General features: G+C 69.9%; 55 protein-coding genes, 5 pseudogenes and 1 riboswitch (1 of these 61 cut by a window edge). Of the genes and pseudogenes, 38 read left to right on the plus strand and 22 right to left on the minus strand.

What is annotated here, in order from left to right:
• The 6 genes in view from ACWD5D_RS17025 to ACWD5D_RS17050 are tightly spaced (at most 31 nt apart) and all read right to left on the minus strand, a layout consistent with a single transcriptional unit that may run on beyond the window.
• On the minus strand, positions 1 to 413 hold the 5' portion of the coding sequence (locus ACWD5D_RS17025; RefSeq protein ID WP_451373482.1) for a GvpL/GvpF family gas vesicle protein. It extends 412 nt beyond the left edge of the window; 413 of the gene's 825 nt are visible here — the first part of the coding sequence; its start codon is at positions 411 to 413; its stop codon lies off the left edge, out of view.
• On the minus strand, positions 406 to 840 hold the full coding sequence (locus tag ACWD5D_RS17030; RefSeq protein ID WP_451373483.1) for a gas vesicle protein: 435 nt from the start codon (positions 838 to 840) through the stop codon (positions 406 to 408). The genes ACWD5D_RS17025 and ACWD5D_RS17030 overlap by 8 nt, the downstream gene beginning before the upstream one ends.
• 21 nt (positions 841 to 861) lie before the next feature.
• Positions 862 to 1,116, minus strand: coding sequence for a gas vesicle protein GvpG (locus ACWD5D_RS17035; RefSeq protein ID WP_451373484.1), 255 nt, complete (start codon positions 1,114 to 1,116; stop codon positions 862 to 864).
• Positions 1,117 to 1,128: 12 nt separating this feature from the next.
• Entirely contained in the window at positions 1,129 to 1,842 is a 714-nt protein-coding gene (locus ACWD5D_RS17040) for a GvpL/GvpF family gas vesicle protein (RefSeq protein ID WP_451373485.1), read from the minus strand.
• A gap of 2 nt (positions 1,843 to 1,844) precedes the next feature.
• A complete protein-coding gene (gene gvpJ, locus ACWD5D_RS17045) occupies positions 1,845 to 2,342 on the minus strand; it encodes a gas vesicle protein GvpJ (protein ID WP_451373486.1) in 498 nt (165 codons plus the stop codon).
• A gap of 31 nt (positions 2,343 to 2,373) precedes the next feature.
• A complete protein-coding gene (locus ACWD5D_RS17050; RefSeq protein WP_451373487.1) occupies positions 2,374 to 2,736 on the minus strand; it encodes a gas vesicle protein GvpO in 363 nt (120 codons plus the stop codon).
• Between the two features lie 147 nt (positions 2,737 to 2,883).
• On the opposite strand from ACWD5D_RS17050, the gene ACWD5D_RS17055 reads away from it, so the two are divergent.
• From ACWD5D_RS17055 to ACWD5D_RS17065, 3 genes are all read left to right on the plus strand, one after another.
• On the plus strand, positions 2,884 to 3,681 hold the full coding sequence (locus ACWD5D_RS17055; RefSeq protein ID WP_451373488.1) for a histone protein: 798 nt from the start codon (positions 2,884 to 2,886) through the stop codon (positions 3,679 to 3,681).
• A 3-nt stretch (positions 3,682 to 3,684) separates the two neighbouring features.
• Positions 3,685 to 4,647, plus strand: a complete 963-nt coding sequence (locus ACWD5D_RS17060) for an SRPBCC family protein (protein ID WP_451373489.1) — start codon at positions 3,685 to 3,687, stop codon at positions 4,645 to 4,647.
• 465 nt (positions 4,648 to 5,112) lie between these two features.
• Positions 5,113 to 5,553, plus strand: coding sequence for a hypothetical protein (locus ACWD5D_RS17065; protein WP_451373490.1), 441 nt, complete (start codon positions 5,113 to 5,115; stop codon positions 5,551 to 5,553).
• A 119-nt stretch (positions 5,554 to 5,672) separates the two neighbouring features.
• Here ACWD5D_RS17065 and ACWD5D_RS17070 read toward each other — a convergent pair whose 3' ends face one another.
• The 3 genes and pseudogenes from ACWD5D_RS17070 to ACWD5D_RS17080 form a co-directional block, all read right to left on the minus strand.
• The gene (locus ACWD5D_RS17070) at positions 5,673 to 5,831 is read right to left on the minus strand and encodes a hypothetical protein (RefSeq protein ID WP_451373491.1); all 159 of its coding nucleotides are present in this window, start codon (positions 5,829 to 5,831) and stop codon (positions 5,673 to 5,675) included.
• A gap of 66 nt (positions 5,832 to 5,897) precedes the next feature.
• On the minus strand, positions 5,898 to 7,418 hold the full coding sequence (locus ACWD5D_RS17075; RefSeq protein WP_451373492.1) for a catalase: 1,521 nt from the start codon (positions 7,416 to 7,418) through the stop codon (positions 5,898 to 5,900).
• A 168-nt stretch (positions 7,419 to 7,586) separates the two neighbouring features.
• Positions 7,587 to 8,653, minus strand: a pseudogene (locus tag ACWD5D_RS17080) (cation diffusion facilitator family transporter).
• Positions 8,654 to 9,023: 370 nt separating this feature from the next.
• Here ACWD5D_RS17080 and ACWD5D_RS17085 point away from each other — a divergent pair.
• The 18 genes and pseudogenes from ACWD5D_RS17085 to ACWD5D_RS17170 form a co-directional block, all read left to right on the plus strand.
• Positions 9,024 to 9,521, plus strand: coding sequence for a hypothetical protein (locus tag ACWD5D_RS17085; RefSeq protein ID WP_451373493.1), 498 nt, complete (start codon positions 9,024 to 9,026; stop codon positions 9,519 to 9,521).
• On the plus strand, positions 9,518 to 9,808 hold the full coding sequence (locus ACWD5D_RS17090) for a monovalent cation/H+ antiporter complex subunit F (RefSeq protein WP_451373494.1): 291 nt from the start codon (positions 9,518 to 9,520) through the stop codon (positions 9,806 to 9,808). The genes ACWD5D_RS17085 and ACWD5D_RS17090 overlap by 4 nt, the downstream gene beginning before the upstream one ends.
• A gap of 1 nt (position 9,809) precedes the next feature.
• The gene (locus ACWD5D_RS17095; RefSeq protein ID WP_451373495.1) at positions 9,810 to 10,118 is read left to right on the plus strand and encodes a cation:proton antiporter; all 309 of its coding nucleotides are present in this window, start codon (positions 9,810 to 9,812) and stop codon (positions 10,116 to 10,118) included.
• Positions 10,115 to 10,414 (plus strand): Na(+)/H(+) antiporter subunit B, encoded by a 300-nt coding sequence (locus tag ACWD5D_RS17100; RefSeq protein WP_451373496.1) that lies wholly within the window; start codon positions 10,115 to 10,117, stop codon positions 10,412 to 10,414. The genes ACWD5D_RS17095 and ACWD5D_RS17100 overlap by 4 nt, the downstream gene beginning before the upstream one ends.
• A complete protein-coding gene (locus tag ACWD5D_RS17105; protein WP_451373497.1) occupies positions 10,411 to 11,166 on the plus strand; it encodes an MnhB domain-containing protein in 756 nt (251 codons plus the stop codon). The genes ACWD5D_RS17100 and ACWD5D_RS17105 overlap by 4 nt, the downstream gene beginning before the upstream one ends.
• A gap of 5 nt (positions 11,167 to 11,171) precedes the next feature.
• On the plus strand, positions 11,172 to 11,516 hold the full coding sequence (locus ACWD5D_RS17110) for a sodium:proton antiporter (protein ID WP_451373563.1): 345 nt from the start codon (positions 11,172 to 11,174) through the stop codon (positions 11,514 to 11,516).
• A gap of 11 nt (positions 11,517 to 11,527) precedes the next feature.
• On the plus strand, positions 11,528 to 13,393 hold the full coding sequence (locus ACWD5D_RS17115) for a complex I subunit 5 family protein (RefSeq protein ID WP_451373498.1): 1,866 nt from the start codon (positions 11,528 to 11,530) through the stop codon (positions 13,391 to 13,393).
• Positions 13,394 to 13,503: 110 nt separating this feature from the next.
• Entirely contained in the window at positions 13,504 to 13,806 is a 303-nt protein-coding gene (locus ACWD5D_RS17120) for a hypothetical protein (protein WP_451373499.1), read from the plus strand.
• Entirely contained in the window at positions 13,712 to 14,281 is a 570-nt protein-coding gene (locus ACWD5D_RS17125; protein ID WP_451373500.1) for a DUF5133 domain-containing protein, read from the plus strand. The genes ACWD5D_RS17120 and ACWD5D_RS17125 overlap by 95 nt, the downstream gene beginning before the upstream one ends.
• 46 nt (positions 14,282 to 14,327) lie before the next feature.
• Entirely contained in the window at positions 14,328 to 14,543 is a 216-nt protein-coding gene (locus tag ACWD5D_RS17130) for a hypothetical protein (protein ID WP_451373501.1), read from the plus strand.
• A 469-nt stretch (positions 14,544 to 15,012) separates the two neighbouring features.
• A complete protein-coding gene (locus tag ACWD5D_RS17135) occupies positions 15,013 to 15,570 on the plus strand; it encodes a hypothetical protein (protein WP_451373502.1) in 558 nt (185 codons plus the stop codon).
• 38 nt (positions 15,571 to 15,608) lie between these two features.
• Positions 15,609 to 16,088 carry a hypothetical protein gene (locus ACWD5D_RS17140; protein WP_451373503.1) on the plus strand — a complete coding sequence of 160 codons (480 nt, stop codon included), beginning with the start codon at positions 15,609 to 15,611 and terminating at the stop codon, positions 16,086 to 16,088.
• Positions 16,089 to 16,190: 102 nt separating this feature from the next.
• The gene (locus ACWD5D_RS17145; RefSeq protein ID WP_451373504.1) at positions 16,191 to 16,346 is read left to right on the plus strand and encodes a DUF6131 family protein; all 156 of its coding nucleotides are present in this window, start codon (positions 16,191 to 16,193) and stop codon (positions 16,344 to 16,346) included.
• A gap of 186 nt (positions 16,347 to 16,532) precedes the next feature.
• A pseudogene (locus ACWD5D_RS17150) lies at positions 16,533 to 16,811 on the plus strand (cysteine hydrolase family protein); the annotation flags it as partial.
• A complete protein-coding gene (locus ACWD5D_RS17155; protein ID WP_451373505.1) occupies positions 16,808 to 19,861 on the plus strand; it encodes an FAD-binding and (Fe-S)-binding domain-containing protein in 3,054 nt (1,017 codons plus the stop codon). The pseudogene ACWD5D_RS17150 and the gene ACWD5D_RS17155, both read left to right, overlap by 4 nt.
• Positions 19,862 to 19,892: 31 nt before the next feature.
• Positions 19,893 to 21,695: a thiamine pyrophosphate-requiring protein gene (locus ACWD5D_RS17160; protein WP_451373506.1), complete on the plus strand. Its 1,803-nt coding sequence runs from the start codon at positions 19,893 to 19,895 to the stop codon at positions 21,693 to 21,695.
• Between the two features lie 23 nt (positions 21,696 to 21,718).
• The gene (locus tag ACWD5D_RS17165; protein WP_451373564.1) at positions 21,719 to 22,801 is read left to right on the plus strand and encodes an enolase C-terminal domain-like protein; all 1,083 of its coding nucleotides are present in this window, start codon (positions 21,719 to 21,721) and stop codon (positions 22,799 to 22,801) included.
• Between the two features lie 27 nt (positions 22,802 to 22,828).
• A pseudogene (locus ACWD5D_RS17170) lies at positions 22,829 to 23,039 on the plus strand (plasmid stabilization protein); the annotation flags it as partial.
• Positions 23,040 to 23,055: 16 nt separating this feature from the next.
• On the opposite strand, the gene ACWD5D_RS17175 reads toward ACWD5D_RS17170, so the two are convergent.
• Positions 23,056 to 23,832, minus strand: coding sequence for an ANTAR domain-containing protein (locus tag ACWD5D_RS17175; protein ID WP_451373507.1), 777 nt, complete (start codon positions 23,830 to 23,832; stop codon positions 23,056 to 23,058).
• A gap of 119 nt (positions 23,833 to 23,951) precedes the next feature.
• Between ACWD5D_RS17175 and ACWD5D_RS17180 the strand changes: the two genes are divergently transcribed.
• Positions 23,952 to 24,284 carry a helix-turn-helix transcriptional regulator gene (locus ACWD5D_RS17180; RefSeq protein WP_451373508.1) on the plus strand — a complete coding sequence of 111 codons (333 nt, stop codon included), beginning with the start codon at positions 23,952 to 23,954 and terminating at the stop codon, positions 24,282 to 24,284.
• 32 nt (positions 24,285 to 24,316) lie between these two features.
• Here ACWD5D_RS17180 and ACWD5D_RS17185 read toward each other — a convergent pair.
• A pseudogene (locus ACWD5D_RS17185) lies at positions 24,317 to 24,757 on the minus strand (IS701 family transposase); the annotation flags it as partial.
• A gap of 381 nt (positions 24,758 to 25,138) precedes the next feature.
• Here ACWD5D_RS17185 and ACWD5D_RS17190 point away from each other — a divergent pair.
• The 3 genes from ACWD5D_RS17190 (at position 25,139) to ACWD5D_RS17200 (ending at position 27,206) form a co-directional block, all read left to right on the plus strand.
• Positions 25,139 to 25,696, plus strand: coding sequence for a hemerythrin domain-containing protein (locus tag ACWD5D_RS17190; protein ID WP_451373509.1), 558 nt, complete (start codon positions 25,139 to 25,141; stop codon positions 25,694 to 25,696).
• Positions 25,697 to 25,914: 218 nt separating this feature from the next.
• Positions 25,915 to 26,427, plus strand: a complete 513-nt coding sequence (locus ACWD5D_RS17195) for a hypothetical protein (RefSeq protein ID WP_451373510.1) — start codon at positions 25,915 to 25,917, stop codon at positions 26,425 to 26,427.
• 425 nt (positions 26,428 to 26,852) lie between these two features.
• Positions 26,853 to 27,206: a Ku protein gene (locus ACWD5D_RS17200; RefSeq protein ID WP_451373511.1), complete on the plus strand. Its 354-nt coding sequence runs from the start codon at positions 26,853 to 26,855 to the stop codon at positions 27,204 to 27,206.
• A 315-nt stretch (positions 27,207 to 27,521) separates the two neighbouring features.
• On the opposite strand, the gene ACWD5D_RS17205 is transcribed toward ACWD5D_RS17200, so the two are convergent.
• The 4 genes from ACWD5D_RS17205 to ACWD5D_RS17220 all read right to left on the minus strand — a co-directional run bounded on the left by ACWD5D_RS17205 (position 27,522) and on the right by ACWD5D_RS17220 (position 34,122).
• Complete coding sequence (locus ACWD5D_RS17205) at positions 27,522 to 28,304, minus strand: Fpg/Nei family DNA glycosylase (RefSeq protein ID WP_451373512.1); 783 nt, start codon at positions 28,302 to 28,304, stop codon at positions 27,522 to 27,524.
• 15 nt (positions 28,305 to 28,319) lie between these two features.
• A complete protein-coding gene (locus tag ACWD5D_RS17210; protein WP_451373513.1) occupies positions 28,320 to 28,691 on the minus strand; it encodes a low affinity iron permease family protein in 372 nt (123 codons plus the stop codon).
• Complete coding sequence (locus ACWD5D_RS17215) at positions 28,688 to 29,422, minus strand: UdgX family uracil-DNA binding protein (protein ID WP_451373514.1); 735 nt, start codon at positions 29,420 to 29,422, stop codon at positions 28,688 to 28,690. Before ACWD5D_RS17215 ends, ACWD5D_RS17210 begins: the two co-directional genes overlap by 4 nt.
• A 443-nt stretch (positions 29,423 to 29,865) precedes the next feature.
• On the minus strand, positions 29,866 to 34,122 hold the full coding sequence (locus ACWD5D_RS17220; RefSeq protein ID WP_451373515.1) for an HAD-IC family P-type ATPase: 4,257 nt from the start codon (positions 34,120 to 34,122) through the stop codon (positions 29,866 to 29,868).
• A 282-nt stretch (positions 34,123 to 34,404) separates the two neighbouring features.
• Between ACWD5D_RS17220 and ACWD5D_RS17225 the strand changes: the two genes are divergently transcribed.
• Positions 34,405 to 34,722: a hypothetical protein gene (locus ACWD5D_RS17225; protein ID WP_451373516.1), complete on the plus strand. Its 318-nt coding sequence runs from the start codon at positions 34,405 to 34,407 to the stop codon at positions 34,720 to 34,722.
• Positions 34,723 to 34,784: 62 nt separating this feature from the next.
• On the opposite strand, the gene ACWD5D_RS17230 is transcribed toward ACWD5D_RS17225, so the two are convergent.
• Positions 34,785 to 34,922 (minus strand): hypothetical protein, encoded by a 138-nt coding sequence (locus ACWD5D_RS17230; RefSeq protein ID WP_451373517.1) that lies wholly within the window; start codon positions 34,920 to 34,922, stop codon positions 34,785 to 34,787.
• 266 nt (positions 34,923 to 35,188) lie between these two features.
• On the opposite strand from ACWD5D_RS17230, the gene ACWD5D_RS17235 reads away from it, so the two are divergent.
• Entirely contained in the window at positions 35,189 to 35,467 is a 279-nt protein-coding gene (locus ACWD5D_RS17235) for a hypothetical protein (protein WP_451373518.1), read from the plus strand.
• A gap of 440 nt (positions 35,468 to 35,907) precedes the next feature.
• Here ACWD5D_RS17235 and ACWD5D_RS17240 read toward each other — a convergent pair whose 3' ends face one another.
• The 4 genes from ACWD5D_RS17240 to ACWD5D_RS17255 form a co-directional block, all read right to left on the minus strand.
• Positions 35,908 to 37,284, minus strand: a complete 1,377-nt coding sequence (locus ACWD5D_RS17240) for a HAMP domain-containing sensor histidine kinase (RefSeq protein ID WP_451373519.1) — start codon at positions 37,282 to 37,284, stop codon at positions 35,908 to 35,910.
• A gap of 3 nt (positions 37,285 to 37,287) precedes the next feature.
• On the minus strand, positions 37,288 to 37,965 hold the full coding sequence (locus ACWD5D_RS17245; RefSeq protein WP_451373520.1) for a response regulator transcription factor: 678 nt from the start codon (positions 37,963 to 37,965) through the stop codon (positions 37,288 to 37,290).
• A gap of 367 nt (positions 37,966 to 38,332) precedes the next feature.
• A complete protein-coding gene (locus tag ACWD5D_RS17250; protein ID WP_451373521.1) occupies positions 38,333 to 42,331 on the minus strand; it encodes a Pls/PosA family non-ribosomal peptide synthetase in 3,999 nt (1,332 codons plus the stop codon).
• Between the two features lie 484 nt (positions 42,332 to 42,815).
• A complete protein-coding gene (locus ACWD5D_RS17255) occupies positions 42,816 to 43,703 on the minus strand; it encodes a helix-turn-helix transcriptional regulator (RefSeq protein WP_451373522.1) in 888 nt (295 codons plus the stop codon).
• A 234-nt stretch (positions 43,704 to 43,937) separates the two neighbouring features.
• Between ACWD5D_RS17255 and ACWD5D_RS17260 the strand changes: the two genes are divergently transcribed.
• The 6 genes from ACWD5D_RS17260 (at position 43,938) to ACWD5D_RS17285 (ending at position 47,929) form a co-directional block, all read left to right on the plus strand.
• Positions 43,938 to 44,954 carry a zinc-dependent alcohol dehydrogenase family protein gene (locus ACWD5D_RS17260; RefSeq protein WP_451373523.1) on the plus strand — a complete coding sequence of 339 codons (1,017 nt, stop codon included), beginning with the start codon at positions 43,938 to 43,940 and terminating at the stop codon, positions 44,952 to 44,954.
• A 61-nt stretch (positions 44,955 to 45,015) separates the two neighbouring features.
• Complete coding sequence (locus tag ACWD5D_RS17265) at positions 45,016 to 45,243, plus strand: cyclophilin-like fold protein (protein WP_451373524.1); 228 nt, start codon at positions 45,016 to 45,018, stop codon at positions 45,241 to 45,243.
• Positions 45,244 to 45,316: 73 nt separating this feature from the next.
• Positions 45,317 to 46,084 (plus strand): glucose 1-dehydrogenase, encoded by a 768-nt coding sequence (locus ACWD5D_RS17270; protein ID WP_451373525.1) that lies wholly within the window; start codon positions 45,317 to 45,319, stop codon positions 46,082 to 46,084.
• A gap of 63 nt (positions 46,085 to 46,147) precedes the next feature.
• Entirely contained in the window at positions 46,148 to 46,468 is a 321-nt protein-coding gene (locus ACWD5D_RS17275; RefSeq protein ID WP_451373526.1) for a carboxymuconolactone decarboxylase family protein, read from the plus strand.
• Positions 46,469 to 46,515: 47 nt separating this feature from the next.
• On the plus strand, positions 46,516 to 46,929 hold the full coding sequence (locus ACWD5D_RS17280; RefSeq protein ID WP_451373527.1) for a (R)-mandelonitrile lyase: 414 nt from the start codon (positions 46,516 to 46,518) through the stop codon (positions 46,927 to 46,929).
• Positions 46,930 to 47,320: 391 nt separating this feature from the next.
• A complete protein-coding gene (locus ACWD5D_RS17285) occupies positions 47,321 to 47,929 on the plus strand; it encodes a superoxide dismutase (RefSeq protein ID WP_451373528.1) in 609 nt (202 codons plus the stop codon).
• A gap of 29 nt (positions 47,930 to 47,958) precedes the next feature.
• On the opposite strand, the gene ACWD5D_RS17290 is transcribed toward ACWD5D_RS17285, so the two are convergent.
• Positions 47,959 to 48,318 carry an ArsR/SmtB family transcription factor gene (locus ACWD5D_RS17290; protein ID WP_451373529.1) on the minus strand — a complete coding sequence of 120 codons (360 nt, stop codon included), beginning with the start codon at positions 48,316 to 48,318 and terminating at the stop codon, positions 47,959 to 47,961.
• An 80-nt stretch (positions 48,319 to 48,398) separates the two neighbouring features.
• A riboswitch (cobalamin riboswitch) is annotated at positions 48,399 to 48,607 on the plus strand.
• A 28-nt stretch (positions 48,608 to 48,635) separates the two neighbouring features.
• On the opposite strand from ACWD5D_RS17290, the gene ACWD5D_RS17295 reads away from it, so the two are divergent.
• Positions 48,636 to 49,745: a HoxN/HupN/NixA family nickel/cobalt transporter gene (locus tag ACWD5D_RS17295; protein ID WP_451373530.1), complete on the plus strand. Its 1,110-nt coding sequence runs from the start codon at positions 48,636 to 48,638 to the stop codon at positions 49,743 to 49,745.
• Positions 49,746 to 49,769: 24 nt separating this feature from the next.
• Here ACWD5D_RS17295 and ACWD5D_RS17300 read toward each other — a convergent pair whose 3' ends face one another.
• Positions 49,770 to 49,985 (minus strand): hypothetical protein, encoded by a 216-nt coding sequence (locus tag ACWD5D_RS17300; protein WP_451373531.1) that lies wholly within the window; start codon positions 49,983 to 49,985, stop codon positions 49,770 to 49,772.
• Between the two features lie 331 nt (positions 49,986 to 50,316).
• Here ACWD5D_RS17300 and ACWD5D_RS17305 point away from each other — a divergent pair, with 331 nt between their 5' ends.
• From ACWD5D_RS17305 to ACWD5D_RS17320, 4 genes and pseudogenes are all read left to right on the plus strand, one after another.
• Positions 50,317 to 50,916 carry a hypothetical protein gene (locus ACWD5D_RS17305; RefSeq protein WP_451373532.1) on the plus strand — a complete coding sequence of 200 codons (600 nt, stop codon included), beginning with the start codon at positions 50,317 to 50,319 and terminating at the stop codon, positions 50,914 to 50,916.
• A 40-nt stretch (positions 50,917 to 50,956) separates the two neighbouring features.
• Complete coding sequence (locus ACWD5D_RS17310; protein ID WP_451373533.1) at positions 50,957 to 51,703, plus strand: YcnI family protein; 747 nt, start codon at positions 50,957 to 50,959, stop codon at positions 51,701 to 51,703.
• Between the two features lie 148 nt (positions 51,704 to 51,851).
• Positions 51,852 to 52,357, plus strand: a pseudogene (locus ACWD5D_RS17315) (ATP-binding cassette domain-containing protein); the annotation flags it as partial.
• A 1,368-nt stretch (positions 52,358 to 53,725) separates the two neighbouring features.
• Positions 53,726 to 54,913 (plus strand): MalY/PatB family protein, encoded by a 1,188-nt coding sequence (locus ACWD5D_RS17320; RefSeq protein ID WP_451373534.1) that lies wholly within the window; start codon positions 53,726 to 53,728, stop codon positions 54,911 to 54,913.
• Positions 54,914 to 55,169: the final 256 nt, after the last annotated feature.

Genomic DNA, 55,169 nt, shown 5'->3' on the forward strand with positions numbered 1-55,169 from the left:
GGCTCGACGTAGATCTTCACGCCCCATTCGAGGTGTCCCGCCAGTCGCCGCAGGGCATGCGAGAACGCGTCCGCCTCCTCGCGCAGCATCGCCTCCACCCGCCCGTCGTCCAGGTACACCGTGGCGAGGCGTAGCGGCAGCACGGTGGTGCGCGCGGCCAGGGCCTCGATCACGGTGTGATGGGCGCGGGCAACGGTCTCGAGCCAGTCCAGGTCCTCCAGATGGCGTCGCAGGGCACTTTCCTGAAAGTCCTGGGCGGGCACCGAACTGACGGCAACCGCCAGTGCGTCCCCGGAGCCTTCCGGCACCAGGCGAACGGGCGCCCCGGCCACGCCTTCCACACCGTCCAGGGCCGTGCCGAGGCCCTCGGCAGCGCGCAGCACGGCGTAGGCATAGGCGACCCTTTCAGTCATCGGCCGCCCCGTTCCCGTGTCGAGTGGCGGGGGGCCGCGGCGGGCGGCGCCGTCCGCCGGCCGACCCCTCGTCGGGCGGCAGTGCCCGCTCGCCTCTCAGGGCCTCGATCTCCGCGTGCAGCCGTCTGTTCTCCTCGGCCAGCGCACGCTCACCGGCGTGGGAGGAAAGCGACGGATCATGTTCCCACCAGTCGATTCCCATTTCCCTGGCTTTGTCGACGGAGGCGACGATCAGCCGGAGTTTGACGGTGAGCAACTCGATGTCGAGGAGATTGATCCGGATGTCCCCCGCGATGACGATGCCCTTGTCCAGGACGCGCTCGAGGATGTCGGCCAGGTTCGCCGAGGAGCCCTGTTGTCCGTAGCCGTACGGGGCCGTTGCCCGGGAGGGGTACGCGCTCAGCCGGTCGACCGGGGATTCCGACACCGCAAGCACCTCGATTCCAGATCAGGAAGTGGGGTCGCCCCGCCGGTAGGCCGCGATCTCCTCCAGACGGTCGAGGAGCCGGTCCTCGCGCTCGTCGAAGCTCTCCTGGTCGATGCGGCCCTCCAGCAGCGCGCTCTCCAGCGCGGCCAGTTCGCGCTCGACGGGCTCGGGGTCGTAGTACTCCCGTTCGGCGGCCTCGACCACCCGGTCGACTACCCAGCCCACGCCCCGGACAGGCGCCAGCGGAAAGGTGAGGAGTTGAGTCAGCAAGCCCATGAGCCGCGCCTCTCACACGAAACTGTACGGGGGCAGAGGTCCGCGCAGCCGGAACTCGCATTCCTCGCCCAGTTGGTTGGCCAGGCTGATCCCCGTGGCCAGGAACATCTCCTCCTTGTCCGCCGGGACCAGGAAGGAGACGCTGAGGAAGTCACGGCCGCCGGGGGGCGAGGGGCTCTCGTCGCACACGTACGGGCGCAGAGCCTCGACGATGCCCTGGGCGAGAGCCTGCTGTCGCACCTCGGCTTCCTGCGCGACCAGTTCGCCGAGCGCGAGTGACATCTGCGGAGTGCCGGAACCGCCTCGGATGGCGGTGTTGAGTTCGCGGGCCTCGTCGGACTCCAGCAGGATCCGGCGCAGCAGCGCCCCCTCTTCCCAGGAGACCTTCAGGTTGTACTCGGTGGCGCCTTCCAGGTCCCGCAACCGTTCCTGGTATTCGTCCGCCCTCTCCTCAAGGGCCGCGCGCACGCTTTCGTCACTCTCGGCCGTCATGCCGAACCGCAGCGGCAGCGCGGTGCCGTCGGCCATCAGCCGATCTTGGACTTCCTGGTGAGCCAGCACGTCACGCCGCCTGGGACGCAGCCCCTCGGGCGCGTCACTGATGACCGCACACAGCGCTCCCGCGCTCACCGTGCGCAGCGGGCCGGGCGGCTCGCCGACACCGTGGACGTCGTCCAGCCTCATCGGGTGATCCTTCGAGGTGATGGAGTACACGTAGACGGCCATGGTCACTCCCTCTGCCGCCGGGAAGCCGTTCTGGCCTGTCGACCACGCCGCTGCCGGGGCTCCTCCTCGTATTCGGGTTCCTCCTGATCGCCTTCGCCGTCCTCGTACTCGTCGTACGCCTCCTCGTCCGCGTCGTCCTCTTCACCATCGCCACCGGTCAGGGTGTCCTTGACGGCCTCGACGGCGCCGGTCAGGGCGCCCCTGGACTTGCCTTCGGCCCCGCCTTCGGTGATCTCGCCGACGAGGTCGGTGAGCTGGGCGGGCTTTTTGCTGCCTGTTTCGAGGTCGAGGCGGTTGCATGCCTCGGCGAAGCGGAGATAGGTGTCCACGCTGGCCACGACGACGCGGGCGTCGATCTTGAGTATTTCGATGCCGACGAGCGACACACGGACGAAGGCGTCGATGACAAGGCCGCGGTCGAGAACCAGATCCAGGACGTCGTACAGACTGCTCGTACTCCCGCGCGAGATGCTGCTTCCGCCTTGTGGCACCACAGTCATGACGCCTCCCTTCACCACACCCTTGTGCGTATCAGCCGCGCCGGTCGATCTGGCCGCGCGTGTAACGGCGGGTCCGTTCGTACGCCAGCAGTTCACCTCTCGCACTCAGCGTCACGTGATAGGTGCCGAGCACGCTGGTGGTCTCGGGGACTCGCTCCAGTTCGAGTACCTCGACATCCGCTTCCCACCCCTCCTCGGTCGGTCTGATTGCCGAGACCGACTCGGGGGTGCGTCCGAGGAGTTCCTCCAGTTGCCCCGCGGCGGAGCGCATGGCCCAGGCCGCCGAGTGTTCGGCGGGTTTCCGGGTACTGCCACTTCGGGCGCGGCGTGCGGTGTCGTCACTGCGGGAGGGGCGCCTGCCACTCCCCGTGCCGTTCTTGTCTGACGCGGGCATGTTCCCAACTCCGTCGCTGGAGCGGCGCCCCCCTGTCACTCAAATGTACTATTTCACCATATACATCTTGAAAATGTCCCGCGACGGGCCGATGGCGGCGCGCGCCGCCGTGCGGCCCGTGCCGTGGCTCGCCGGAGGGAATGATCGATGAACGATTCGACGAAGATCGCTCTCGCTGCCGCAGTCGCCGGTGGCTACGTCCTCGGCCGGACGAAGAAGGGAAGACTCGCCTTCGGACTGGCCACCTACCTCGCGGGCCGCCGTTTCGGCCTTGAACCCCAGCAACTGCTCACCGAGGGGCTACGCAAGCTCCAGGAGATTCCACAGGTCGCGGACCTCAACGAGCAGGTGCGGGGCGAATTCAAGGACGCCGGCCGGAAGGCCCTCGTCGCGGCGGCCGACCGCAAACTCGCTGACCTCGCGGGCATCCTGCACGAGCGGACCGCACGTGTCGGAAGCGAGAAGGAAGAGGAAGGCGACGAAGAGGAGTACGAGCCCGAGGAGGAAGAAGAGTACGAGGGCGAGGAAGCGCAGGGCGAAGAGGAAGAGGAACCGGAGGAGGAAGAACCGGAGGAGGAAGGGTCGGAGGAGGAAGAGCCGGAGGAGGAAGAGGAAGAAGAGGAGCCCAGGGCCAAAAGGCTCGCGTCCAGGCGCCGGCGGCCCGGTCACCGGGCGGAAGACGCCGCAGAAGAGCCGCCCCGCCGCCGTACGGCCAAGCGCCCGTCCGCGCGGCCCACGCCTCGCAAGGCGTCGGCACGCAAGACCACTGCCAAGAAGGCGCAGCCGGCGAAGAAGGCAGCCGCAAAGAGGCCGGCTCCTGCCAGGAAGACCGCGGCGAAGAAGACCGCCGCACCAGCCAGGAAGACCGCGGCGAAGAAAGCCGCCCCCAGGAAGACTGCCCCGAAGAAGACGACGGCCAAAAGGGCGTCCGCGCGGCGGAGGTAAGCCATGGTCAGGACGGCACAGCGAACCGGGCGGGACGAACACCCAGGCCTCGACCGGTTGCGCGAGGAACTCGTCGACTACCTCGGTGCACAGGTGGAGCATTTCGCGGACGTGGCGGGCGGCAAAGTAGAAGACCTCACCGACGGGTTGCTGGACGTGGCCGAGAACGGCGGCGTTCTACCGAAGGTCGGCGCCCGCGTCCTCCAGGGGGATTCTCCTCTCAAGGCCCTGATCGGCGAGCAGGCGAAGAGCATCAAGGACAGCGCGGCCGAGAAGTTCTCGAGCCTGTTCGGCGGAGGCAAGGGCCGCAAGTCCGGCACCCCCAAGACCACGACCATCATCGAGCACCTGGATGTTGGTGTTCCCATCCGCGTCGCCTACGACCACTGGACCCAGTTCGAGAAGTTCAGCTCCTTCACCAAAGGCGTGCGCAGCGTGTCGCAGGGCGACGAGACCAGTAGCGACTGGAAGGTGAAGGTGGGTCCGTCCACACGTTCTTGGAAGGCCACCGTCCAGGAACAGATCCCGGACGAGCGGATCGTGTGGACTTCGGACGGCGCCAAAGGCAGCACCAAGGGATGCGTCAGTTTCCATGAACTGACACCCACGCTCACGCACATCGTGCTCGTCGTCGAGTACTACCCTTCGGGCTTCTTCGAGAAGACCGGCAATCTCTGGCGTGCCCAGGGACGCCGGCTGCGGCTCGACGCCAAGCACTTCCAGCGCTACGTCTCCCTCTCCGACGAGGCTGCCGACGGCTGGCGCGGGGAAATCCGCGAGGGCGAGGTGGTGCGCACTCACGAGGAGGCGCTGGAGGAGGAAGAGGCGGAGTACGAGGACGAGGAGCCCGAGGAGGAATTCAACGAAGAAGAGGAAGAGACGTCGGAGGACGAGTATCCCGAAGCGGAAGACGAGTACGAAGATGAGGAGGACGAGGAGAACGAGGAGGAGAACGAGGAGGCGTGAAACCCACGGGAAAGTGCGCGCTGGCGGCACTCGGGGTGCTGATCCTGCGCGGATGGCCGATGGACGGTGTGCGAGGTTTCCAGACGCGCCCGGGGGTTTCACGCAAGTGCGCCTCTGCAGTGCAGACGGCCAGTTACCCGACAACGGCGAACGCGAGGCGGAGGTGCGGCAGAGCTTCAAGGCGGCCTTCGCGCCGCCGGAGGGAGTCGCACCGGCCGTCGTACCGGTGACACCGCCGAGAATCGGAGGTAGCAGCCATTATCCGGCGGTCCGGGCCTGCGTCGCATGGTCCGCGGGCCGTCGTGGTGACCGGAGCCAGCGGGGGCGTGGGCCGCGCCACCGCCCGGGCGTTCGCCGCACAGGGCGACCACGCGGCACTCGTGGCACCGCGGCAGCAGGGTATCGGTCACCATGGTCCAGCTGCCGGCCCTCAACACCCCGTAGTTCGACTCGTCGTTGGCCCGAATGCCACGCCGGCCGCAGCCCGTTCCACCGATCTACCAGCCAGAACTGGCCGCCCGCGCGATCGTGCACGCCGTCGGTCACCCGCGCTGGCGTGAGTGCCGGATCGGCGCGAGCACTGTGGGCACACTGCTCGCCAACGCCGTGGCGCCCGGCCTCTTCGACCGTTGCCTGGCCCGGACCGGTTACGACTCCCAGATGACCGACGAGCCGAAGCCGCCAGGTGCCCGCAGCAACCTCTGGCAACCGTTGGACGGCATCGACGGAAGGGACTTCGGCGCACACGGCCGCTTCGCCGAACAGGCGGCATCGCGTGCTCCGCAGGCATGGACCTCACGCCATCACGACGCACTCGCCGTCGCCGGAGCCACGGTGGCCGTGCCGCCATGGCGGCACGGCACCGCCTGCTGCGGCGCTAGACGACGTCCTGCCGGTTACTGGTGACGTCCGACCGAAGGCGGGGGAGAACGGGAAAGCCGCCGTATACCTACGGCCTTTCCGCCATGCCGTACCGCGTGGCCGGGAACGCGGGTGCCCGAGAAGCGGCAACCGGCAGCCGGCGGTCAAGAGGCGTCTTTGGCCGGGGACTCGGGCTCGTCTTCATCCTTGGCCTTGTTCCGGACGTCTCGCGGTGTGGGCGCGGTGATGTTCCGCTGCTCCGCGGACCGCTCCCGCGTCTCGTCGTCGACCGGGGGCGGGTTGTTGTCACCGGGGGTCTTCATGAGGTTCTCCTCTCTTGGTTCGTGTCGCAGCCTGTGCCGTCCAACGCGGGCACAGCTGAAGGGTCCTTATGCCTTGTGCTGCATGGCGCGGCGCGCCGGATTGCCCTGCTCCGCCGCCTTGGGGTCCTTCTCGTCGGACTGCGCTCGCACGCCGTCGGCTATGCGCTTGCCGATGGTTTCGTCGATGTTCGACCAGTACGCGAAGGCGCGTTCGAGGACGGGCTCACTCACACCGTTGATGAGGTGCCCCACGACGTTGTCGACCAGGCGGTCGCGGGCCGCGTCGTCCATGACTTCGCGTACCAGGGCGCCTGGCTGCCCCCAGTCGTCGTCCTCCGGGTGGGACACATATGCGGCACGGGTGATCTCGCCGTCCGCTTCCCAGCTGGGCGGGGTTCCGTAATGGGCTGTGTCGGCGGCCGGACCGTCCTTGGAGTTCGGGGCGTAGACGGGGTCGGTCGTCTTGCGGTAGGCCATCGCGCCGTCTTTGGAGTAGGTGTGGACGTCGACGACGGGCGCGTTGACGGGAAGCTGCTGGTAGTTGACACCGATGCGGTGGCGATGCGCGTCCGCGTACGAGAACAGCCGGGCCAGGAGCATTCGGTCCGGACTCGGCCCGATGCCGGGGACGAGGTTGTTCGGCTGGAAGGCCGCCTGTTCGATCTCGGCGTGGTGGTCGGTCGGGTTGCGGTCGAGCGTCATGCGGCCGACCGGGATGAGCGGGTAGTCGCGGTGCGGCCACACCTTGGTGAGGTCGAAGGGGTTGAACCGGTAGTTCGCGGCGTCCTCGTACGGCATGACCTGCACATGGAGGGTCCAGCTGGGGCAGTCCCCGTCACGGATGTGCTCGAAGAGGTCACGCGTGTGGTAGTCCGTGTCGACGGCGGCCATCTGATCGGCCTCGTGCTGGGTGAAGAACTCGATGCCCTGGTCCGTCTTGAAGTGGTACTTCACCCAGAACCGCTCACCGTCGGCGTTGATCCACATGTACGTGTGTGACGAGTACCCGTTCATATGACGCCACGTCCGCGGAATTCCGCGGTCCCCCATCAGCCAGGTGACCTGGTGGGCGGATTCCGGGGAGAGCGTCCAGAAGTCCCATTGCATGTCGTGGTCGCGCAGGTTGTTGTCCGCGCGGCGCTTCTGGGACCGGATGAAGTGCTGGAACTTCATCGGATCCTTCATGAAGAAGACCGGCGTATTGTTGCCGACCATGTCGTAGTTGCCTTCACTGGTGTAGAACTTCACCGCGAAACCACGCGGGTCACGCCAGGTGTCGGGGCTGCCCCGTTCTCCCGCCACGGTCGAGAACCGGATGACCAGGTCGGTGCGCGTGCCCGGCTGAAACACGGCCGCCTTGGTGTAGCCGCTCACGTCGTGGGTCACTTCGAAGCAGCCAAAAGCACCGCTCCCTTTCGCATGCGGCTGGCGCTCGGGAATTCGCTCCCGGTTGAACTGCGCCATCTGTTCGATCAGGTAGGCGTCCTGCAGGAGAATCGGTCCCCCAGGTCCAACGGTCAGTGAGTGTTCGTCGCTCTCCACCGGAGCACCTGAGTCGGTCGTGGTGGCGGTGTGGATCTCCGTCATGCCACTCCTCCTCTTGTCGGACTTCGCAGTCGGCTCCTTCCGGACCCACAAGGCGCGTGACCCCGAGCAGCCGAATCAAACGTCCTCTGGGCAACGGATCCGCTGGAGGCAATGCCGCCCTCGCACAACCTGACGGCGTCAGGGCACGAGGCGGCCCTCCAGATCCGATCACGCCGTCTCAGGCCGCGTTGCCGACCGGTCCCCTTGCCGGTTCCGTGGTTCACCGCGACGGACAGCCACACCATCCGGTTCCGTCAGCTCGAATCTGCTGAGCCCAGGGTCGGCCGGCGACGGCGGGTCCTCGCTGGGGCCCGGCGCTTCGGTGATGTCCAGGAACACGTGCTCGACCTGCGGCCACTTGTCGGCGATACGCCGCTTGAGACGGACGCACGCCAGCTCGACCTCCTCGCTGTCGATCCCCGGCGTCAGGTCGACGCGGGCGGCGACCAGCACCGAGTCCAGTCCCAGTCGCATCGTCAGCAGCGCGGCAACCTTGTCGATCTCGTCCTGGGAGGAGAGGAAGTCACCGATCCGGTCACTCAGGTCGGCGTCGACCGCCTCACCGATCAGCCGGTCGCGCGCCTCCCGTGCCAGCCGATAGGCCACGCACACCAGCAGGAGTCCGATCGCCATGGAAGCGACCGCTCCCAGGCCACCTGCCCGGTCGCCAGGTGCAGCACGAGGCCCGCCGCCGCGAGGAGCACGCCGGTCACCGCTGTCGCGTCCTCTGCGATCACCGTGCGCAGGGCCGGATCGGTCGCGCCTTCGCGGTGTCGGCGCGCCTGGTAGCAGGCGCGGACCAGGGACGCGCCCTCGGCCAGCAGCGCCACCCCGAGCACCGCAAGCCCGGTCAGGTAGCCCCGCAGCGACTCCTGCTGGTCCGTTCGCAGGGCCTGCACGCCCTGGTACACCGAGAAACACCCGCCCATGACGAAGATCCCCACCGCGGCCAGAAGCGCCCAGAAGTAGCGCTCCTTGCCGTACCCGAACGGATGGCGTTCGTCGGTGGGGCGCTTGCTGCGGCGGACCGCGATGAGCAGGAACACCTCGTTCAGGCTGTCCGCGACCGAGTGCGCCGCCTCCGAGAGCAGGGCGGGTGACCCGGCGTAGAGCCCGGCGAACGTCTTGGCGGCGGCGATCAGGAGGTTGGCTCCGAGGGCGACGAGGACGGTGACCCGAGTGCGTACGTCCCGGGCGTTCCTGCTCCGATCGCGCTGTCCGTCAGTGCCCGTCATCAGCGCAGTCCTCCGACCTGTCGAGTCGGCGTCCATCCGCGTCGGTCACCGGTTACCCCGATGGGTTCCGTTCATACGGCCGGCGGAGCACCTCCGGGCCGCCGCCGGACGAACTCTCCGAGGAGGACGAGGACGCGTAGCGAGGACTCAGAGGCAGCCAGGAACCCAGAGGGGACAGGAACCGGCCCTGAACGCCTCACCGGGAGGACGTATCGGCCGCTCTCGTCGGACGGGCCGCTGTGAAGAGGCGTGCTCCATCGTGGTGACGCTCGGGTGGGCGTGACCTTCTTCCTCGGCGTGCACGGGGCATGGCAGGCGCTGTGCACGGTACACGTGGGTGGTCGGTGACGATTCGCGCTGAGGAGGGGTGATGCGGCAGTCGTGGCGTGCGGCCTCGGGTGAAGTGGTGGTGTGGTGGGTGGTGCTGGTCGTCGCCGATTTGATGTTCATCAGTTCGGTCTCGGTGCTCGAACTCGCCGTGGCCGCCGGAGGCGCGCTGATCGCCGCGGTCGCCGCACGGGCCGTGCACACGGCCTCGGGAGCCGGGCTCGGCGGCACCGCCCGGTGGGGCGCGGCACTGCTCGCGTGGCCGGGCGCGGTGCTCGCCGACATGGCGGGGCTGTACGCGGTGACCGTACATGTCCTGCGCGGCCGCCCGGTCGACGGGCGCCTGCAGAGGCTCACACTGAAGTCCGGTACGGGTGCTGCGTGGGCCTGCGGGCTCCTGTCCTCCACGCCCGGCGCGTACGTCGTCGACGTCCCAGGAACGAAGTCGAGGGGCGAGGCGGGACAAACGGTCGTCGCCCACTTCCTCACCGCCGACCGCACACGGCTGGAACGCCTGCTCACCGAGGGAGGCCGGCAGTGAACGCGTGGCTGATGGCCGCCGCGGTCCTGTCGACCGTGGGCATGCCGCTGTGCGTGTGGGCGGTGGCCCGGGGTTCGGCGCACGAGCGGCTTGCGGGACTCAACCTGGCGACCGCCTTCGTCGTGGTGCTCTTCCTGCTCACAGCGCAGGGCGTCGCCCGCAGTTCCTACGCCGACCTCGCCCTCGTCCTCGCCGTGCTCGGGCCCGCCGGAACCCTGGTCTTCGCCCGCTTCCTCGGCGGAGGGTCCACCGACGCCGTCGACACCACGTGGCGCGGGGAGGAATGACGTGACCGTTCGTCATGGGTGTGCGGTCGCGCTGCTCGCCTTGGGCACCGGTCTGCTGCTGCTGTGCGCCGTCTGGCTGGTGGCGCTTCCGCGGCCGTACCAGCGCCTGCACGCCCTCTCTCCCGCCACCTCTGTCGGAGGGCCGCTCGTCGCGCTCGCCCTGGCCGTCGAGACGGGCGCCGGCCGTGCCGCCGTCAAGCTGCTGCTGATCGGCGCGATCGTGGCCGCCGGCGGGGCGGTCACCACCATGGCCATCGGCAGGACGACCGCGGAGCGGGACCGGCTGGTGCGAAGGGACTCCCCGCAGTGAGGGCCGCCGGCGTCGAGGAATATCTGATCGCCGTGGCGTTGGTGCTGGTCACGGTGACCGCGACCCTGGCGGCGCTCACCCACGACCCGGTGCGCCAGGCCGTGGTGCTGGCCCTGCTCGGCCTGTGTCTCGCGCTGCTCTTCACGTTCCTCCAGGCACCGGACGTGGCGCTGTCCCAGCTGGCGGTGGGCACGGTGGTCACCCCGCTGCTGATTCTGCTGGCGGTACGCAAGGTGCGCCGCGTCTCGGGAGAGCGCGGGGGCGGGAACGGGCGTGCGCAGGGACGGCGCCGATGAGCCGCACCATGCGTGTCTGGGTCTTCTGGTCGGCGGCCGTGGTCTTCGCGGTGGCGTTCACGGCCGCCTGCACGGGGCTGCCGCGCTTCGGGACCGAGGTGCATCCCTATGCCACGCGCACGGTGGCGGCATCGCTGCGTCAGCGCACCGCCAACGTGGTCACGTCCGTCAACTTCGACCAGCGGGCCCTGGACACCCTCGGCGAGGAGTCGATCCTGTTCGCGTCGGTGCTGGGAGCCATCGTGCTGCTGCGCCACGCACGCGATGAGCGGGTCGGGCGGCCGAGAGCGGGACGGGTCCTTCCCACCACGCGTCTGATGGGCGTGGTGCTGCTGCCGCTCACTGTGCTCACCGGCGTCTACATCGTCGCGCACGGCCAGTTGTCGCCGGGCGGCGGCTTCCAGGGCGGTGTCATTCTCGCCACCGGGCTGCATCTGGCGTACGTCGCCGCGGACTACCGCGTCCTGAAGAGGATCCGGCCGCTCGCCGTGCTGGACACCGCCGATGCGCTGGGCGCGGGCGCCTTCGTGCTCCTCGGGTTCGCCGGGCTGATCGCCGGGGGCGCCTACCTCCAGAACGTGCTGCCGCTCGGCACCTTCGGACAGCTCTCCTCCGGCGGCCTGGTGCCCCTCCTCAACGCGGCGGTCGGTGTGGAGGTCGGCTCCGGCATCGTCGTCCTGCTGGCCTCCTTCCTCGACCAGGCGGTCGAGGTCAGATCACCGGGCGACTCGGACCCAGGAGGCGGCACATGAGGCACATGACGGTCCTGCCTTTTCTCGCGGCAGGCTGGATCTTCCTCGCCGGGGTGTACGGGATGGTCACCAGCCGCAACGCCATCCATGCCATCGGCTGTCTCGCCGTCGCGCAGTCGTCGACGTACGTGCTGCTGCTCACCGTCGGATACCGGCGCGCAGCGACCGCGCCGTACTTCACCGACACTCCGCCGCGCACCCGCGTCGTCGACCCGGTCGTGCAGGCCCTCGCCCTCACCGACGTCGTGGTGGGCGCGACCGTCACGGCACTGCTGCTGGCGCTGGCCATGCAGGTGCGCAAACGGCACGGCACGCTCGACCCGGACGCCCTGACGGGGCTCAAGGGCTAGCGGGCGGGGTGGTGCCTACCGCGGATCTGCTGCCGCTCGCCGTCGCCGTCCCGCTGCTGGGCGCCGTCGTGCTCGTCGTCGGCGGACGATGGCTGCCTCGACTCGCCATCGACTCGCTGGCCACCGCATGGGCCACGCTGGAGGTCGTAGGACTCGCCGTGCTGTGGGCGCGCACCGGCGACGGCCACAGCGTCTCCTGGATCGGCGGCTGGCGGCCGGTCCATGGCGAGAGCGTCGGCATCGTGCTGTCCGGGGACCGCGTCGGTATCGGTTTGGCGCTACTGACGAGTGCGCTCGTCCTCGCGGTCGTCGTCTACTCCTGGCGCTACTTCGACGAGCCTCCCGCGCGGCACGTCGGGGTGTTCCCCGCCCTCATCCTGCTGTTCGAGGCGGGCATGTGCGGCTTCGCGTTGACCGGCGACCTGTTCGACGCCTTCGTCTTCTTCGAGCTCATGGGGGCTGTCGCCTACGCGCTCACCGGCTACCGCATCGAGGACCCACGTCCGGTGCAGGGCGCGCTGATCTTCGGTGTCGTCAACTCTCTCGGCGCGTACTGCTCGTTGCTCGGCATCGGGCTGCTCTACGCCCGTACCGGTGAACTCGGCTTCGCGCAGATCGGGCTGAAGCTGGCCGGGCACCGTGGCGACGCCCTCCTGGTGGTCGCCTTCGTGCTCGTGACCACCGGACTGCTGATCAAGGCGGCCGTGGTGCCCTTCCACTTCTGGCTGCCCGACGCCCACTCCGTCGCACCGACCCCCGTGTGCATGCTGCTGTCGGGCGTCATGGTCGAGCTCGGCGTCTACGGCGCCGTCCGCGTGTACTGGACGGTGTTCTCCGGCCCGCACGGCATCGCACAGCCGCACCTGCGGGCCGTGTTCGTCACCGCAGGCGTGGTAACCGCACTGGTCGGCGCGGTGATGTGCTGGCAGCAGCGACACCTCAAGCGCATGCTGGCCTTCTCGACCGTCGGCCACGTCGGACTCTTCCTCATCGGCATGGCGCTGCTCACCCCTGCCGGAACCGCCGGGGTGGCTCTCTACGTCGCCGCCCACGCCGGGGTGAAGGCCGCTCTGTTCGCCACCACGGGCGTCCTGCTCGACCGGCACGGCTCCGTCGACGAACACGGACTGCACGGGCGTGGCCGTGACCTGCCGCTCGCCGGTGCGATGTTCGCCGTCGGCGGACTCGCGCTCGCCGGTTTGCCTCCGTTCGGCACCGCCCTGGGCAAGGCCGTCATCGAACACGCCGGGGAGGGCCGGTTTCCCTGGCTGCCCGTAGTGTTCGTCCTCGTCTCGGCCCTCACCGGCGGGGCCGTACTCCGCGCGTTCGCCCGGATCTTCACCGGCGCCGGGCCCCGGCCGCGGGAGCGGTACGCCGGCCCGGAGACCACCGGCAGCGGAGAGGAACCCGAGATCCGCGATCCGCAGCGCCGTATCCCGGTCCCCATGCTGGCCGTGCCGGCCGTCCTCCTGTGCGCCTCGCTCGCCGTCGGACTGCTGCCCGGGGTGGGCGGGGCACTCGCCCTCGCCGCCCGGCAGTTCACCGACCGCACCGCCTATACCGCCGCGGTCTACGGTCACACCGCCACGCCCTCTTCCCCCGTGCCGGACACGGCCTGGTCCGCCGAGGGCGTACTGCTCGCGCTCGCCTCGACCGCTCTGGCCGCCCTGTTCGCGGCAGCTGCCGTCTGGGGGACGAAGTGGCGGGGCACGGCACGAGTCCGACCGGTGGGCAGTGCGGCGGGGCGCGGCGTGGTCGTGGCAGTGGGGCGTGGTGCGGTCGTAGTGCTGCGCCGACTGCACTCGGGTCACCTCGGCGACTACGTCGCCTGGCTGGCCGTCGGCGTGGCGGTGTTCCTCGTCGTCATGGCCGTGTAGGGGGACAGGCGGGCCCGCCCTGGGCGAGGACGGCCGTCCGTCGTGTGTCGGACCCTGTGTAAAACGCCGTATCGCAGGTACCCGAACAGACAGAAAGACTTCATGGGGAGATGAATCAGATGCTGTTCCTCGGACTGCTCCTCCTCGCGGGCTCGGCGGCCTTCACGGCCCTGGTGATCGCTGACAACCTGTCCGGGGGGCCGGAGTACGGCGTGTCGGTCCTCGGACACCACATCGCCACGCTCGGCCCGCTCGCTCTCTTCTGCTCCGGCCTCGCACTGGCCCTGATCTTCTGCCTGGGCCTGGCCATGATGACGGGTGGAGCGGCACACCACCACAGGAGCCCGCGTCCACGCAGGACACACGGCCGCACCACGGTCGGCCCGACGATGGGACCCGGCACCCGGGCCTGACACGCTGACGCCCCGACGCCACCTCGCTGACGCCCGCCACCGCTTCCTGCCGCAGCGCGCGGGCGTCACCGAGCCCGACAGATCCGGCCCCGCGCGGGAGGACAGAGACGCAGATGCTGATGCCCGACCCCAGAACCGTCTTCGTGGCGCTGCGCGCCTACCGGCTTGCACCGGCCTCCTGCGGGATCCGGCGAACCCGCTCCGGCGCCGTCACCTCGACGACACGGCGTACACGCTCTGCGTGCTCATGGGACGACGCGACCGAAGGACGCACGACGGGCACACCTTTGGCGCACACACCCGGTTCGACGGGATCGCGAAAGCCCATGCCGTACGAGCCTGGGCCTCGCGCCACCACGACGCGCTCACTCTGACCGCGTTCGCGGCGACCGCAGGCGCGGTGACCGACGGGGCCACGAATCGCGTCGCGAGCCTGCAAGCCGGGAGCCCGTGCGAGTCCGTCCACAGTGGGTGACGGGCGGGGCCGGCATGAGCTGCGCAGCAAGGGGCACTCGGCAGATATGGAAGGCGCGCCCGTGATGGTGCAGCCACCGGGCCCTGACGGTGGCAGGCGAATCACGATCCGTGGGAAGTACGTCGGCACTGCGTATCACCTGCTCGATGTCGTCGAGCTTCTCCGGCGGTCGGGCCTGCCCGAGGTGAATACGACGGTCGACGACCCGGACCTGATCGAGTGGCGCGGCGGTGGGCCGACGGCTTGGACGCGGGCCGAGTGACCTGGCGCGCGGGAACATCGTTCTGGCTGCGAAGGGTCACACGTGGCGCCGACTCGCCTCTCGCGAGCATCTCCTGACGTACGCCGACGGAGGGCCAACGTCCGCCCACGACGTGCTCATTGAGGTTCTCCCCGGAGCCCGCACCAAGTCTGGACCGGTCGCCGGTGTGTGCCACTTGCCGGCTCATGCCGTGAGGCTGGTGCGGCAGGGCATCCGATACGAATCACCACCTTCCCCGATTGTCCGGGCCGGGCCCTCACCGGCGAAGCCTTCGATGCACTACGCCTGCTTGGAGCGGAGGGTGCCGGCGTGGCGGAGGGGGTTGCGGCAGGCGAGGACGGCGGGGTGTCGGCAGGCGCGCCCCGACGGCCCCGGGCGCCTCCCGCCGAAATTCTCTCCACACCTTGGAATGTTCGAAGCGAAAAGGGTACTCGCAAGATATCGATCAGTCGGAAAGGAGGGCGGTCCGATGTCTACCGGTACGCTCCTGGCGATCGTCATTCCCATCGCGGTGGTCGTCGTCCTGATCGCCGCGGCCCTGATTCTCTTCCAGCGGCGCAGGGCTCTGCGCGAGCGGTTCGGCCCGGAGTACGAACGCACGGTCGACGACGCGGACAGCCGACTCGCCGCCGAGCGCGAGCTCAGCACGCGCGAGAAACGCCATGACAAGCTCGACATCAAACCGCTGCCCGACGAACTCCGGGAGCGCTACACCCGGGACTGGGACGACGTACAGCACGAGTTCGTCGACCGGCCTGAAGACGCTGTGCATGACGCGGACCGGCTGGTGACGTCGCTGATGCAGGCACGCGGCTATCCCACCGGGAGCTACGACCAACAGCTCAAGGATCTCTCCGTGGAACACGGCCGCACCCTTGAGCACTACCGGGCCGCTCACGAGATCGACGCGCTGAGCACGGGCCACAAGGCCACCACCGAGCAGCTGCGTAGCGCCATGGTGCACTACCGGGCGCTGTTCGACGAACTCCTCCTCGACGGTGGCCAGACCCGCCATGCCACGGCCTGACAGCCGAGCGGACAGGAGCCGACGGACAAGGAGTCGACATGCAACGCGACGACACACCGCACACGGCTGACACCGAGCTGTCCACCGAGGATCTCGTGCGGCCTCGCAAGACCGGCACAGCACCGGAAACCACCTCGCCACCCCCGGTCCAGCCCGGCGAGAGCGACGAGAGGACCGATCTGAACGACATCGCGGCCAACGACGCGGATACCCCGGTGACGGAACCACACACCGGGGACGCGGACGAGATGCCGCAGCTGCTGACGACCCAGGACGAGGAGGACTTGCGCAAACGCTGGGAGAAGATCCAGACCGCCTTCGTCGACGATCCTCGCAACGCCGTGCAGGCCGCGGACAGCCTGGTTGCCAACGTCATGCAGACGCTCGCCACGACGTTCGACGAGCACAAGAAGGAACTCGAAGGCCAGTGGAACCAGGGCGGGCACGCCGATACCGAAGCCCTGCGTACCGCCCTTCGCCACTACCGCTCATTCTTCAACCGCCTGCTGACCACCTGAAAAGCCCGCCCGCTGGCAGGCACCGCAGGGAGATCAAACGGGCGGCCTTCATCCCATAACCGTAAGCGGCCGACACGTCGGCCGGAGAGAGAGGAGAAGGCCGTGATCGTCCTCGGCGTCATCCTGCTCATCCTCGGATTCGTCTTCAACATCGGCATCCTGTGGACCATCGGGATCGTCCTGCTCGTGATAGGGCTCGTCCTGTTCCTTCTCGGCTCGGTCGGCCACGCCGTCGCCGGCCGGCGCCACTACTGGTAGCCCGCACCCGGTCCGACCGGTCCCGCGCACTCGGACCGACCGCATCGGACCGCCCGGGCCACTGCTCGCCGCAGCGCGGATCAGTCGGCCGCGCGGCGGCGAGCAGCCGGTTGGACCGGCTCGTCCGCCGGGTACCCGGCGCGTCCAGGCAGCCGACATGTTCCATCTGGGAGGCGTGATGCCAGGCTGTTGTGGCACCTGGGCGTCGGCACGGTGGTGCTGACCGGTCAGGTCACCGAGCAGTGCGTCCTGTACTCCGCCCTGGACGCGCACATTCGCCATCTGGACGTCACGGTGCCGAGGGACGCCGTCGCCTCGATCCACCCTCATCTGGCGGCTGCCGCGCTGGAAATGATGGAACGCAACATGGGCGCCCGGATCGTTGTGGCGAGGGAAGTCGACTTTCGGGGTACCCGGTGGCCCGTACCGGACGGAACCGCATACCAGCCCGGAGGGCGGACATGAGCACGCACGTTCCCGGAGGGCCCATCGACGGCCTGGTCACGGCCCTGCGCACCGGGACGGACGCCGAAGTCCGCTTCGATCCCGGCAGCCGGGGTGCCTACTCCACGGACGGGTCGAACTACCGGCAGGTTCCGCTCGGTGTGGTCGTCCCCCGGAGCGTCGAGGCCGGTGCCCGCGCGGTGGAGCTGTGCGCCCGCTTCGAGGTCCCGGTGCTGTCGCGCGGCGGCGGAACGAGCCTCGCCGGGCAGACGACGAACATGGCCGTGGTGATCGACTGGAGCAAGCACTGCGAGGTCTTGGCCGATGTCGACCCCGACGCCCGCACCTGCGTGGTGGAGCCCGGCATCGTCCTGGACGAACTCAACCGGCGGCTCGCCGACCACCGCCTCATGTTCGGTCCGAAGCCGTCGACGCACAGCCACTGCGCGCTGGGCGGCATGATCGGCAACAACTCGTGCGGGGCGTCCGCACAGGCGTACGGGAAGACGGTCGACAACGTGCGCCGGCTGGAGGTACTGACGTACGACGGTCTGCGGATGTGGGTGGGGCCCACCTCGCCGGCCGAGCGGGCGCGGATCGCCGCCTGCGGCGGCCGCCGGGCTGCCCTGTACGACGGTCTCGAGCGCCTGGTCACCGAGTATCTGGCGGACATCCGGCGCGGCTTCCCGAAGATCCCGCGCCGGGTCTCCGGCTACAACCTCGACTCGCTGCTGCCCGAGAACGGCTTCGACGTGGCGAAGGCCCTGGTGGGCAGCGAGGGCACCTTGGCGACCGTCCTGCACGCCGAGCTCGACCTGGTCCCCGTGCCGCCGTACGAGTCGCTGCTGGTGCTCGGGTACGACGACATCTGCCGGGCGGCCGATGACGTCCCCCGTCTGCTGGAGCACTGCGCCCCCGGCCAACTGGAGGCCCTGGACGGGCGGATGGCGCAACTGATGCGCGAGGAGCACGCCTACCTCGAGTCGCTGCGCTCCCTTCCCGAGGCGGACAGCTGGCTGCTGGTGCAGTTCACCGGGGACAGCCAGGACGACGTCGACGAGCAGGCCCACGCTCTGCTGAGGGCGGTCGGCCGCTCCGAGAAGGACGCCTCGGCCGCCTTCTCCGACGACCCGCGGCGCGAGCACAAGATGCTCAGGGCGCGGGAGGCCGGGCTCGGGGTGACCGCACGACCGCCGGACGACCGGGAGACCTGGGAGGGCTGGGAGGACTCGGCCGTGCCGCCCGAGAGCCTGGGCGACTATCTGCGGGACCTGAGAGGGCTGTTCAAGGAGTTCGACTACGACCATCCGTCCCTGTACGGACACTTCGGGCAGGGGTGCGTGCACACCCGGATCCCGTTCGGGATGAAGTCCGCGGAGGGCGTGGCGGACTTCCGTCGCTTCCTGGAGCGGGCCGCCGACCTTGTCGTCTCCTACGGAGGCTCGCTGTCGGGCGAGCACGGCGACGGGCAGGCCCGGGGCGAGTTGCTGGCGCGGATGTTCGGGGAGCGACTGGTAGGTGCCTTCGGCGAGTTGAAGGCACTGTTCGATCCGGGCAACCGGATGAACCCGGGCAAGATCGTCGACCCGCAGCCGTTGGACGGGCAGTTGCGGCTCGGGCCCTCCTGGCGGCCGCACACTCACGACACCCACTTCGGCTATCCGGACGACGACCACTCCTTCACCCGGGCAGTGCTGCGCTGTGTCGGCATCGGCAACTGCCGCGGCCTGCACGGCGACGTGATGTGTCCCTCGTACCGTGCCACCCGGGAGGAGGAGCACTCGACACGCGGGCGGGCGCGGCTGCTGTTCGAGATGCTTGACGGTCACCCCGACTCGGCGGTCAAGGACGGCTGGCACTCGGCCGAGGTCCGCGACGCCCTGGACCTCTGTCTGGCCTGCAAGGGCTGCAAATCGGACTGCCCGACGGGCGTGGACATGGCCACGTACAAGGCCGAGTTCCTCGCCCACCACTACGCGGGCCGCCCGCGTCCCGCCGCCCACTACTCGATGGGCTGGCTGCCCGTCTGGGCCCACTTGGCCGAGCGGACGCCGGGGTTGGCGAACAGCGTGCTGCACGCGCCGGTGCTGGGCCGGATCGGGAAGGCAATCGCCGGTGTGGACGGGGCACGACGGCCCCCGGTGTTCGCCGAGCGGTCCTTCGTAGGGTGGTGGCGCGCCCTCGGCGCCGAGCAGCCGGACCCGGCGGATCCTGCGACCGTGGTCCTCTGGCCGGACACCTTCAGCAACCACTTCCACCCTTCGGTCGCGATGTCGGCGGTACGGGTCCTGGAGGACGCCGGCTTCCGGGTCGCCGTCCCCGAGACACCCGTGTGCTGCGGCCTGACGTGGATATCGACCGGCCAACTCGTAATGGCGACACACGTGTTGCGTCGTACTCTCCAAGCCCTGCGGCCCTATCTCGACGCGGGCACCCCAGTCATCGGCCTGGAACCGTCCTGCACCGCCGTCTTCCGGTCGGACGCCCCCGAACTGCTGCCCGAGGACCAGGACGTGCGACGGCTGGCAGGGCAGACACGCACCTTCGCCGAACAGCTCGTCCGCCACGCACCGGACGGCTGGCGGCCACCCTTCCTCGCCCGACAGGCGACCGTGCAGACCCACTGCCACCAGCACGCGATCATGAAGTTCGACGCCGACCGCGAACTCATGCGCCGCGCCCATCTCGACGCGGACGTCCTCGACGAGGGCTGCTGCGGTCTCGCCGGGAACTTCGGCTTCGAGCGCGGACACCACGAAGTCTCCATGGCCGTCGGCGAGTTGGGGGTGCTGCCCGCCGTCCGCGCGGCCGCTCCCGACAGCCTGGTGCTTGCCGACGGCTTCAGCTGCCGCACCCAGATCGAGCAGGGCGGCACCGGCCGCAGGGCCCTGCATCTGGCGGAGGCACTGGCCTTCGCGCTCGACGGGCCCCTGCCGAGCGACCGTCCCGAACGGCTTGCCCGGCGGCCGTCCGAACCCTCAGGTGCGGCCCGGTGGGCGGCCACCGCCGTCGCCGGGGCGCTCACGGCCACGGCCGCGCTCGGAGCCGTACGACAACTGCGCCACCCGTAAGCCGCATGTCGCTCAAGGAAAGGTTCAGAACATGTCGACGAAAGTCTCCGACTACATCCTCCAGCGGCTGCGCGAGTGGGACGTGGAGCATGTCTTCGCCTACCCCGGAGACGGCATCAACTCTCTGCTCGCTGCCTGGGGGCGAGCAGAGAACAACCCCCGGTTCATCCAGTCCCGCCACGAGGAGATGTCCGCCTTCGAGGCCGTCGGCTACGCCAAGTTCTCCGGGAAGGCCGGCGTCTGCGCCGCCACTTCCGGGCCCGGCGCCATCCATCTCCTCAACGGCCTGTACGACGCCAAGCTCGACCACGTTCCCGTGGTCGCGATCGTCGGGCAGACCGACCGCAGCGCCATGGGCGGCTCCTATCAGCAGGAAGTCGACCTGGTCAGCCTGTACAAGGACGTCGCCTCGGACTTCTGCGAGATGGTCACCGTCCCCGAGCAGCTCCCGAACGTGCTCGACCGGGCGATGCGCACCGCCATGGCCCGCCGCTCGGTGACCGCCCTGATCATCCCGGCCGACGTCCAGGAGCTGGACTACTCGCCGCCCGAGCACGCCTTCAAGATGGTGCCGTCCAGTCTCGGTATGCCGCACTACGCCCCCGTGCCGGACGACGGCGATCTGCAGCGTGCCGCCGATGTGCTCAACTCCGGTGGAAAGACCGCCATCCTGATCGGCCAGGGGGCACGCGTGGCCCGGGTGGAGGTCATGGAGGTCGCTGACCGGCTCGGCGCCGGAGTCGCCAAGGCGCTGCTGGGCAAGGACGCCCTCGACGACGACCTGCCGTACGTCACGGGCGCCATCGGGCTCCTCGGCACCCGGCCGTCGTACGAGATGATGCGCGACTGCGACACCCTGCTCGTGATCGGCTCCTCCTTCCCCTACACACAGTTCCTGCCGGCGTTCGGCAACGCGCGGGCCGTGCAGATCGACATCGACCCGCGCATGATCGGGCTGCGCTACCCCTTCGAGGTCAACCTCGTCGGCGACGCCGCCCGGACGCTCCGCAGGCTGCTGCCCCTGCTGGAGCAGAGGGGGGACCTCTCCTGGCGGCGGAAGATCGAGGCGAACGTCACGCACTGGTGGGAGGTCATGGAGCGGCGGGCCGCCGTCGAGGCCCATCCCATCAACCCGGAGCTGGTCACCCACACGCTGGGCGGGCTGCTCCCGGACAACGCGGTGCTGTCCTCCGACTCGGGCTCGGCCGCCAACTGGTACGCCCGGCACCTGAAGCTGCGCGACGGGATGCGGGGTTCGCTGTCCGGGACGCTGGCCACCATGGGGCCCGGTGTGCCGTACGCCATCGGCGCCAAGTTCGCGCACGGCGACCGGCCGGCGATCGCTCTGGTCGGCGACGGGGCGATGCAGATGAACGGTATGGCCGAGCTGATCACGGTCGCCAAGTACTGGCAGGACTGGGAGGATCCGCGGCTGATCGTCGCCGTCTTCAACAACCGGGACCTGAACCAGGTGACATGGGAGATGCGCGCGATGGAAGGAGCCCCGCAGTTCCTGCCCTCGCAGTCCATCCCGGACGTCGCGTACGCCGACTTCGCCCGCTCGCTGGGCCTGCTCGGCATGCGGATCGACCGGCCGGACGAGGTGACCGGCGCCTGGGAGGCCGCGCTCGCCGCCGAACGGCCCTGCGTGCTCGACTTCGTGACCGACCCCGCCGTACCGCCGATCCCGCCCCATGCCACCCTCGACCAGATCGAATCCGCCGCGGCCGCCGTTCTCAAGGGCGACAGCGACCGGGTGGCGATGGTCCGACAGGGCTTCAAGGCCAAGGTGCAGGAGTTCCTGCCGCATCGGCACGAAGCGGGGCGACGGTGAGTGACCAGCCGGTCGTCGAGCGGATGGACAGCGCGGTCTACACCGTCCCGACGGACGCGCCCGAGGCGGACGGCACCCTGGCCTGGAACAGCACCACGCTCGTCCTGGCCACCGTCCGCTGCGGCGAGGCCACCGGGCTCGGCTGGACCTACGCCCCGGCCGCTGCTGCGAAGCTCGTCGACGACCTGCTCGCCCCCGCCGTCACCGGCTTGTCCATCCTCGACGTGCCGCGCGCCAACGAGGCCATGCAGCGGGCGGTGCGCAACGCCGGTCTGCCCGGGATCGCGGCCCAGGCGATCTCCGCCGTGGACATCGCGCTGTGGGACGCCAAGGCACGCCTGCTCCAGCTCCCTCTCGGCGAGCTGCTGGGCGCGGCCCGCGACGAGGTGCCCGTGTACGGGAGCGGCGGCTTCACGACATACGACGAGCACCGTCAGGACCGGCAGCTGCGCGGCTGGGTGGCCGAGGAGGGCATTCCCCGCGTCAAGATCAAGATCGGGGAGTCCTGGGGGCAATGCGAAGCCAGAGACCTGTGGCGGGTGGCGCAAGCCCGCGAGAGCATAGGTGACACGGCCGAGTTGTACGTGGACGCCAACGGGGGGTACGGCGTGAAGCAGGCGGTCCGGATGGCGGCCGGGCTCGACGGCCAGGGTGTCACGTGGTTCGAGGAGCCGGTCTCGTCCGACCACCTGGAGGACCTCGCGTTCGTCCGTGGCCGGGTCACGGCCGATGTCACGGCAGGGGAGTACGGCTACACGCTGCCCTACTTCCGGCGGATGCTCGCCGCCGGAGCCGTCGACTGTCTCCAGGCGGACGCCACTCGCTGCGGCGGCATCACCGTCTGGCTACGCGTCGCCGCGCTCGCCCTGAGCCACGGGCTGGAGATCTCCGGCCACTGCGCCCCGCACGCTCACGCGCACACCGCGGCCTCGGTGCCGAACCTGCGGCACCTGGAGTGGTTCCACGACCACGTCCGCATCGAACGCCTCCTCTTCGACGGCACGCTCGATCCGGCTGCCGGCGACATCGCCCCGGGCCGGAACGGCGCAACGGGCCTCGGGCTGACACTCAGCACCGAGCGTGCCCGGCCTTACCGCGTCGGGTGAGCGACGGTACGAGCACAGTACGAACACATCAAGAAGAGTGTCCAGGACCGGGGCGAGTCCGCCGGTCGGGCCAGGGAGATCGCCGCGCGGACGGTCTACAAGGCGCGCGGGGGCGGGCGAGTCGAAGACCGCCAGCAGAGCCTCGCTCCGTGGCCCCAAGTCCGCTTGTCGGCGCGGCGGGCAGCACTCCCACAGCGGCGAGGAGGGACCAGCCGGGAAGCTGTACGACGAGGTCAAAAGCGCTGAGGCGGCGCCTACGCATTCTCCTGACTCGAACGCACAGGCTGCCGCGGAGGCCCGCTCTGCGGGTCACCTTCGGTGTTTCGGGCCCGGGCGACGGCTATCGCGAGCTGCCGCTGGAACTGATCCGGTAGCGAGGTCCCCAGCACCACGGTGTCCACCACGTCCCGGGCCAGACGGTGCAGCTTGGTATTGGTGTTCTGGGAGGCCGTGACCAGCGCCTCCCATGCCTCGTCGGGGTTCAGGCCGAAGGACGCCATGAGGATTCCACGGGCCAGGTCTATGTCCGGCCTGGTCAGCATCGCACGCCGCAGCTGTACGACCTCGGCCTGTAGAAGCGCGTCGTCCACGCCCGCGCCGCCCTCGCCCTGCGATCGGGATCCGGCGGTGGACGAGCCGACGTCGTCACCCGCGGGCAAGAAGAGGCTGTAGGTCCCCGTGACGGTCAGCAAGCGTTCGACAACTGGGCTTGCGGCGGTCACGGTGACCGCCTTCCCGCCGTGCACCGCCTGACGGCGAACGGCCAGCAGGACGTTGAGCGCGGCGCAGTCCGCGAACGCCATACCTCCCAGGTCCAAGTCGATTCCCTCGGCCGACCTGGCGAGGGCGTGGGTCAGAGCATGCCGCAGGTTCTGGCTGTTCTCGAGGCAGAACTCCCCGCTCACTGCAACCGTCACCCGGACATCGTCCGGTCCCGCCTGCACCAGCGGGGCGGTGGCCGACGGCAGCGACGCAGCACGCACGACCGCGCCTTCACTCGCACGCAGAGCGTCGTAGGACGGTTCGGTCATCGTCGCCTCCTTCACATTTTTCGTCTCCAGGTTCTTTCATCCCGCCTGACACGTCAATACATACCTGAATATCATTTCAGGCTTTTGGGTGCGTGAAAAAGTAGCCGTAGGATCTAGGCATGCTGGGAGTCGATGGAGTGCCCGAGCCGCATACGGGATGGACGTTTCTGACCAATCACGCGCGCGTCCTGGCGAGCATCGCCGACAACCACAACGCGCGGATCCGGGACATCGCGGCCCGCTGCCGGCTTACCGAACGTGCCGTCCAGAAGATCATCTCGGATCTGGAGCAGGACGGTTACCTCTCCCATACTCGCAGCGGCCGCACCAACCACTACAGGATCGACCCGAGCAAGGTCCTGCGTCATCCGGCCGAGGCCGGGCTCACCGTGGCCTCTCTGCTGTCGATGCTGGTCAGAGACGAGGTCGAACGCCAGGGGTCGGTCGAGTAAGGCCAAGTCGAGTCCTGAGGCCCGCTCGGTCAGCGGGTGCGGTCCGGGTCGCATGTCCAGGAGCGCGGGATGTACAGCTCCCGGTCCACCGCCGCGTGCCCCCGCTCGCCCGCGTGGACGAGGCAGACCGCGACCTGAGCGTTTTCGATCCTGCCCGTGGTGCCGGTGTACTGGCGCTGGACGGCGACGGTGTGAGCGCCCTTCTTCACGTCGCCGGTCTCGTCGACGACCAGCACCGCGGCATCGTCGTGGAGGTGCTTGACGGCGTATTCCCGCACGTCATCACGGACGGTGTCGGCGTCCCAGACGGCCCGGGACGGCAGGTGCTGCATGCCGTGCGGGCTGGTCTCCTCAGCCCGCTCCGCGATGGTCCAGCAGTTCTTGCGCGGCAGGTCCGACAGCAGCCCCAGTACCAACCGCTCGGCCCGCAGGCGGGGTTCGACCTGGGTGAACCGGCCCGCGATCCGGCCTATGGCCACCTCGAACGCCTCCCGCCAGCGGATGGGATCTGTGCTGTGACCTGGGGCACCGTCTCGTCGTGAGTGCACACAACCACGATGATCAACGGTGGCCGCACCCGTTTGCCCACCGGCCCCGACAGCAAGACCACGAGCTACAGCCGGAGGCAGCTGGAAAACGCGCTTGGCCGCTGACAGGGATGACCGGGCCCCGGGCGGAGCCCAGAGGTTTTGGAGGCGAGTGAGGCAGGCGGCGCTTCCCCGCGGCAGGACGAAGCCGTCCCCCTGCTGGGTGGATCACGCGCACGGCCGCACACCGTCGGCCCAGGACGGGAAACAGTATGTGCTGGGCTGGACTGACTCCAGCCCGAAACGAGCAACGAGAGGCGGAACCCCATGGGGCATGGCGGAAATGTGCTCGAGGAACTGATGACCGACCACCGTGAGGTCGAGGAGATCTTCGGCCGGATCCAAGCAGTGACCGGTGGCCAGGAACTACGTGATCTCGTGGACGAGGTCACCATCGAGCTGGTGCGTCACTCGGTCGCCGAGGAGCAGTACGTGTACCCGATGGTGCGCGAGCAAATCGAGGGCGGCGACCGGCTCGCCGACAAGGAGATCGCGGACCACCACCGGGTCGAGAAGCTGCTCAAACAGCTGGAGAGCACGGACGCCGACGGCCCCCAAATGAGTCCCCTGCTTCAGGAGCTCATGGACGAGGTGTCCGCCCACGTCCAGGACGAGGAAAACAACCTCTTCCCAATGCTGCGCCAGGTCTGCTCCTCCAAGGCACTCGACGAGCTCGGGGACAAGGTCCGCCGGGCCAAGGCCATGGCTCCGACCCGCCCGCACCCCTCGGCGCCCGACACCCCGCCCGCGAACAAGCTCCTCGCCCCGGGCGCGGGTCTGGTGGACCGGGCGCGCGACTTCGTCACCGGCCGCGGTAGGTCCTGACCGCCGCAGGCGGTGAAGGGGCCAGCTCCGGGGGCACACAGCACGCGCTCAGTGCGCCTCCGGAGCCTGGCCCGCATGCTGTGACGCGGGTCATTTCTTCTTCCAGATCGGCTACCTACGCTTTTGTGCCAGGAGCGGGGCAGCGCCGCTCCGCGAAACAGCTCGCGGGAACCGATCCAGCCGGACACAAGCGAGCAAGCTCCCGAGAGATCAACGCCGTGCCCGATGAACTGATGCCTGTCATAGCCGCCTCCGCTCGCTGGCTGCTGGCCGCCTACCCCGCGCCCGCTGGCGCGCTCAACGGAGCGCTGGCCGAGGCCCAGGCCCGGCAGGCCGCCGCACTCGCCGCCGCCCTGCGCTATCCCACCAGCCTTGACGTGCAGTTGCTTCATCTGCTCGCACCAAGCGGATCCCACCGCTTGGACTGGCTTACGGGGTGCGATCCGCATCCCGACGACTTCGCCTGGCGGACCTGGGTCGACGAAACCGTCGTCAGCTGGGCAGCCTGTCTGCTGGCGGACCCCGCCCTGACCACACATGCCCATCAGGCCCTCAAGGAAACGGAGCACCATGAGGAAGCCGGCGGCCTGGAGCGGCTGATCAACCCCGGCGACCGGGACTCCGAAGCCGCTGCCCTACTCCGCCATCCTGACCTGCTCGAAAACGTCGCCAGTCTGCACCGACACCAGCTCGTAGAGCTGCTCAGTGTCGGCGGCGCCGAGCTGCGGTGATCCCTTCTTCAGATGGCGGGTGCCCTTGAGCGCGCACTGTGTGTACGTCACGTCCTCAAGCTGCCGTCGCCTTCACGGGCTCGCTACCCACCGTTGGAGCGGAATCCTCAAGCGCAGCGCGCCATTCCTCGGGCGTTGCGTACTGCTCACGATTGCGTACGTCGAACCAGAGATGTGCGTATCAGTTCGACGTCGACTTCCATAGCGGAAGCCCAGGACCTGCTCGCCCCCCGACCATGCTGCCCCGACCCCGAGGTACCCAGGGGCACTGCTGGCGAGGACCGTATGTGTGCACGCCTTGGGTACCCGGACCGAGAAGGAGAACTGCGGGAAGAGAGGAGAAAGGAGTCGGCTTGCGACCAGTGACATATCGGTCGGGCCGTCGCCACTTCTGGTGACAGCAGTTTCGCGGAGGTGGCAGTGGCATGGCAGGTGCTGTGTGGAACGGTTTCCTGACCTTCGGTCTGGTGTCCTTGCCGGTGCAGCTGTTCACTGCTACGGACAGCCACACGATCCGGTTCCGTCAACTTCAGCGCGGTACCTCGGACCGAGTGCGCAACAAACGCGTGAACGAGCTCACCGGCGAGAAAGTGCCGCTGGATGAGGTCGTCAAAGGGGCGGACTCGGAAGACACATACGTAATCCTCGAGCCTCACGAACTGGAGGACATCGCGCCCGGCCGCTCCCGGGAGCTGGAGATCACCGGTTCCGTCGATCTTGAGGATGTCGAACCGATTGCCGGAGCACACGGGAGGCCGGATCATGCCCAGGCGTCGTGACACAGCCGTTTCGATGATGCGATGAGGAAAAGCCACGATGAAGCCACATAGGCGGACGAACCGTCCGCAGCCGGTGCCGAGAGACCCTCCCGACCAGCAGGCACGGGACAGTGACGACCGGTGGGAGCCACACTCGGGTGACGGTCACATGCCCGATCAGGACGGCACGTGCGATCAGGACAGCACGGGTGCCGTACCTGATGTGGACGAAGCCGGCGCGGGGCCACGGGGAGCCCCACGGCAGGCCGGAGTACGACCGGACCAGCCCGTACCCGACGAGCCTTCCGGCTAGGTCTCCTGTCCGTCGTGCGCGGGTCAGCGCTGGCAGTGCTCGCACCAGACGGTGCGGCGGCCCGATAGGCGGCGTGAGCACAGCCGCCCGCTGCAGCGCGGGCACGCCGGTTCGGCATCGTCGCGATGGCCGGTGAGCCAGGTACGGCGCGGCGGCACGCGTCCGGCGCGGGTGGCGGTGGCGAGCACCCCTCGCATCGCCGTGAACACGTGACGTGCCTCGGCGTCGCTGAGGTCCCGCGCCGGGCGCCCGGGAGCCACGCGCGCCCGCCACAGGATCTCGTCGCTGAGCAGGTTCCCGAGGCCGGCGATGAGGGACTGGTCCATCAGCACGCCCTTGACGGCTCCCCGCCGCCCGGCGATCAGCTCCAGGAAGTCCGGGCGAGTCATGTCCAGCGCGTTGGGGCCCAGCCGCGCCAGGAGCCGCTCCAGCGCCCGCGGATCCGGGGAGAGCCGTATGCCCTGGAGTTTGCGCTGGTCGCGGTGGCGCAGTTGCCGTTCGTCGTCGAGGGTCAGGACGACCCGGTCATGGGTGTCCAGCGGATCGTCCGCGCGGGCGCACACCAGCTCGCCGGTCATGCCGAAGTGCCAGACGACTGCGGGCCCGTCGCCGACCGGGACGACCAGCAACTTCCCGTGGCGCCACGGGAGGCCGAGCCGCCGCCCCTCTACCTCCCGGCGTAGGCGTTTCGCGGTGACCCCGCGCAGTACGCCCGTGTCGCGCACGTCGACGCGTCGGACGCGCCTGCCACGGCCACACCTGTTCAGTACGTCGCGAAAGCCCTCGACATCGGGCAACTCCGGCATGCCTGCATCCCGGTCTCAAACTTCCTCTTCCATGCGGATCGCGGCTTTGAGGTCCTCGTGCGCCTCGCCCGGCGAGCCCTCCTGGGCTTCGAGCAGCGCGGCGGCGATGGCGTCCAGCTTGCGCTGGACCGCACGCTCGGCCCGCAGTTCCGAGTTCTTCAGCAGGGCGAGCAGGAGCAGCGTCACGGCCGTCATGCAGTCCCCGGCGAGCACCTGCCACTCCGTGCCCAGCCCTGCGACATGGACGATCACCATCAACGTGACCAACCCCAAGCACACCAGGAAGAACACGGGGGAGCTGGTGAACCTGGACGCCTCCTCCGCGAACCGTTCGAACCTCCGGCGCCGGTCGCCGCCCCGGTCGGCGGGATGCGGAAAGGTGGTCATCTGCCCTCGCCTCCCCGGGGGCGGCCGTCGCCGTCCGCGAGGACGGTCGCGACCAGTCGCAGATCGGCGACGAGGCCGTCGTAGACCGCCGTGCGGTCGTCGGCGCGCAGGACGGCGGACGGGTGGATCGTCGCCACCAGCCCGCTGATCCCGGTGTCGGCCTCGCCCGTACCGTCTCCGTCGCCGCTGTCGTCGAGTCCGGGCCAGGGCAGCAGGGCGCCGCGCTGCTCGCTCACCCGGAATCCCGAGCCGAGCAGCGTTTTGCCCGCCGTTGCCCCGAGCGCGACGACCACCTTCGGTGACACGACCCGGAGCTCGGCCATGAGCCACGGCCGGCAGGCCGTCATTTCACGCAGGGTCGGAGGCCTGTGGATGCGGCGTTTACCGCCTTCGGGGACGGTGAACTTGAAGTGCTTGACCGTGTTGGTGACGTAGACCCGTTCCGGATCGATGCCCGCGTCCGAGAGGGCTCGCCTCAGCACCTTGCCCGCGGGGCCGACGAACGGTCTGCCCTGGCGGTCCTCCTGGTCTCCGGGTTGCTCGCCGAGGAGGAGGACCTGTGCGTCTCTGTCGCCCTCACCGAACACGGTCTGAGTCGCATCCTGGTACAGGGGGCAACCGCGGCACCGCGCGGCGGCCTTCCGCAGCCCGCGCAGACCGGCGCGCCGATCCGGGAGGAAGGGCGTCGCACCGTGCCCCTGGCCGTCCTGGATCTCCGTTGTTCCGACCATGGTGCCCGAGTACCCCACCTTGCGGGCTACTCGCGACGCGGTTGGTTCCTTGGGGCCGTCGGACGTCCCGTACGCCGGTCTGCGGCGGTCGATCGGGGGCAGCCGACCCGGTGCACATTGGGTGGGACTCGAACGCTGCGGTACCTGACCGATGGTCGATGTCCCGTCCCTCGAGAATGCGGGACGGCGACCGGAGCGTTCCGGTGGCGAGTCGAACGCCGGGGCGGATCTTGCTGCCTTCGCCGGGCCCGGCGCAGCGCCTTATGGACGAATCCGCGGGCCGCGTGGTCGACGGTCGCCCCCCACCAGTAGCCGTGGCGTCGTCGACCGCGGGGCCGGGCAGCCGCTGCGGAGGTAGTTGGGGAAGTAGTTCGTGCCGCGGTGGATCGTGCTCTGGTGACAGTCGTCACGCTGGTTGGTGCGCACGGGCGCCACGGGGCGGTTCACCAGCAGTTCGCTGGGCGGATACGCTCGGCCAGTCGCGGGAGGAACAGTGAGCTCGCCGTCGCTGCAGCCGCGGCGGACAGGGAGATGGTCCAGGCGATGGGACCGAGGGGCGTGGAACCGAAGAACTGGCTGAGGACGGGGGTCTGAACGACAGCCGCCAGTGCGGCCATGGAGCCGAGGGAGGCGAGGGCGACCGCCGGGCTACGGCCCCCGATCAGGAGCGTCTGGCCGAGTTGTGCGCCGACCAAGGCGACCAGGGCGACGGTGCGGGCACGGCTGGCGCGGCCGGTGAAGCGCGCGGCAAGCCAGCCCGCTGTGGCCCCCAGTGTGGTCGCCACGGCCCGGCACACCATCTCGTCGGTCAGGGCCGTGCCCAGCGAGACCTCGGGTCCCTCCTGGAGCATGCGTTCGGCGGCCTCGGGTTGCGGTGGGCGCAGGGCGATGGCCATGGCCGGGGCAAGGTCGGTGAAGAGGTTGACCAGCAGCAGTTGGCGGGCCGTCAGGGGGGAGGTACCGGTGGCGGCCGTGCCGAGCAGGGTGAAAGCGATCTCACCGAGGTTGCCGCCGACGAGGATCGCCAGGGCTTGCCGCACGGAGGCCCACATCGCGCGGCCCTCCACGAACGCGTCGAGCAGCGTCTCCAGCCGGTCGTCCGTGACGATCAGGTCGGCCGCCGCGCGTGCGGCCGGCGTCGCCCGCGTGCCGAAGGAGATCCCGATGTCGGCAAGCCGGATGGCGGGCGCGTCGTTGGCGCCGTCGCCGGTCATCGCGACAGTGCGACCCAGGCGTTGGAACGCCTGCACCACGCGGACCTTGTGCACGGGGGTACCGCGGGCGACCACCCCGACGTCGGGCAGCAGCTTGTCGAGGTCGCGGTCGTCGAGGTCGTCGAGTTCGGCACCTGTCACCACCCGCCTGCCGTCCAGGACGCCCAGTTCACGGGCCATCGAATCCGCGGTGCCCGGATGGTCTCCGGTGATCATCACGACGTGCACCCCGGCGTCCGCAAGTCGGCGCACCGCGTCACGGGCGGTGCCGCGCACCCGGTCGGCGAACGCGAGGAAGCCGAGGAAGTCGAGGCCGTCCACCGCTTCGTCGGTGAGTTTGCCGCCGGGTGCGTCCCGGCGTTCGGCGACCGCGAGGATCCGGTGGCCCTTGGCCGCCAGCTTCTCGCCCGCGTCGAGGATGGCACTCCTGCCCTTGCGGTCCAGTCGTCGGCCGTGGCGGGTGGCGCAGCGCTGCACGACCTCCTCCGGTGCCCCCTTCATCGACAAGATCCGACGCTCGCCGCAGCGGCCTCGCGTCGCGTGGAAGCCCCGGCTGGGTTCGAACGGCAGGCTGGAGGTGCGCCGCCAGCCCTGCGCGGACGTCGTCCGGTGCACCTTCGCCTGCTCGGCGCCCTCCGTGACCGCGCCGTCGGTGGCGTGTTCCAACTGCCCTCCGTCGTGCGGCCGTGGTGTCGCCCGCAGCGCGGCCGCAAGGACGGCACGCTGCTCGTCCTCGAGTCGTTCGAGGGGGAGGCTGTGGCCGTCGGAGGCCACAGCGACAAGGGCGATCCGTCCCTGGGTGAGGGTCCCCGTCTTGTCGATGCACAGGACGTCCGTGCGACCGGCCGCCTCGATGGTGCGGGGGTGCCTGAGCAGGGCTCCGCGTGCGGAGAGCCTTCTGGCGGAGGCGAGTTGGGCGGCGGAGACGAGGAACGGCAGTCCTTCGGGCACGCTGGCGACGGCCAGTCCCACACCCGCCCCGATGGTGTCCTGGATAGGGCGCCCCCGCAGCATGCCCACGGCGATCACGGCGGCGGCCGAACCGAGGGCCACGGGCAGCGTGGTCCGGGTGATCCGGGCCAGTCGACGCTCGACCCCGGCTGGGGGTGCCGCGCCGCGCCCACGTTCCGCGGCGCGGCCCGCCTCTGTGGCCGTGCCGGTCGCGACAACGACCGCCCGGCCGCGGCCCGCCGCCACGGTGGTGCCCTCGTAGACCATGGACGTACGGTCCCCCAGGTCCGAGGCCAGAACAGGAGCCATGTCCTTGGCCACCGGCAGCGACTCGCCGGTCAGCGCGGATTCGTCGACTTCCAGGTGGTGCGCCTCCAGCAGGCGTCCGTCAGCCGGTACCACGTCGCCCGAGTTCAGGTTCACCAGATCGCCCACGGCCAGTTCCTCGGCCGGGGCCGTGGTCTCCTCCCCGTCCCGCACCACCTGAGCCATGACGGCCGACTCCCGCCGCAGCCGGGCGACCGCGCGGTCGGTCCGGTACCGCTGAAAACCGCCCATGAGCCCGGACACAGCGGTGACCGCCACGATGACGACCGCGTCGAGGATGGCACCCACGGACGCCGACATGGCCGCCCCGGCGCCGAGGACGGGGGTGAGCGGATTGGCCATCTCGGCCAGGTAGGCCCGGCCGAGCGAGGTCGTCGGCGCCTGCTCGCCGGTGGTCGTGGCCCGCGCCCGCGCCTCTTCCGACGTCAGCCCGTCCTCGCTGCCGCCGGTTCTCGAGAGCGCCGTGGTCGGGTCCATCGCATGCCACGGGTGCCGCGAAGCCGTGGTCACCGGAGGGGGGCGTCGAAGCAGTCGTACTGCCGCCCAGACGCCGACCGCGCTGCCCAGCGCGGCCGCCGTATTGAACGCCGTCACACCCCTGGCAGCCGGGCGCCGCGTCGCTCCCGCCAGCACCGCCGTCGCGCCGACCACGGCCGCGGCCTGGGCGAGCCGCACGCCCCGACGAGCGGTCACGCGGGCGGTACGGCAGGCCTCCACGATCACGACGGCCGACGCGGGATCGCCGTCCACGTACAGGCCCGCGCCCCAAGGCGGTCTCCCTTGCGGGTCGACGAGGCCCACACCGACATCCGCGGCCTGGAGCGCGCGTCGGTCGTGCGAGAGCAGCAGTACGCCCTCACCGTCGCGCTGCAGGGCCCGTACGGATTCGAACAGCCGGTCACCGCCACCCTCACTGACAGCGTCGGCCTCCCGTACCGAGGTGTCGGCGGTGTGGGTACCCGCTGCCACGACTCTGAGCCCGGCCGCGTGGGCGGCTGGGACGAGCGCGCCGGCGGCATCGTGCATCTCGGGCAGTACGCCGATGACGGCGAGCAGACGCTCCCGGCGCACCAGACCCAGCACCAGGTGCGCGCCCTCGCGCCGCAGACGCTCCTGGGCCGGCTTGGCCGTGCGGCTCCGCAATGCCAGACGCTCGATCGGACCCAGCTCCCATTCCCCGTCTCGTTGCACGGTTTCCGGAGCGGAGCCGTCGAAGAGGCGGTGAGCCGTCGCGGCGAGTTCACCCGCGGGTGCGTCCTTGTCGAGGGCAACGAGATCCGACGGCCGGTGGGCACCGGTTGCCAGCGCGTCCGTGTCGAGCAGTACGACGCCGATCCGGTCCAGTCGGCGCAGCGCTTCAGGGTCGGCGACGACGATTCCCCGACGGGCCAGACCTCTGCCGAAAACGCAGGCGAAGCCCTCGCGCGCAAGGGGCGGCGCCTTCGGGATCGCCGCCAACGCCGCACCGACGGCCCGCCCGGGACGCCGGGTGACCAGCAGTGATCCGACGAACGACGCCGCCGCCACGGCGAGTGCCTGGTCGGCGTATCGCTCGATGGGCCCCGGCTTGAGCGGCACTTCACGGACAGGCGGCTCGGGCACCGCGCGGTGGCCCGCTGCCATGGCACTGCCCGTGAGGCGCGGCTCTGCCGCGGTCCAGGCGGCGGCCTCCGCGTTGTCCTCCATCGCCCGGAGGGCATGCCGGAACGTGTCCACGGCGACCCCGGCGAGACCGCCGGAGCCGGCCTGGCCTATGGCGGTGATCGAGGCCAGGAGGATTCCGGCGTTGTCGGTGCCGACGGCCCGCTCCACGAGAGACCGCAACCGGGGATGGGCCTCGACCAGCGGCGCGAGCGCCGCGATGCTCGCAGGGATGGGGGTGTGAAGCGTCAGACCGGCCAGCGCTGCCACGGGTGCGGCGGCCACGTGCAGGGCCATGGCCATGGCGGACCGGCGGGCCGTCCCACCCGCCACAGGGTGCTCGGGCACCGGATGCGCGGCGCCGTGGGCTTTCTCCACCGCCTCCACCGCCTCGACCAGGGCGTCCGCCACCGTCTCGGTCTCGAACCCACCGTCGGTGCCGACGATGGCATGACCGAGCACGGTGTTCACCACCGCCCACTCCACCGAGGGGAGGGTGCAGAGGCGTCGCTCGACGTGCTCGGCCAGCTTCGCCGCCGCGTCCTCGGGCAGCTCACCTGGGCGCAACCCGCGAACGGCGACGTGCGCACGCCTTCCGAAGAACCGAACGCGCCCCCGAGCCTCGTCCTTCAGCACACCGGCCGCGGATGAAAGCAGTGCCCGCAGTGGTCCGCACCCCGTCAGTGCCATCTCGTATCACCAGCTTCCCGTGGTCCGGGCCCTCACTGCCCGGGCACGATCAGGTCCGGTTTCGCGCTTCCATCGCAACGCCTTTCCTGCGCACACGCCACCGGGAGCGCGAGAATGGAAGAGGTACACCACACCGACTCCGATGAAAGGAGGAGGGGGATGGGCAAGACAGCGGAGTACCCGCAAAAGGAGACTCAGGCGCGCGACGGCACTGGTCTGCACCTGCACATGCGCACGCTGCACCCCTCGGTGCCGATTCCGTACCTCACCAAGGAGGAGATGACCAGCACGGCCCGAGCGGCAACCGCGAGATTGACGGGTACGCCACCCGCCAAGGATCTCTTGTTCTACGGGGGACTCGGCGCCCTGACCGTGGCAGGGGCTCTGGAATGGCCGGTCGCCCTGGCCGTCGGCGGTGCCACCTGGCTGCTGCGCAGCGGCCGGAAGCAGAAGCGTGACACAGGCGCCCAGCCGTAGGACGTCCCGGCGCCCGGGAGGAGCGGCGCCCGGTGGCGTGAGACCTGCCGGGCACCGGATGGCTATGCGGCGGCCGGTACGGAGGCCGAGCGCAGGGAGCGAGAGCAAGTGGCCCACAGCTCCCATACGAGGCGCAGGATGATTGCCTCTGCGAGGGCAACGGCGATCTTCATCGCCACGGCTGCCAGGAATTCGGCCATGGTGGCTTACTTTCTGTACTCGGATACGGGTCTCTGAAACCCGACAATGCATTCCTTACTTCCGTCCCGGGCGCCCTCCAGACATCTCGTTGATGGTTTGAAGATGAACAGATGGTGTCGATGGCCGATGCGGGGCAGGCCGAGGTACCAAGTGTCGTCTCGGGTGGACGTCGGGTTCCACGGCCGATGATTCATCTGGGTGATTACACAGCCTTCGTGACCGGCCGATCGGTAGAGCCCTCGTTGCTCTCGGCAGGAGGTCAGGCATGGGTCACTGGGTCTACGAATTCTCTGGGTGCCCCGACAGGGGTCGCTATCAGCAATTTGCTCAGGTGGAGCCACGCGAGTTCGTGGTGTGCGAACGTGTCGGCGGACCGGTCATGGTGGATGGATTCGTGCGAGAGAGCGTCGATGACCTCATGATGGTTGCCCGCTTCCGGTGGGTGGCCAGCGGAGACACCTCCGCGGTGATGCCGGAGTTATTGCGGGCAACGGGACTTCCGGCGTCGCCTGGTGGCGGGGCAATGAGTGAGCAACAGCTGTGATCCACCTGCTGTGGGGCTATCGGTGCGAACAGCGGCACCCCATGGCCTGTGCCTTTGGACCTGCTGGCGGTCGAAACCAGTCAGGCCCCTCCCGTGTTCCTCACCAGGGGCGCGAGCTCGCCCGGAGGCACCCAGCAGTTGGGTCCGCCCCCATGGCGCGGCCAAACCTCCGGGCCACCGCCATGCCACTCGATGAGGTCCGAGTCGGCGACGTCCAACTCATCCCCGTGCACGAGCCCGAAGTGCCGCAGGATCAGGGTCAAATCGTGCAACGAATGGGCTGTGCCCAGGAACTGGTCACCGACGCACACGCGGCGGCCGCCAGACCCGCCGGGCGCCTCCACGATCGCGGAACGCTCGACCATGAGCTCAGCTTCTCCCAATCAAAGCCCGACCGCATTCCGTGGCGAGATGGCGGCCACCCGGTCCGCAGGCGTGCGTCAGGGCTGGCGCGCCGGAATCAGGATGACCAGCCGAGCGCCGGGGGAGTTGTCCTCGATCAGGGTGCGGCCGTGGTGGGCCGCGACGACGTCGCGGACGATGGCCAGGCCGAGTCCGCTGCCGCCGGTGTCCCGGGAACGCGCGTCGTCCAGGCGGGTGAAGCGTTCGAAGACGCGTTCCCGGTCGGCGTCCGGGATGCCGGGGCCGTCGTCGGCGACGACCAGGCGGGTGGTGCCGTCCTCGGTGCCCAGGCTGACCGTGACCCGGCTGTGTGCGTGGCGCACGGCGTTGTCGAGGAGATTGCGTACGGCGCGTGCGAGGGCGTCCGCATTGCCTTGTACGCGCGCGGCCCCGACGGCGTGCTGGTCGATCGGGACCCGTGCGCCGAGTCGGGCCTCACGCACCTCGGTGAAGACGATCTCGTCCAGGTCGACAGGGCGCGTGCGGATCCGGGGCCGGTCGTCGAGCCGGGCCAACTGGAGGAGGTCGTCGACGAGCCGGGTGAGCCGGTCGGACTCGTGCAGCAGGGACTCGGCGAGGGCCTGAGCCTCGGGTGTGCGGGCGTGCCGGGCGGCCACGTCGAGGCGGGTGTGCAGGACGCTGAGGGGACTGCGCAGTTCGTGGGCGGCGTCGGCGATGAAGCGTCGCTGCCGCCGGGTTGCCGTGTCCAGGCGTTCCAGCAGGTCGTTGAGCGTCCGGGCGAGCCGGGCGAGCGCGTCTGCCGTGGGCGGCACGTCGAGACGGCGGCCGAGGTCGGAGGCGGTGATCTCGGCGGTCTGGGCGCGCATGGCCTCCACGGGGCGCAGCGCCCGGCCGGTGAGCTGCCACACCACGGCCGTGAGCAGGGCGACGACCGCCGGCGTTCCGGCGGCCAGGCCGACGGTGAGCCGGGCCAGCCCCTGGTCGACGCCTTGGGTGGGGACGGCCACGTACACCGTCGAGGGATGGCCGGCCGAACCGGCGGGAACACCGACGGCCCGCCACGTGCCGTTGTCGCCGATGGGGATGTCGTGAACGGTGTGGGCGTGCGGGGTGTTGGACCGGCTCGCCAGGAAGGAGAAAGCCCGCGGTCGGCCGCGCAGGTTTCCCGAGCTTGCGATCACGGCGCCTTTGCGATCGACGATCTGTACGGCGACCTCCCCGTGATCGGTGGCCGGTATCTCCGTGTCCGCCTGGATGGTGGTGGCGTCCGTCGCGACGACCTCGGCGCGCTGGAGTGCGGTGGTGTCCAGGCCGCGGATCAGGCTGGCGTGCAGCCAGACGACGAGGAGGACGGCGGCCGAGGCCAAGCCGGCGGCGATGACCAGGGCCGCGGCGGCGGTCAGTCGCAACCGCAGCGACCTGCGGGCCCACCGGAACTGGGCGCCGGCCGCCATCGCTCACCCCGCACCGCTGCGCAGCCGGTAGCCGAAACCGCGGACGGTCTCGATGGAGCGGCGGCCGAACGGGACGTCGATCTTGCGCCGCAGGTAGCCGACGTACACCTCGACGATGTTGGTGTCACCGTCGAAGTGCTCGTCCCACACGTGGGTGAGGATGTCGGTCTTGCTGACCACCTCGTCGGTGTGCCTGGTCAGGTACTCCAGGAGTGCGAACTCGCGGGCGGTGAGTTCGATCTCCCGTTCCCCGCGGCGGCAGCGGCGGGAGGCGGGGTCCATGCTGAGGTCGCCGGCCCGCAGCACCGCCGGCCGGGCCGGTGCCCCGCGGCGCAGCAGCGCCCTGAGCCGGGCGACGAGGACGACGTACGAGAAGGGCTTGCTCAGGTAGTCGTCGGCGCCGAGATCGAGGGCGTCCGCCTCGTCGTACTCGCCGTCCTTCGCGGTGAGCATCAGTACCGGTGTCCAGATCCTGGCCTCGCGCAGCCGCTTGAGGACCTCGTAGCCGGAGAGGCCGGGCAGCATGATGTCGAGCACGATGACGTCGTACGACTCGTGCAGCGCCCGCCACAGGCCGTCGGGCCCGTCGTGGGCGACGTCCGCGACGAAGCCCTCTGCGGCGAGTCCCTCGGCGATCGCCGCGGCGAGTCCGCGCTCGTCCTCGATGATCAGCGTCCGCATGGCAGCCTCTGATCCACCATAGCCGCGGTCGGTGACGGCCGTCGGCTGAGAAGGCGCGGAGAAGCACGGCGTCTCTCATCCCGCTGTTCCCAGGACCCGCGTCGAGGCTGGAGTCATCGAGCACATGCAGGGAAGCGAGGAGGAGGACGATGAGCGACATCGAGGACGAGCGCCCGAGCCGGGGCGCGGTCGCCGCCTCGCAGCGGGTGCGGCAGGAGGAGCGCCACGATCGGCGCGAGACCGGAGAGCGGCGTGAGGTCCGGCGGAACGACCGCGGCCGGGCAGGGCGGCCGGGCCGCGGTGGGCGAGGGCCGGTGGGCGGTGCTTCCCGGACGTACTCATGGCCGGTGTCCTACGGTCCGTTCCCTCACGTGAAAGTCGCGCGCCCTTCGGTTGGCAGGCCCTGCCAGTCCGTGCCGGCGGGCAGGTGTTCGCCCTTCATGACCAGGGACAGCGCGCCGAGCCGGACCCCGGCGCCGACCACGGCGTCGTACAGCACCACCGTGCGCTGGCCGACGCTCGCGCCGGGGCCCACGGTCACCCTCGACATCTTCATCACCCTGTCCTCGAAGAGGTGCGTCTGCAAGGACACGTGCCGCCCGATCGCGGCGTCGTCGCCCACATCCACCAGGTCGAACTCCGTCAGGTAGGTGGTGCCGATCCAGGTGCGTCGGCCGATGCGGGCGCCGAACAGGCGCAGTACGGGCGGCAGGAACGGCGTACCCACCAGGGCGCCGACGCCCGCGGGCACCGCCGCCGCCTCGAACAGCCCCGTGACGAACTCCGTCCGGCGGACGAACAGGCTCCACAGAGGTTCGACGCGCGGCCCGTACCGGCCGGCGACCACCCATTTGGCCAGCGCACAGCACCCGACCACGGCCGCCATTGCACCCATGGCGAGCGACGGGGCCACCAGCACGGTCACCGCCGGCCCGGTGCGGCGGGCGAGGTGGCCCAGGGCCAGCACGTACCCGAAGCCGCCGGCCGCAAGCAGCGTCGCGGGCAGGGTGGCCCTGAAGAACTCGATGGCCAGGCGGCCCAGTACGGCCCCGCGGGTCGGCCGGAACGTCAGCCTCTCGGGGTATCGTCCGCTGTCCTGGCGCACCGGCAGCCGCAGCGCGGGCGAGCCCAGCCAGGTGCTACCGGCCGGCACCTGACCGGCGGGCGGCACACTGCCGACGCCCACCAGACACCCCGGGCCGAGCCGGGTACCGGCGGGCACCAGCGTCGCGTTGCCGACGAAAGCACGCGTGCCCACCTCGGCGGGCGCGAACGCCATGTGGCCGGCGGCGAAGGCCGCGACGCCGACACCGGCCATGTCCGCGACGAAACTGCCGTCTCTGAGGGTGAGCAGGTCAGGGTCGATATGCGCCACGGTGGACACCTCGGCGCCGCGCCCGACCCGCGCACCGAGCAGTCGCAGCCAGGGGACGGTGTAGAGCGTGGCGTACAACGAGTTGGTCAGAGCCAGGCTCTCCTCCAGAAGTTTGTCCGCGACCCACTTGCGCACGCCGAGCGCCGACCGTACGGGGTGGAAACCCGTCGGCGTCCTGGGCAGCACCGCCCGCTTGCCCACGCCGACGATCAGGCACAGCGTGGCCACGAAGACGGGCCCGAACAGCATGACCACGGCGGGCACACCGCTCAGCCTCGCCCACCAGCAAAGGATGACGCCCGGCAGGGCCGCGACGAGGGGAACGGCTTCCAGCAGGGCCAGACCGAGCAGGCTGGCGACCATGTGCCGTGGCCGTCGGCGGTCCGTCCGGTGCGGTGAGTTCAGCAGCGACTCGACAAGCGGCGAGAGCACCTCGACGGGCCGGGCCGGCGATCCGGCGCGTCGTCCTCCGGCGGGGATCGTCTCGCCCGGGCCCGTCAGGGACTGCTCACCGAGCGCGGCGCCGGGCCCCAGCTCGGCGCCGGGTTCACAGACGGCGTTGGCGCCGACATACGCCCGCTCCCCGATGGTGATCGGAGCGATCGTGACCCATCCGTCGGTGACCTGCCAGGGGCGCAGGGTGGCTCCGTAGCCGATCGCCGCGTCACCGCCGATACGCAGCAGCTTGGGCAGTCCGATCAGGCTTGTGGCGATGGTGGTGCGCGGGCCGACCCGCGCCCCGAGGAGTCGCAGGTAAGGGCCCATCAGTACGGATCCACTGAGCACACGCAGCGGGCTCATGCCGAGCAGCAGCACGTCGAGTGCCCACAGGCGCACGTAGGTGGTCCCCCACAGCGGGTATCGGCCGGGTCGGATCCCTGCGGCCAGCGGCCGGGCGAGTACGGCGGGGGCGAGCCAGCGTACTGCCAGATAGCCGGCCAGCACCGCGAGCATCGGTCCGGCGGCGCCCGTGGCCGGCAGCCGACCCTGTCGAGCCGCGTACCAGAAGGCCAGTGGCGCTGTGAACAGCAGCACGAGGGAGTAGAGCGCGGCCGCCTGGACCAGGCCGGCCCGTGTGATCCGCGCACGGCCGTGCCGCAGCGGCGTCACGCGAGAGCCCTGCCCGGACCCCTTGTCGGGATGGCTCCGCTGCGTGTACAGGCGGGCCGTGAAGGTTCGCACGGTGGGGTTCTCGTACAGGTCACGCAGCGTCGGGTCGGTGCCGCCGCCCTGTTCCCGAAGCAGGGACACGGCGTGGGCCGCGAGCAGGGAGTGCCCGCCGAGGTCGGTGAAGAAGTCGGCCTCGGCCGACACCTCCTCGGAAGGGACGCCGAGCGCGTGGGCCCACGCGTCACGGACGCGTGCCTCCCGCGCGCCGCAGACCGGGGCCACGTGATCGGATGCCGCGAGACGGCGGCCGGACGGCCGGGGCAACCGCGCGCGGGCGGTCTTGCCGCTCGGCGAGAGCGGCAACCGGTCAAGGAAGTCCAACGTATCCGGGACCATGTAGGGCGGCAGTGCCCGCACCAGGCGGTCGTGCAGCCGGGCGGCGAGAGCCGCTTCCTCGGCGCCGCCGTCCGCCGCCCGCACGACATACCCGGCCAGAACCTGCTGCTCAGCACCCTCGCGCGGGACGAGCGCCGCGGCTGCCTGCGCGATGCCCGGGTCCTCCATCAGTACGCTCTCGATCTCCTCCAGCGACACCCGGTAACCGCGGATCTTCACCTCCGCGTCACTACGCCCGAGATACTCGATCTCCCCCTGCGCGGTCATCCTGCCGAGGTCACCGGTGCGGTACAGGCGCCCGCCCCCGGGCGCGAGGGCGTGACGGACGAAACGGTCGGCGGTCAGGTGGGCGCGGCCGACGTAGCCTCGGGCAAGCCCCGGCCCGCCCAGGCAGATCTCCCCGACGGCCCCCCGCGGAACCGGTTCGCGCCGCTCGTCGAGGAGGACCACCGTGTACGTCGGCAGGGGGCGGCCGATGGTCACCGGACGTCCCGGGCGCAGTTCCTGAACGGTGGCCGTGACGGTTGCCTCGGTCGGCCCGTAGGTGTTGACCATGCGCCGTCCCGGCCTGCTCCAGCGTTCGACCAGCGCGGCGGGGCACGCCTCCCCGCCGACGAAGATGCTGCGCAGGAGCGGGAGGTCCCGGGGGATGGTCGCCAGCAGGGTGGGCACGCAGTACAGGACGGTCACCCTCTGCCGGTCCAGGAAGTCGGCGAGTTCCGCCCCCAGCCGTCCCGCGCCCGTGGGGCCCGCGACGAGTGTGGCGCCGGCTGCCCAGGTGGGCCAGATCTCCTCGATCGAGAAGTCGAAGGAGATGGTCATGCCCTGGTACACGCGGTCCGAGGGCTGGATGTCGTAGACCGGGGAGACGACCCGCACGAAGTTGCGGATGCTCGACCGGGCGATCTCGACCCCCTTGGGCCTGCCGCTGGACCCTGAGGTGTACATCACATAGGCCAGCGGGTCCGTCCCGCTGCTCGTCCCTTCGGACGGCCGCGTGGTGGGCAGCACCGCCAGGTCCTCAGCGACGGAGTCCGTCTCGAGGACCGCGCATCTCTTGCGGGACACGCCCTGGATCGCGTCGGCCGCACAGGTGGAGGCGGTCAGCACGGCATCGACACCAGCGTCCCGGAGGATGTGGGTCACCCGGTCGGCGGGCGCTGCCGGATCGACCGGCACGAACGCCGCACCCGCCTTGCACACGCCGAGCAGGCTCACGTACATCTCCACCGACCTCGGCAGGAGCAACGCCGCACGGCTGTCGGGGCCGATGTCGAGACGGCGCAGCCGGTGGGCGACCTGGTTGGCCCGGGCGTCCAGTTCGGCATAGGACAGACTTCGGCCTGCGCACTCGAGGGCCACGGCGCGCGGGGTGCGGTCGCAGGCGTCCTCGAAGAACCGGTTCAGTCCGGTGACGCCCCCGGCCGCCGGCCCCGTGCGGTCCTGGCTCGGGGGGACAGACGGAACAGTGGTGTCGGACTTCATGGTGCTTCCCTGGATCGCGGTCCCGCAGTGGTGCGGTGGACTCGGCCCGGGCCTGGGACGCGCAGCCGTCCCAGCCACTCCTCCAGCCTGGATGCCACTCGCTGAGAGGATGCTGAGAAGCGGCCGGCGCAGGCGGTCGGTGGACGGCAACAGAACGGATGCCGCCTCGCTCGCCGGGCGAGGGCGCACCATGAGGGACGAGACAGCACGTGGTGCGAGTCGCCGTCGTCGCCGCTCTGGACGCCGTCGTCCTTCTCGCTCGCTGTCCCCCCTGGCCCTGGCCATCCGCTCGGCCCTGCACGCCGACCAGCGCGACACCGTCGACCGGGCCGCCCTGGCCGGGGGCTGGCCGCGTGAGTCCGGAAGTCCGGACTACGTGACCGGCGACCCCGCGGAACTGCCCCCATCCCCGGCCGGCGGGCACCTCGCCGGAAGAGGCGCCGCCACCTTCCGGGACTGCGGGCGCGCCGCGGGGAGAAAGTGGTCAGTTCTCTCGCGGCCGTCCGGCCAGAGCTTCCTGTGTCGCGGCCCAGGAGGCGAGCAGGCGCAGGCCCTCTTCGGAGGGTGAACCGGGTTCGGCCGTGTAGACGGTGACGGTGAGGCCGGGCTCGGCCGCCATTTCCAACCCCTCGAACGCAAGGGTCAGGTCGCCGACGGCATGGTGGTGGAAATTCTTGGTGCCGGTGCCGTGGTGGCGGACGTTGTGGGCGCCCCAGCGGGTGCGGAAGTCGTTGCTGCGGGTGGATAGCTCGCCGACGAGGTCATGAAGCTCCTTGGCGTGGGGGTTGCGGCCGGCCTCGGTGCGCAGGATCGCGACGGTGACGTCGGCGGCCAGGCCCCAGTCGGGGTAGAAGCGGCGGGACGCGGGGTCCAGGAAGGTGAAGCGGGCGAGGTTCGCCTGGTTGTGGGGGTTCGCGTAGACGTCGCTGTAGAAGGCGTGGGCGAGGGCGTTGGTGCCGAGGATGTCCATGCGGCCGTTACGGACGAAGGCGGGGCCTGCGGTGATCGCGTCGAGCGTCCACTGCAGGCTCCGGTGCGGGGTCCACTGCCGGGCGGGGCGTCGGCGTCGGGGGCGGGTGAGGGTGTCGGAGCCGTCGGCGGCCTGGGCCAGGTGGAGGAGGTGGGCACGTTCGGCGTCGTCGAACTGGAGGGCGCGGGCGACGGACTCGAGGACGGCGGGGGAGGCACCGGCGAGGTTGCCCCGTTCGAGCTTGGCGTAGTACTCCACGCTCATGTCGGCGAGGGCCGCAACCTCGCTGCGGCGCAGCCCGGGGACGCGGCGCCGGGTCCCGGAGGGCAGTCCGGCCTGCTCGGGGGTGATCTTGGCTCGCCGCGAGGTGAGGAACTCGCGGACCTCCTGTTGGTTGTCCACCCTTCGACCGTACGTGCAGCAGGCTGCATGAGGGATGTACTGCCGGTACACCCATCGACGGTGACTGGCTGGCCGCCGCGAGGAGCGGTTACCTGGAGGACGTAGCGCTGTCCCGGCCGTCGGTCGGCAGGGGACGGGGCCGCCCGACCTCGGCGCGCGGTCGCCTCGCGACCCGGGGACGGTCGCACGCGGACCGCTTACAGCGGCCGACTTCACGTGAGCAAAGGAACTTTCATGCGCGGCGCAGTGATCCACGCCCCCGGTGACGTCCGCTTCGGGACGCTGGACGACCCGAAGATCCTCCACCCCACCGACGCGGTCATCCGCACGGCCGTCACCTGTGTGTGCGGCTCCGACCTGTGGCCCTGGCGTGGCCTGGAGCCGATCGGCGACGCCCGTCCGATGGGGCACGAGTACGTCGGCTTCGTCGAGGAGGTCGGCTCCGAGGTCACGGCCGTGAAGCCGGGCCAGTTCGTCGTCGGCTCGTTCGCGACCTCGGACAACACCTGCGCCAACTGCCGTAACGGCTTCCCGTCGAACTGCCTGCACCGCGAGTTCATGAGCACCTGCCAGGCCGACTACGTCCGTATCCCCAACGCCCAGGGCACCCTGGTCGCCACTGACGAGGTGCCGGGCGAGGAGCTCTGGCCCGGTCTGCTGGCCGTCTCCGACGTCATGGGCACCGGCTGGTGGGCCGCCGACGCCGCCGAGGTGAAGCCCGGATCCACCGCCGTGGTCGTGGGCGACGGGGCAGTCGGCCTGTGCGCGGTGATCGCCGCCAAGGAGATGGGTGCCGAGCGGATCATCGCCATGAGCCGCCATGAGTCCCGGCAGAAGCTGGCCCGCGAGTTCGGCGCCACCGACATCGTCACCGAGCGAGGCGACGAGGGCATCGCCCGGATCAAGGACCTCACCGACGGCATCGGCGCCGACAGCGTGCTGGAGTGCGTGGGCACCGCGCAGGCCATGCAGCAGGCGATGCACTCCGCCCGCCCCGGCGGCAACGTCGGCTTCGTCGGCGTCCCGCACGACGTCGCCATCGACGGGCAGGAACTGTTCTTCTCCCACGTCGGCCTGCGCGGCGGCCCCGCCCCCGTGCGCCGCTACCTGCCCGACCTCATCGAACGCGTCATGACCGGCCGGATCGACCCGGGCAAGGTCTTCGACCTCACCCTGCCCCTCGACCAGGTCGCCGAGGGCTACAAGGCCATGGACGAGCGCCGAGCCATCAAGGCACTCCTCAAGCCCTGACCCCGCACCCTTCGGCTCCCGGGGCCGAACGCCCCCCCGCCCCTCGAGGAGGACCTCCAGCATGACCACGTTCGCTCTCGTCGGTGCCGGTCCCGGCCTGGGGCCGGCCACAGCCCGCCGCTCCCAAGCAGGGGACCTGGCCCACTACGCACCTTGGCGCAACCTGGCCCTCTTCCACTGCGACGGCGAGAGGTCCCCGGGCCTCGTCATCCTCGGGCGCCTCGACGACAACCAGGACATCGACGGGCCGGCCACCGCCGACCGCGTCACCATCGAACCCCTGACGTGACCTGACTCGGCCCGCACACCCACTCGGCATACCGCCGCCGCCCCCACGCACCGCACGGAAAGAGCGAAGCCCGTTGAACCCCACGTACGACTTCACCGGCATGGTCGCCTTTGTCACCGGAGCCTCATCCGGCATGGGCCTGGCCACGGCACGCGCCTTCGCCGAAGCGGGCGCCGCCGTCGGCCTCGCCGACATCGACGAAGCCGCCCTCGACACGGCGGCACGGCAGCTCACCGACGAAGGCCACAGGGCGCTTGCCCTCACCTGCGACGTCACCGACGAGTCCCAGGTCGCCTCAGCCGTCGACCGCACGGTGGAAACCTTCGGACGCCTGGACATGGCCTACAACAACGCCGGCATCCAGATCCCGCCCGCCGACGCCGCCGAGGAAGCGGGCGACATCTTTGACCGCGTCCACGCCGTCAACCTGCGCGGCATCTGGGCGAGTATGAAGCACGAGCTGCGTCACATGCGCGTCCAGGGCAGCGGAGCGATCGTCAACTGCTCCTCCCTGGGCGGCCTGGTCGGCATCCCCGGCCGCGCCTCGTACCACGCCAGCAAGCACGGCGTCATCGGTCTGACCGGCAGCGCCGCCCTGGAGTACGCCCCGCGCGGCGTCCGCATCAACGCGATCTGCCCTGGCACCGTCGACACCCCCATGGTGAGCGACATGATCGCCAAGGGCGAACTCGACCGTGCCGAGGCCGAAGCGAACCAGCCGATCCACCGTCTCGGCACCGCCGACGAGGTTGCGCAAGCCGTCCTGTGGTTGTGCAGCCCCGGCGCCGGCTTCGTCGTCGGCGTCGCGCTGCCCGTCGACGGCGGCTACGTCGCCCAGTGACCACCGAGCCGGCGAGCGGCTCCCCCGGTGGGGCCGACCCGATACGCAGCAAGGAGTGACAGCATGCCCAAGCAGTCCGCGCCCAAGGACCTGGAGGCAATCGCACCCAAGCTCGTCGAGGTCACCAACGAGGTGCTCTTCGGTGACGTATGGGAACGTCCCGGGCTCTCACCGCGCGACCGCAGCCTGGTGACCGTCAGTGTCCTCGCCGCGCTCTACCGCAGCGAACAGCTGCCCTATCACCTGGGCGTGGCGCTGGCGAACGGCCTGAGCGTCGAGGAGCTCTCCGAGGCCATCACCCACCTGGCCTTCTACGCCGGCTGGCCCAACGCCATGACCGCGATCAACCAGCTCAAGAAGCTCACCGAAGAGCGCGACTCCTGATACCCGCACACCACTTCCCTGCAGCCGCACAGCAAGGAACCCCTTCCGTGGAAATCGTCACGCAGACCCCGACCGCCAAGGCCCCCGCCGTGCGCTTCACCGGCGACGTCTACCTCAACATGATCGAGGCCCCCGCCGAGCCGGCCCGGCTGGCGACCGCCCTGGTCCGCTTCACCCCCGGTGCCCGCACCAACTGGCACTCCCACGCCAACGGCCAGACCCTCTACATCACCGACGGTGTCGGCCTCGTCGGCACCCGTGACGGCGACGTCGTACGCGTCAGTGCCGGCCAGACCGTCAAGTGCCCGCCCGGTGAGGAGCACTGGCACGGCGGCACCGACACCACGCTCATGGCACACATCGCCATGGTCGTCGGCGATGCTCACGGTGACGGCACCACCTGGCTGGAACCCGTGACCGACGAGCAGTACGCCGCAGCGCTCGCCACCGCCACCCGCTGAGGGCCCCTGGGACGGTCGATGCGCGAGTGATGGGACGCACGCCCGGCCACTCAATCTGTGGCGGTGCCAGGAGGCGTTCTCATGGACACGCGGCGCTCATGAGCGTGAGGCGGCTGAGCAGGTAGTCGTAGAGACCAGGCGTCGCGCCCGCCTCTGATGATCTGCTCGGGGCGGTCGTGCGGCGGGGTCGGCCGGGGCCGGCGGTTGCCGGTGAGAAGACGATCACCTCTCGGGAAGGCCGCACCGCATCAGGTGCCGCGCTGTGCGAAAGCTGACGGGCCGACCCCGCCATCCCTCATGTTGCTGCATTCATTTTGTTGTTGCAAGATCATCGCAATAGAGGTCTAGGCTGTCCCCGGACGATCACCCACCCGGAAAGGGGACGTGCCTGATGGGCACCTACGCGCTTCCTGACCTGCCGTACGACTACTCCGCGCTGGCGCCTGCCATCACCGGGGAGATCCTGGAACTGCATCACGCCAAGCACCACGCCGCCTACGTCAAGGGCGCCAACGACACGCTGGAGCAGCTCGCCGAGGCCCGCGAGAAAGACCAGATCACGCCGACCGGGCTGGTCGGGCTGGAGAAGACGTTCGCCTTCAACCTCTCCGGGCACGTCCTGCACTCGATCTTCTGGCAGAACCTGTCCCCGGACGGCGGCGACCGCCCCGACGGAGCCCTCGCCGGTGCCATCGACGAACACCTCGGCGGCTTCGAGCAGTTCAAGAAGCAGCTCACCGTGGCCACCAGTAGCGTGCAGGGCTCCGGCTGGGGCGTGCTCGCCTGGGAGCCCCTCGGTAAGCGCCTGATCGTGGAGCAGGTCTACGATCACCACGGCAACGTCGGCCAGGGCAGCACCCCGCTCCTGGTCTTCGACGCCTGGGAGCACGCCTACTACCTGCAGTACAAGAACGTCCGCCCCGACTACGTCACCAAGCTGTGGGACCTGGTCAACTGGGAGGACGTCGCCGCCCGTTACAGCGCGGCGGCCGGTGCCTGATCACCTCTGACGGATCGTACGTCCGCCGCTCAGTCGCCGTCGGCGATGCAGTGCTTCAGCAGGTCGGCGGCGACGGGGTCGACGATCCGGTAACGCACCACACGCCCCTCCTTCTCACCCACGACAACGCCTGCGGCGCGGAGCAGGCGGAGGGCCTGGGACACGGCGGGGTCGTTCATACCGGTCGCGACCGCGAGGTCCGAGACGGCGAGGGGTCCTGCTCGGTCCAGGGCCAGAAGGAGGGCGAGGCGTCCAGGGTCGGAGAGCAGGGAGAACCGCTCGGCCCAGGCGTGGACGTGGCCGGGCTCGCCGATGGCGGCGATGGCGTCGCAGACCCGGTGTCCGTCGATGGTGCGGCGGTCGGCGCGCTCGGCGGGGACGAGGTGCATGGGGGCATTCTCCCAGTGGGCCCGATGTGATCTTGAATACCCGCGTGGCTGCGCAGCTATGCAGGGGAAGGCTGCCGCCCCTACGGTTGCGGGGCCGTGGTGTTCGGGAAGACCGGTGACAGTCCCTCGTGGTTCGAGGGGCTCAGGCCGGAGCGGCCCTCGCCACTGTGATCGGGGAGTTTCCGTCCCAGTTGTGCACGGTCACTGTTCGCCGCCAGGGGGATGGGAAGGCCGGGACGGACACGCGTCACCCGTAAGCCAGGAGACCGGCCACGGCATCTCACGAAGTGATCCACGAGGTGCTGGAGCGTGACCGTATGACCCTGCCCACAGGACCCACCGGGCCCACCGAACTCACCACGTTTCAGTGGCGGCGCGAGGACACCGTCCGCACCGCCGGACTCCTGGCGGTGATAGCCGCCCTGCACGTCGTCGCCTTCGGGGTGCTGTTCCTGCTCGTCGTGCCCGGCCACTACGAGATCGGCTCGGAGGCGTTCGGCATGGGGCTCGGTGTGACCGCGTACACGCTGGGGATGCGGCACGCCTTCGACGCCGATCACATCGCCGCGATCGACAACACCACTCGCAAGCTGATGGCCGACGGCAAGCGGCCGGTCTCGGTGGGCTTCTGGTTCGCGCTCGGCCACTCCAGCGTGGTGGTCGTCATGGCCGCCCTGGTCGTGGGCGGCGCACAGCTCGCCGGCACCCTGATGAACGACGACTCCCGTACCCACCAGGTCCTGGGCATCGTCGGCACGACTGTCTCCGGGGCCTTCCTGTATCTCATCGCCGCGCTCAACCTCGTGGCGCTCGCCGGAATCCTGCGGGTCTTCAGGGCGATGCGCTCCGGCACGTACGACGAGGCCGCTCTCGAACAGCACCTGGACTCACGGGGGTTCATGAACCGTGTCCTGGGCCGCTTCACCAAGTCCATCACGCGCCCTGGACAGATGTTCCCGCTCGGCTTCCTCTTCGGCCTCGGCTTCGACACCGCCACCGAGGTCACCCTGATGGTGATGGCGGGCAGCGGCGCGGCGGCCGGCCTGCCCTGGTACGCGCTCCTCTGCCTGCCGCTGCTGTTCGCCGCCGGGATGAGCCTGTTCGACACCCTCGACGGCACCTTCATGAACTTCGCCTACCAGTGGGCCTTCTCCAACCCGGTCCGCAAAGTCTTCTACAACCTCACCATCACCGGCCTGTCCATCGCCGTCGCCTTCCTCATCGGCACCATCGAGCTCGTCGGCGTACTCCACGACAAGTTCGACCTGCGCGACGACGTCACCGGCTGGATCGCCGGGCTGGACTTGGACAACGTCGGCTACATCATCGTCGGGGTGTTCGTTGCCGTGTGGGCCGCGGCGCTGGCGTACTGGCGGCTCGCCAAAGTGGAACAGAGGTGGGCAGCCCGCCTTGCCGAGGGCAGTTGACGTGCGGATCACTTGCCCGCCGTCTCAAGGCAGGGCGATGCCGTCCAGCTTGCCCGCCTTGGCGTCGTCGACCAGGTGGGAGAACTGGTCGGCGCTCATCTGGACGTGCTGGCCGAAGTCGTCGGTCAGCACGATCCGGCGCTCGGCCGGGGCGCTTGGGTCGACGAAGAGCTGGGGACAACCGCAGTCGCATGCTCCGCAGAAGGTCGCCACTGGTTCCAGTTCACTGATGTCGGTCATGCCTCTCCACCTCTGTGGTGCGGGTCTGCGGCGCGTCGGTGTCTGCCGACCGGCGGTCGCGGAGGAATGCTCGGGGGATACCCGGTGCGAGCGGGGCGCACGCGCGCCTCGGCCGGACGCGCGGGGGCGTGGGCGTGGGCGTGGGAGAGGGGCGCTCGTGCTCCATCGCGTGCTCCCGTTGCTTCCACGTGGTCGTAGGTGCCGGGAACTGAACGGTGCCCGTGTCCGACCCGTAAGGAGGGAGCAGGCTTGACGGGGTGGGACGTGGGCGGTGGTGCGCGTGCGCAGGCCGGGGGAAAGATCCCTTAACGGCATGGCAGCATCGGGGAACGTGAGTGTGTCCCTGGCGGTACGGAGTCTGCGCGCGGCGGTGTTCGCCGTGCTGTGCGTGCTGCTCGCCGCCGGTGCACATGCCCTGGCCATGGGCGTGACGCCGCCGGTGTGGATGCAGGTCGCCGGGTTCGTGCCGGTCTTCGTGGCCGGCTGTCTGTTGGGCGGGCGGGAACGCTCGCTGGCCGGCATCGGTGGCGGGACGCTGGTCACCCAGGCCGGCCTGCACCTTGCTTTTGACGCCGCCCGCCCTCATGCCGCGATGGCCATGCAGGGCATGCGGGCGATGCACGGCATGCCGATGAGCCATTCTCATGCGCTGACACCGCACGCCACCGCCGCCCATGTCGGGGCGACCGCTCTGCTGACGTGGTGGCTGCGGCGCGGTGAGGCCGCGTTGTGGTCGGTGCTGCGGCGGGCGGTCGCGTTCGTGCCGGGGCTTGTCGCCTGGTGGCAGGTGGTGAGCGGAGTTCACGGCGAACCGCGCGCGCCGATCCCCGCACTGCGGGCTGCCGGTGCGGTGAGCCCCCTGCGGCAGGCACTCCTGCGACACGCGGTACACCGGCGTGGGCCGCCGGCGGGGATGTCGTACGCGTTCTGACCCCCGACATTCCTCCCGAGTACGGAGACCCCACGCACCCATGTCCACGACTTGTACCACCACCCTGCGCCGGGCCGGCGTCGTCGCCGCCCTCGCCGCCGCCGGCATCCTTACCGCCGCCGGTGTCGCCTCCGCGCACGTCACCGTTCACCCCGACAGCTACGCCAAGGGCGCCACGGACGGTGTCCTCACCTTCCGCGTCCCCAACGAGGAGGACGGAGCGAGCACCACCAAGGTCCAGGTCTTCCTGCCCACCGACCACCCCGTCCTCGGTGTGCTGGTCTCCCCGCAGGACGGCTGGACCGCCAAGGTCACCGACACCAAGCTGAAGACGCCGATCAAGACCGACGACGGCACCATCACCGACGCCGTCTCCGAGATCACCTGGACCGGCGGGAAGATCGACCCCGGCCACTACGAGGACTTCAACGTCGCCTTCGGCCAGCTCCCCGACGACACCGACCAGCTGACCTTCAAGGCCCTCCAGACCTACTCCGACGGCAAGACCGTGCGCTGGATCGAAGAGGCGTCCGGCGGCGACGAGCCCGAGAACCCGGCACCTGTGCTCAAGCTCACCGCCAAGGGCGCGGAGGAAGGCAGCAGCGCCTCGGCCTCCACGCCGGCCGAGACCTCGAAGAGCGCAGAGAGCGCCAAGCCGGCCGCGTCGAACAGCGACTCCACCGCCCGCGGGCTCGGCATCGCCGGACTGATCGTGGGCGTCCTGGGGCTCGCGGCGGCGGTGTTCGCCGTCATGCGTAGCCGCTCCGCAGGATCCCGGGCCGAGTAGAGCCGATTCGAGCCGAGTAGAGCGCCTGCCCCGCCGACCGTGACCCGTCGGCGGGGCACTCCGCCCCCGCCGCAAAGAAAGCGACTGTCGGCGGGGAACTCACCGTCCGCACCTTCCGACTCCTCTGCGAGAACGGACAGAAGGTGGGATGGACGGTCTGGATGTACGGATGCGCCAGGTCGCCTGTCGGCACGGCCGGGTCGGGGCCGTGCGCGACGTCGATCTCGACATCGAGGCGGGCGCGCGGGTGGCTCTGACCGGTACCAACGGGTCAGGCAAGACCACGCTGATACGCGCAATGCTGGGCCTGCACCGCCAGGCCGACGGGCAGATCTTGGTCGGCGGCCGGGGCACCGGCACGGCGGCTGAGTGGGCGTGGCGCCGCCGGGCGTGCGCCTGGATTCCGCAGAAGCCCGCCGTGGGCCGCTTCCCGCTGCTGGGACGCGAGTTGCTGGCGAGCACCGGGGCCCCCGCGAAGCGGAGGAGGCGGTGGACAAGCTCGGCGTCGGACCGCTGACCGGCCGTCCGCTGCACACGCTGTCCGGGGGCCAGTTGCAGCGCATGTATCTGGCCCGCGCGGTCGGCTGTGTCGCCGCCGGGGCCGGGGTGCTGCTGGCCGACGAGCCCACCGCCGCCCTCGACTTCGCCGGGCAGGCCCGAGTGGGCTATTTCCAACCTGAATTCGCTGGTCATGGGGCTGGTGTGAAGTAGTGGGTGAGGTTCTCGTGCTGGTCGCAGGTCAGATCGCCAGCAGGTGATCGTCTGTCACGGGGTGGTTCCCGTGGATCCCATCACGCGACCCTGCTGCCGCGGGCGTTGCTGGTGCTGACGAACACCGAGGTCGTCCGGTGACATGCGATCACCCTGAGGCGATCATGCCGCCAACCGTCTTGAGGAACCCACCCGCAGCTCACGCCAGAGCCAGTGACCTGCAGAAATCAAGATGAAAAGACTCCGTTGTCCACGCTCAGTTCGATCTCGGCCACGTCCGCACCCTCTCCGCGGTTCGCGCCGACTACGCCCACTCACAAGACGAGACGTCGGCACGACTGCGCCGACCCGATCGGGCATCTCCGCACGCTGAACCGACTCTTCCCGACCCGAACCTCCGGCCCCGTCCGCGGCGACCTGTCCCACCCCGGCCCGTACGGCGGGCATCCTTGCGACGAACCACGAAAGACCGACAGAGCGAAAACCCACGCGGCGAGCACGACCGAAATCGCGATCGTCCACCGCGCCACGGGCGTGTGCCTGAGTGAGGGCAGAGGATGGTCGACGCGTGCACGGTGGGCGTGGCCCTGAACCGGCATGCCGCACAGGTACGGGATGGCCTCGCCGCAGGCGCTGATCCGGCCTGCGGCCTCATCGCAGGGTCTGCGAGAACCACGGCAGTCAAGACGTCACAACACCGGCAGGAATCGGACCCTTGCGGAAGATTAGAAGTTCTTCTAATCTCCTGTGGGCAGGTCAGCTCTCAGTACGGGTCGAGTCACTGGCTGAAGAGACATCATCGCGACCTGGGAGCCGGAAGGCTCTCGTCGGCCAACCTGGGCAGGAGGGTCCCACGGAGATCAGACACACAACGATGTCCGATATGAGCGACTCCTTCGCGTCGGGCAACGCCGACGCGGATGGATCAACGGGGGCCGGGCGGTAACCCGCCACCCGCATGCCGCACCGCCGGACGACCAGGGTCCACCTCTGGTCGACCGACCTCGCCGCGCTACGGCAATCTTCCTCGCCGTCGTCGGCTGCATCAGATCGAAGGCCCGCCGTGTCACGGCGGGACCGAGTCCTCCACGACACCACCCACAACCGGAAACGGCAGCTCTGCTCGACGCGCTGCCAAGACTGCGTCAAGTCGGCGGTGCAACGCAAGCACCGCCGAGCCCAGTAGCCGGGGCATCGGTTTCCCGTCGGTAAGAAGTGCCTCATTGCCTCCGGCACGAAAGCGGTGCCGTCGGTGTGCCCTGCTCACTCGCCACCCCACCCTGCTCGGCAGGGAAGATTCAGGAGAGTTTGATGCCCGACGCCGCACTCCTCGCCGCGCTCCAGTCCTGGACAGTCGACGACTCCCGTAACCGAGGTCTGAAGCGCTGGTCGCGCTCACCGGCCGGCGTTCTCGACCTGACCGTCGCGGAGATGGACTTCCCGATCGCCGAGCCGATCATGGTGGCGGTCCGGGATGCCGTCGAACGGCAGGCGTTCGGCTATCCGCTGACCGAGGAGTACACCCGGTTCCAGGCCGTCACCGCCCACTGGCTGCGGCAACGTGGGCTGAGCATCCCCACGGACCATGTCTTCATGGTCTCCGACGTGTTGAAAGGGCAGGAGCTGGCTCTCGACCGCTTCACCCGTCGTGACGCCCCGGTCGTGGTGGTAACCCCGACCTACAGCGCGTTCTTCGAGACGCTCTGGATCACGCGGCGTACCGCGATCGAGGTTCCGCTGGCTGAGACCGCGGAGGGTTACCGGCTCGACATCGACGCGATTGAGGACGCGTTTCGCGCGGGAGCGTCGACGCTGCTGCTGTGCAACCCCAGCAATCCGACGGGCACCGTGCACAGCCGAGATGAGCTGATCCGGCTGGCCGACCTCGCGGGCGCCTACGACGTACGGGTGATCAGTGACGAGGTACACGCCCCCCTCTCCTATCCAGGTGTGGAGTATGTCAGCTACGCCTCGGTGTCGCCTGCGGCGGCCGCCACCGCGATCACGGTGACCAGCGCCAGCAAGACCTGGAACATCCCCGGTCTGCGGTGCGCGGTCATCGCGTTCACCAACGTCCACGACCTCAAGATCTGGCACGCGCTGCCCATCGGCGCGAAGGGCGGCATCTCCCCGCTGGGCATCAGCGCGACGATCGCCGCCTTCGAGGGCGGCCAACCCTGGCTGGACGCCGCACTCGCCCTCCTGGAGGGCAAGCGCGACCTCGTCGTCTCCGGCCTGAACGGCCTCGGCTACGGCGAGCTGATCCATGCGCCGGCCGCGACCTACCTGGGCTGGGCGGATCTCCGCGGGCTCGGCCTCGAGTCACCGCACACGTGGCTGCGGGAGGAGGCAGGTGTCGCGGTGACGCCCGGCGCCGATCACGGCGCGGCTGGTTCCGGCTTCGTCCGGATCAACCTCGCCACCCCCGACGCGCAACTGCACGACTTCCTCGACCGCATGGAACGCGTCCTCGAGTCGGCTCCGGCGGTTCGGCGATGACGGCGCCGTTCGACACCGTGGACTCCAGGCGCTGGTGGCACGGTGCGTAGCAGACCGGTACCCCGGCAGGAGCCCCTACGACCTCGCGCGTCGTGTGACCGGCCTGCTGACCGAGAAGATCAGCGAAGTGGCGGACCCGACGGTGGCGAGCGGGCCGTCCGGGACAAATCCGTGTGATGTCTGACAGGTCTGCGAGAAATCCACCCGACCCTTGTCGAACCGGTCTGCGGAGCAGGCCCTTGCTGGGAGGATGTCC

This window comes from Streptomyces sp. NPDC002520 (assembly GCF_053595235.1).

Excerpts from the sequence above, each read along its gene's own strand:
- ACWD5D_RS17130 (WP_451373501.1), top strand. The coding sequence starts at position 14,328 with ATGGAAGGCGCGCCCGTGATGGTGCAGCCACCGGGCCCTGACGGTGGC.
- ACWD5D_RS17320 (WP_451373534.1), top strand. The coding sequence starts at position 53,726 with ATGCCCGACGCCGCACTCCTCGCCGCGCTCCAGTCCTGGACAGTCGAC.
- ACWD5D_RS17215 (WP_451373514.1), bottom strand. The coding sequence starts at position 29,422 with ATGGTCGGAACAACGGAGATCCAGGACGGCCAGGGGCACGGTGCGACG.
- ACWD5D_RS17085 (WP_451373493.1), top strand. The coding sequence starts at position 9,024 with ATGCGGCAGTCGTGGCGTGCGGCCTCGGGTGAAGTGGTGGTGTGGTGG.
- ACWD5D_RS17205 (WP_451373512.1), bottom strand. The coding sequence starts at position 28,304 with ATGCCGGAGTTGCCCGATGTCGAGGGCTTTCGCGACGTACTGAACAGG.
- ACWD5D_RS17245 (WP_451373520.1), bottom strand. The coding sequence starts at position 37,965 with ATGCGGACGCTGATCATCGAGGACGAGCGCGGACTCGCCGCGGCGATC.
- ACWD5D_RS17250 (WP_451373521.1), bottom strand. The coding sequence starts at position 42,331 with ATGAAGTCCGACACCACTGTTCCGTCTGTCCCCCCGAGCCAGGACCGC.
- ACWD5D_RS17040 (WP_451373485.1), bottom strand. The coding sequence starts at position 1,842 with ATGGCCGTCTACGTGTACTCCATCACCTCGAAGGATCACCCGATGAGG.
- ACWD5D_RS17140 (WP_451373503.1), top strand. The coding sequence starts at position 15,609 with ATGCAACGCGACGACACACCGCACACGGCTGACACCGAGCTGTCCACC.
- ACWD5D_RS17295 (WP_451373530.1), top strand. The coding sequence starts at position 48,636 with ATGACCCTGCCCACAGGACCCACCGGGCCCACCGAACTCACCACGTTT.
- ACWD5D_RS17110 (WP_451373563.1), top strand. The coding sequence starts at position 11,172 with ATGACGGTCCTGCCTTTTCTCGCGGCAGGCTGGATCTTCCTCGCCGGG.
- ACWD5D_RS17225 (WP_451373516.1), top strand. The coding sequence starts at position 34,405 with ATGGGCAAGACAGCGGAGTACCCGCAAAAGGAGACTCAGGCGCGCGAC.
- ACWD5D_RS17050 (WP_451373487.1), bottom strand. The coding sequence starts at position 2,736 with ATGCCCGCGTCAGACAAGAACGGCACGGGGAGTGGCAGGCGCCCCTCC.
- ACWD5D_RS17240 (WP_451373519.1), bottom strand. The coding sequence starts at position 37,284 with ATGGCGGCCGGCGCCCAGTTCCGGTGGGCCCGCAGGTCGCTGCGGTTG.
- ACWD5D_RS17055 (WP_451373488.1), top strand. The coding sequence starts at position 2,884 with ATGAACGATTCGACGAAGATCGCTCTCGCTGCCGCAGTCGCCGGTGGC.
- ACWD5D_RS17275 (WP_451373526.1), top strand. The coding sequence starts at position 46,148 with ATGCCCAAGCAGTCCGCGCCCAAGGACCTGGAGGCAATCGCACCCAAG.
- ACWD5D_RS17235 (WP_451373518.1), top strand. The coding sequence starts at position 35,189 with ATGGGTCACTGGGTCTACGAATTCTCTGGGTGCCCCGACAGGGGTCGC.
- ACWD5D_RS17290 (WP_451373529.1), bottom strand. The coding sequence starts at position 48,318 with ATGCACCTCGTCCCCGCCGAGCGCGCCGACCGCCGCACCATCGACGGA.
- ACWD5D_RS17105 (WP_451373497.1), top strand. The coding sequence starts at position 10,411 with ATGAGCCGCACCATGCGTGTCTGGGTCTTCTGGTCGGCGGCCGTGGTC.
- ACWD5D_RS17070 (WP_451373491.1), bottom strand. The coding sequence starts at position 5,831 with ATGAAGACCCCCGGTGACAACAACCCGCCCCCGGTCGACGACGAGACG.
- gvpJ (WP_451373486.1), bottom strand. The coding sequence starts at position 2,342 with ATGACTGTGGTGCCACAAGGCGGAAGCAGCATCTCGCGCGGGAGTACG.
- ACWD5D_RS17075 (WP_451373492.1), bottom strand. The coding sequence starts at position 7,418 with ATGACGGAGATCCACACCGCCACCACGACCGACTCAGGTGCTCCGGTG.
- ACWD5D_RS17060 (WP_451373489.1), top strand. The coding sequence starts at position 3,685 with ATGGTCAGGACGGCACAGCGAACCGGGCGGGACGAACACCCAGGCCTC.
- ACWD5D_RS17190 (WP_451373509.1), top strand. The coding sequence starts at position 25,139 with ATGGGGCATGGCGGAAATGTGCTCGAGGAACTGATGACCGACCACCGT.
- ACWD5D_RS17230 (WP_451373517.1), bottom strand. The coding sequence starts at position 34,922 with ATGGCCGAATTCCTGGCAGCCGTGGCGATGAAGATCGCCGTTGCCCTC.
- ACWD5D_RS17165 (WP_451373564.1), top strand. The coding sequence starts at position 21,719 with ATGGACAGCGCGGTCTACACCGTCCCGACGGACGCGCCCGAGGCGGAC.
- ACWD5D_RS17160 (WP_451373506.1), top strand. The coding sequence starts at position 19,893 with ATGTCGACGAAAGTCTCCGACTACATCCTCCAGCGGCTGCGCGAGTGG.
- ACWD5D_RS17200 (WP_451373511.1), top strand. The coding sequence starts at position 26,853 with ATGGCAGGTGCTGTGTGGAACGGTTTCCTGACCTTCGGTCTGGTGTCC.
- ACWD5D_RS17120 (WP_451373499.1), top strand. The coding sequence starts at position 13,504 with ATGAATCAGATGCTGTTCCTCGGACTGCTCCTCCTCGCGGGCTCGGCG.
- ACWD5D_RS17285 (WP_451373528.1), top strand. The coding sequence starts at position 47,321 with ATGGGCACCTACGCGCTTCCTGACCTGCCGTACGACTACTCCGCGCTG.
- ACWD5D_RS17210 (WP_451373513.1), bottom strand. The coding sequence starts at position 28,691 with ATGACCACCTTTCCGCATCCCGCCGACCGGGGCGGCGACCGGCGCCGG.
- ACWD5D_RS17035 (WP_451373484.1), bottom strand. The coding sequence starts at position 1,116 with ATGGGCTTGCTGACTCAACTCCTCACCTTTCCGCTGGCGCCTGTCCGG.
- ACWD5D_RS17155 (WP_451373505.1), top strand. The coding sequence starts at position 16,808 with ATGAGCACGCACGTTCCCGGAGGGCCCATCGACGGCCTGGTCACGGCC.
- ACWD5D_RS17300 (WP_451373531.1), bottom strand. The coding sequence starts at position 49,985 with ATGACCGACATCAGTGAACTGGAACCAGTGGCGACCTTCTGCGGAGCA.
- ACWD5D_RS17265 (WP_451373524.1), top strand. The coding sequence starts at position 45,016 with ATGACCACGTTCGCTCTCGTCGGTGCCGGTCCCGGCCTGGGGCCGGCC.
- ACWD5D_RS17260 (WP_451373523.1), top strand. The coding sequence starts at position 43,938 with ATGCGCGGCGCAGTGATCCACGCCCCCGGTGACGTCCGCTTCGGGACG.
- ACWD5D_RS17065 (WP_451373490.1), top strand. The coding sequence starts at position 5,113 with ATGCCACGCCGGCCGCAGCCCGTTCCACCGATCTACCAGCCAGAACTG.
- ACWD5D_RS17180 (WP_451373508.1), top strand. The coding sequence starts at position 23,952 with ATGCTGGGAGTCGATGGAGTGCCCGAGCCGCATACGGGATGGACGTTT.
- ACWD5D_RS17135 (WP_451373502.1), top strand. The coding sequence starts at position 15,013 with ATGTCTACCGGTACGCTCCTGGCGATCGTCATTCCCATCGCGGTGGTC.
- ACWD5D_RS17175 (WP_451373507.1), bottom strand. The coding sequence starts at position 23,832 with ATGACCGAACCGTCCTACGACGCTCTGCGTGCGAGTGAAGGCGCGGTC.
- ACWD5D_RS17310 (WP_451373533.1), top strand. The coding sequence starts at position 50,957 with ATGTCCACGACTTGTACCACCACCCTGCGCCGGGCCGGCGTCGTCGCC.